General features: G+C 40.8%; 48 protein-coding genes (1 of these 48 running past the window's edge). 38 read left to right on the forward strand and 10 right to left on the reverse strand.

From position 1 onward, the window contains the following. Positions 1-38: 38 nt before the first annotated feature. The 9 genes from ATH1_RS0107845 to ATH1_RS0107885 all read right to left on the reverse strand — a co-directional run bounded on the left by ATH1_RS0107845 (position 39) and on the right by ATH1_RS0107885 (position 11,939). Positions 39-341, reverse strand: a complete 303-nt coding sequence (locus ATH1_RS0107845; RefSeq protein WP_029164027.1) for a hypothetical protein — start codon at positions 339-341, stop codon at positions 39-41. Between the two features lie 732 nt (positions 342-1,073). Next, positions 1,074-2,171 (reverse strand): polysaccharide deacetylase family protein, encoded by a 1,098-nt coding sequence (locus ATH1_RS0107850; protein ID WP_245531745.1) that lies wholly within the window; start codon positions 2,169-2,171, stop codon positions 1,074-1,076. Beyond that, positions 2,140-3,018: a glucosaminidase domain-containing protein gene (locus ATH1_RS0107855; protein WP_010419884.1), complete on the reverse strand. Its 879-nt coding sequence runs from the start codon at positions 3,016-3,018 to the stop codon at positions 2,140-2,142. Before ATH1_RS0107855 ends, ATH1_RS0107850 begins: the two co-directional genes overlap by 32 nt. A 315-nt stretch (positions 3,019-3,333) precedes the next feature. After that, complete coding sequence (locus ATH1_RS0107860) at positions 3,334-3,789, reverse strand: toxin-antitoxin system YwqK family antitoxin (protein ID WP_044115068.1); 456 nt, start codon at positions 3,787-3,789, stop codon at positions 3,334-3,336. 238 nt (positions 3,790-4,027) lie between these two features. Next, the gene (locus ATH1_RS0107865; protein ID WP_010419890.1) at positions 4,028-4,390 is read right to left on the reverse strand and encodes a carboxypeptidase-like regulatory domain-containing protein; all 363 of its coding nucleotides are present in this window, start codon (positions 4,388-4,390) and stop codon (positions 4,028-4,030) included. A gap of 422 nt (positions 4,391-4,812) precedes the next feature. Beyond that, complete coding sequence (locus ATH1_RS0107870; RefSeq protein WP_010419893.1) at positions 4,813-7,557, reverse strand: DUF3352 domain-containing protein; 2,745 nt, start codon at positions 7,555-7,557, stop codon at positions 4,813-4,815. A gap of 29 nt (positions 7,558-7,586) precedes the next feature. Then, the gene (porZ, locus tag ATH1_RS0107875; protein ID WP_010419896.1) at positions 7,587-9,977 is read right to left on the reverse strand and encodes a type IX secretion system anionic LPS delivery protein PorZ; all 2,391 of its coding nucleotides are present in this window, start codon (positions 9,975-9,977) and stop codon (positions 7,587-7,589) included. 240 nt (positions 9,978-10,217) lie between these two features. Continuing rightward, positions 10,218-10,802: a non-canonical purine NTP diphosphatase gene (locus tag ATH1_RS0107880; RefSeq protein ID WP_010419898.1), complete on the reverse strand. Its 585-nt coding sequence runs from the start codon at positions 10,800-10,802 to the stop codon at positions 10,218-10,220. Positions 10,803-11,105: 303 nt separating this feature from the next. After that, on the reverse strand, positions 11,106-11,939 hold the full coding sequence (locus tag ATH1_RS0107885) for a universal stress protein (protein WP_010419901.1): 834 nt from the start codon (positions 11,937-11,939) through the stop codon (positions 11,106-11,108). A gap of 158 nt (positions 11,940-12,097) precedes the next feature. Between ATH1_RS0107885 and ATH1_RS0107890 the strand changes: the two genes are divergently transcribed. The 35 genes from ATH1_RS0107890 to ATH1_RS0108065 all read left to right on the forward strand — a co-directional run bounded on the left by ATH1_RS0107890 (position 12,098) and on the right by ATH1_RS0108065 (position 50,518). Next, positions 12,098-13,534, forward strand: coding sequence for an adenylate/guanylate cyclase domain-containing protein (locus ATH1_RS0107890; protein WP_010419905.1), 1,437 nt, complete (start codon positions 12,098-12,100; stop codon positions 13,532-13,534). Positions 13,535-13,698: 164 nt separating this feature from the next. Continuing rightward, positions 13,699-14,088 carry a bactofilin family protein gene (locus ATH1_RS0107895; protein WP_245531746.1) on the forward strand — a complete coding sequence of 130 codons (390 nt, stop codon included), beginning with the start codon at positions 13,699-13,701 and terminating at the stop codon, positions 14,086-14,088. Positions 14,089-14,096: 8 nt separating this feature from the next. Further along, complete coding sequence (locus tag ATH1_RS0107900; protein ID WP_010419912.1) at positions 14,097-14,492, forward strand: hypothetical protein; 396 nt, start codon at positions 14,097-14,099, stop codon at positions 14,490-14,492. 515 nt (positions 14,493-15,007) lie between these two features. Further along, positions 15,008-16,075, forward strand: coding sequence for a F0F1 ATP synthase subunit A (gene atpB, locus ATH1_RS0107905; protein WP_010419914.1), 1,068 nt, complete (start codon positions 15,008-15,010; stop codon positions 16,073-16,075). 164 nt (positions 16,076-16,239) lie between these two features. Next, entirely contained in the window at positions 16,240-16,437 is a 198-nt protein-coding gene (atpE, locus tag ATH1_RS0107910; RefSeq protein ID WP_010419916.1) for an ATP synthase F0 subunit C, read from the forward strand. 182 nt (positions 16,438-16,619) lie between these two features. Further along, on the forward strand, positions 16,620-17,114 hold the full coding sequence (atpF, locus tag ATH1_RS0107915; RefSeq protein ID WP_010419920.1) for a F0F1 ATP synthase subunit B: 495 nt from the start codon (positions 16,620-16,622) through the stop codon (positions 17,112-17,114). A 256-nt stretch (positions 17,115-17,370) separates the two neighbouring features. Continuing rightward, positions 17,371-17,907, forward strand: coding sequence for an ATP synthase F1 subunit delta (gene atpH / locus ATH1_RS0107920; RefSeq protein WP_010419923.1), 537 nt, complete (start codon positions 17,371-17,373; stop codon positions 17,905-17,907). A gap of 199 nt (positions 17,908-18,106) precedes the next feature. Further along, the gene (gene atpA, locus ATH1_RS0107930; protein WP_010419929.1) at positions 18,107-19,699 is read left to right on the forward strand and encodes a F0F1 ATP synthase subunit alpha; all 1,593 of its coding nucleotides are present in this window, start codon (positions 18,107-18,109) and stop codon (positions 19,697-19,699) included. 6 nt (positions 19,700-19,705) lie between these two features. After that, positions 19,706-20,581: an ATP synthase F1 subunit gamma gene (gene atpG, locus ATH1_RS0107935; RefSeq protein ID WP_010419935.1), complete on the forward strand. Its 876-nt coding sequence runs from the start codon at positions 19,706-19,708 to the stop codon at positions 20,579-20,581. A 1,055-nt stretch (positions 20,582-21,636) separates the two neighbouring features. Continuing rightward, positions 21,637-23,598: a DNA primase gene (dnaG, locus tag ATH1_RS0107940; protein ID WP_010419938.1), complete on the forward strand. Its 1,962-nt coding sequence runs from the start codon at positions 21,637-21,639 to the stop codon at positions 23,596-23,598. 149 nt (positions 23,599-23,747) lie between these two features. Beyond that, a complete protein-coding gene (locus ATH1_RS0107945; RefSeq protein WP_010419941.1) occupies positions 23,748-24,980 on the forward strand; it encodes a nucleoside recognition domain-containing protein in 1,233 nt (410 codons plus the stop codon). Positions 24,981-25,351: 371 nt separating this feature from the next. Further along, on the forward strand, positions 25,352-25,864 hold the full coding sequence (locus ATH1_RS0107950; protein ID WP_010419944.1) for a YfiR family protein: 513 nt from the start codon (positions 25,352-25,354) through the stop codon (positions 25,862-25,864). Between the two features lie 412 nt (positions 25,865-26,276). After that, complete coding sequence (locus ATH1_RS0107960; protein ID WP_010419949.1) at positions 26,277-28,037, forward strand: methyl-accepting chemotaxis protein; 1,761 nt, start codon at positions 26,277-26,279, stop codon at positions 28,035-28,037. A gap of 106 nt (positions 28,038-28,143) precedes the next feature. Continuing rightward, entirely contained in the window at positions 28,144-28,473 is a 330-nt protein-coding gene (locus ATH1_RS0107965; protein ID WP_010419952.1) for a hypothetical protein, read from the forward strand. A gap of 4 nt (positions 28,474-28,477) precedes the next feature. Continuing rightward, positions 28,478-28,843 carry a response regulator gene (locus ATH1_RS0107970; RefSeq protein WP_010419954.1) on the forward strand — a complete coding sequence of 122 codons (366 nt, stop codon included), beginning with the start codon at positions 28,478-28,480 and terminating at the stop codon, positions 28,841-28,843. An 80-nt stretch (positions 28,844-28,923) separates the two neighbouring features. Further along, the gene (locus ATH1_RS0107975; protein ID WP_010419956.1) at positions 28,924-29,289 is read left to right on the forward strand and encodes an Hpt domain-containing protein; all 366 of its coding nucleotides are present in this window, start codon (positions 28,924-28,926) and stop codon (positions 29,287-29,289) included. A gap of 22 nt (positions 29,290-29,311) precedes the next feature. Then, the gene (locus tag ATH1_RS0107980; protein ID WP_010419958.1) at positions 29,312-31,399 is read left to right on the forward strand and encodes a chemotaxis protein CheA; all 2,088 of its coding nucleotides are present in this window, start codon (positions 29,312-29,314) and stop codon (positions 31,397-31,399) included. A 10-nt stretch (positions 31,400-31,409) separates the two neighbouring features. Continuing rightward, positions 31,410-31,859 carry a chemotaxis protein CheW gene (locus ATH1_RS0107985; RefSeq protein WP_010419960.1) on the forward strand — a complete coding sequence of 150 codons (450 nt, stop codon included), beginning with the start codon at positions 31,410-31,412 and terminating at the stop codon, positions 31,857-31,859. A gap of 40 nt (positions 31,860-31,899) precedes the next feature. Next, a complete protein-coding gene (locus tag ATH1_RS0107990) occupies positions 31,900-32,373 on the forward strand; it encodes a chemotaxis protein CheW (protein ID WP_010419962.1) in 474 nt (157 codons plus the stop codon). A 13-nt stretch (positions 32,374-32,386) separates the two neighbouring features. Beyond that, positions 32,387-33,262 (forward strand): CheR family methyltransferase, encoded by an 876-nt coding sequence (locus ATH1_RS0107995; protein WP_010419964.1) that lies wholly within the window; start codon positions 32,387-32,389, stop codon positions 33,260-33,262. A 99-nt stretch (positions 33,263-33,361) separates the two neighbouring features. Beyond that, positions 33,362-34,261 (forward strand): sensor histidine kinase, encoded by a 900-nt coding sequence (locus ATH1_RS0108000; RefSeq protein WP_010419966.1) that lies wholly within the window; start codon positions 33,362-33,364, stop codon positions 34,259-34,261. Between the two features lie 12 nt (positions 34,262-34,273). Then, complete coding sequence (locus ATH1_RS22445) at positions 34,274-34,558, forward strand: chemotaxis protein CheD (protein ID WP_280959760.1); 285 nt, start codon at positions 34,274-34,276, stop codon at positions 34,556-34,558. Further along, a complete protein-coding gene (locus ATH1_RS19225; protein WP_280959761.1) occupies positions 34,521-34,748 on the forward strand; it encodes a chemotaxis protein CheD in 228 nt (75 codons plus the stop codon). Before ATH1_RS22445 ends, ATH1_RS19225 begins: the two co-directional genes overlap by 38 nt. A gap of 112 nt (positions 34,749-34,860) precedes the next feature. Next, positions 34,861-35,940 carry a protein-glutamate methylesterase/protein-glutamine glutaminase gene (locus ATH1_RS0108010; protein WP_010419969.1) on the forward strand — a complete coding sequence of 360 codons (1,080 nt, stop codon included), beginning with the start codon at positions 34,861-34,863 and terminating at the stop codon, positions 35,938-35,940. A 410-nt stretch (positions 35,941-36,350) separates the two neighbouring features. Beyond that, positions 36,351-38,237 (forward strand): PAS domain S-box protein, encoded by a 1,887-nt coding sequence (locus tag ATH1_RS0108015; RefSeq protein ID WP_010419971.1) that lies wholly within the window; start codon positions 36,351-36,353, stop codon positions 38,235-38,237. A gap of 30 nt (positions 38,238-38,267) precedes the next feature. Beyond that, positions 38,268-39,098: a CheR family methyltransferase gene (locus ATH1_RS0108020; protein ID WP_010419973.1), complete on the forward strand. Its 831-nt coding sequence runs from the start codon at positions 38,268-38,270 to the stop codon at positions 39,096-39,098. A 17-nt stretch (positions 39,099-39,115) separates the two neighbouring features. After that, a complete protein-coding gene (locus tag ATH1_RS0108025; protein WP_010419975.1) occupies positions 39,116-39,928 on the forward strand; it encodes a CheR family methyltransferase in 813 nt (270 codons plus the stop codon). A gap of 200 nt (positions 39,929-40,128) precedes the next feature. Beyond that, positions 40,129-40,707: a chemotaxis protein CheB gene (locus ATH1_RS0108030; protein ID WP_010419977.1), complete on the forward strand. Its 579-nt coding sequence runs from the start codon at positions 40,129-40,131 to the stop codon at positions 40,705-40,707. A gap of 190 nt (positions 40,708-40,897) precedes the next feature. Further along, a complete protein-coding gene (locus tag ATH1_RS0108035; RefSeq protein WP_010419979.1) occupies positions 40,898-41,671 on the forward strand; it encodes a GAF domain-containing protein in 774 nt (257 codons plus the stop codon). Positions 41,672-42,146: 475 nt separating this feature from the next. Beyond that, positions 42,147-44,762: a PAS domain S-box protein gene (locus tag ATH1_RS0108040; RefSeq protein ID WP_010419981.1), complete on the forward strand. Its 2,616-nt coding sequence runs from the start codon at positions 42,147-42,149 to the stop codon at positions 44,760-44,762. A 32-nt stretch (positions 44,763-44,794) separates the two neighbouring features. Next, positions 44,795-45,370, forward strand: coding sequence for a SiaB family protein kinase (locus ATH1_RS0108045; protein ID WP_010419983.1), 576 nt, complete (start codon positions 44,795-44,797; stop codon positions 45,368-45,370). 16 nt (positions 45,371-45,386) lie between these two features. Further along, entirely contained in the window at positions 45,387-45,767 is a 381-nt protein-coding gene (locus ATH1_RS0108050) for a DUF1987 domain-containing protein (RefSeq protein WP_010419985.1), read from the forward strand. 33 nt (positions 45,768-45,800) lie between these two features. Beyond that, complete coding sequence (locus ATH1_RS0108055) at positions 45,801-48,875, forward strand: ATP-binding cassette domain-containing protein (RefSeq protein WP_029164028.1); 3,075 nt, start codon at positions 45,801-45,803, stop codon at positions 48,873-48,875. A gap of 139 nt (positions 48,876-49,014) precedes the next feature. Beyond that, positions 49,015-49,935 carry a hypothetical protein gene (locus ATH1_RS0108060; RefSeq protein WP_010419990.1) on the forward strand — a complete coding sequence of 307 codons (921 nt, stop codon included), beginning with the start codon at positions 49,015-49,017 and terminating at the stop codon, positions 49,933-49,935. A gap of 124 nt (positions 49,936-50,059) precedes the next feature. Continuing rightward, positions 50,060-50,518 carry a hypothetical protein gene (locus tag ATH1_RS0108065; protein WP_010419993.1) on the forward strand — a complete coding sequence of 153 codons (459 nt, stop codon included), beginning with the start codon at positions 50,060-50,062 and terminating at the stop codon, positions 50,516-50,518. A gap of 324 nt (positions 50,519-50,842) precedes the next feature. Here the strand turns inward: ATH1_RS0108065 and ATH1_RS0108070 are convergent, their stop codons facing one another. After that, on the reverse strand, positions 50,843-51,721 hold the full coding sequence (locus ATH1_RS0108070; protein ID WP_010419997.1) for a helix-turn-helix domain-containing protein: 879 nt from the start codon (positions 51,719-51,721) through the stop codon (positions 50,843-50,845). Positions 51,722-52,384: 663 nt separating this feature from the next. Here ATH1_RS0108070 and ATH1_RS0108075 point away from each other — a divergent pair. The 3 genes in view from ATH1_RS0108075 to ATH1_RS0108085 are tightly spaced (at most 44 nt apart) and all read left to right on the forward strand, a layout consistent with a single transcriptional unit that may run on beyond the window. Further along, the gene (locus tag ATH1_RS0108075) at positions 52,385-55,537 is read left to right on the forward strand and encodes a SusC/RagA family TonB-linked outer membrane protein (RefSeq protein WP_044115072.1); all 3,153 of its coding nucleotides are present in this window, start codon (positions 52,385-52,387) and stop codon (positions 55,535-55,537) included. 13 nt (positions 55,538-55,550) lie between these two features. Further along, entirely contained in the window at positions 55,551-57,266 is a 1,716-nt protein-coding gene (locus ATH1_RS0108080; protein WP_010420003.1) for a RagB/SusD family nutrient uptake outer membrane protein, read from the forward strand. Between the two features lie 44 nt (positions 57,267-57,310). Continuing rightward, positions 57,311-57,671: the 5' portion of a hypothetical protein gene (locus ATH1_RS0108085; RefSeq protein ID WP_010420005.1), read on the forward strand. 464 nt of this gene lie beyond the right edge of the window; only the first 361 of its 825 coding nucleotides appear in the window; the start codon lies at positions 57,311-57,313; the stop codon falls past the right edge of the window.

The raw sequence follows: 57,671 nt of genomic DNA on the forward strand, positions 1-57,671 counted from the left end.
CATACCACATTATATGGGGCGTAGAAAAGTGGGAAACTTTAATTAATAATACGTGACACGAGGGCAGGATTTGTATTTCCTGCTCTTTCCGGTGGAACATCCCAGCCTATATTGGGTTTTACCAATACTTTTTGTCCGGCTTTGACAAATTTATCCATCCCGCCGAGGGCTTCCATCGCTTTATCAAACATATCGGGGGCTTCGCCACCTCTCACTGCTGCCAGATCGTACTGACCTTCCTCCGCAGTCAGACCTACGGCATTCAAGCCTCCAAAATTGGGGATCAATGCTCCGGCCAGTCCTAAGCCTGCGCTTTTCATTAGGAAATCTCTTCTTTTCATAAGGCCTCCTTGTGATTGTTGTTGGAAAGTTACCTCTGTGTTTCTGTTTCAGACGACTCCTTTCCGGTTTAAAATTTTTGGATAAATTTTGGGTTGGACAAAATGATAACTTCCTCTTATCCCGAGGATAGAGGATATCATTTTCAACTTTGAATATATTTAGTGCCTGTCAAAATACCATTTACTGTGTTACGCTTGTCCGAAAAGCACTCATTTACGACAAGTAAACTCCGTATTTTCGGACTTTGCAAGCCTTGTAAATGACACTTTCTGAACAGACGCATGTTTTGGTATAATTTTTCCGACCTCTTAGACGTGCACTATTTATAAATGTGGATGATGGGATCAAATTCATAAACCTGGTCTAAAACATATTTGTTTTAAACTCATTAAAACGGGTTAATTCCGGCACAAAAATTTAAAACGCCTTGATTTTGACAAAAATATGTTTTTTATACCGTGCTCATACATGTAAAAATTGCCATATTTTGAACCGTAAATATATGAATAAGATGGAATTTTTCATCAGCAATCCGTTAATTTAGAGTTGGTTTAAATAAAACCATCACTTATCCTGATTAATTTGTTTTTTTTTCATAAAATACTATTGCTGGACAAATATTGGGAAACCAAACTGAAAAATCAGTATACAATTTACGGTTTGTCGTACCATTTTTACTGATCTTAATGTCAATATTTGATTTTCGTCGCATCATGCAAGCTTTCCCTTCACTATTCTGCCACATCCGGGTTTATCAGCAGACGCGAAAACCAATGCCACTGTCCGTCAGGGGTACGAGTGGTGATGGTCACAGGGGTACGCCGTCTGTTGTTCGGTACATTGAAGGAAAAAGAAAGCTGATTTCCGTCAAGAGATATTGCTTCGGGCGACGGCTGTCCGCCAATAAAGCAATTGAATGGCCCGCTGAGTGCCTCTCCGACAAGTTGTATTGAATAAGCCGGTTTCTCTGCGCTTTTTACAATGATGGGTAACTGGTCTTCTTTTCGGACTTTGAGCGGATGCATATTCACTTTGCTGATGAACTGCTCCATGGACACATGGCTGCCGGCTACCGGGAAGCGTGGTACGGCATAAGGGTGAGATGTATTGCTCAGTACTCCCGAGTTTTGCGCAAATGCAATGTCATAATCTTGTTTCTTAATGACCTCAACCATGTCATCTGAAAACTCACCATAAGGATAGGCATACGTTTTGGGAATAATACCTAAATGTTTTTCAAAGAGGGCTTCCGCTTTCAGTAAATCCTCTTCAAAAACCTTTGTGCGCAAAGAATCAGGTTCATTTAAAAAATATTTGTGCTGATGCGAATGGCTGCCTATTTCAATCCCTTTATTCCTCAACTCTTTCAACTGCTCCCAACTAAGGTAGTCGCCCCATCCCACACTTTCGGTATTAACATAGAGCGTGGCTTTCATTTCGTATTTTTCCAGAAGAGGAATGCCGTTTTCATAAAAAGAAGCAAATCCGTCATCCACAGTAATCAAAACCTTTTTGCTTTTCTCCGCCAGTGCTGAAGTGTCATTCAACAGATCACTTACTGTGAAGGATTTAAAACCATTATCAGACAAATACTTCAAATGTTCTTCAAAAACCGAAACCCGGGTATTCGTGGAAGGATAGCGGGAATCGCCGAAACGGTGATACACCAGAGCGACCACTTCGAAATCTGTGGTTAACTTTTGCCAAAGCGGTTCGCCGGGGTTATCGGCTGAATTCTTCCCTGCAGTGTTTCCCGCACAGGCCGCAACAAAAGGCAGGAAAATAAGAATCCTGATTTTATAAAGCCAGTAATTTTTCCCAGTTTTCATCATTTTCATCAATTTCTTCCAGTTGATAATGATCATATTGAGACAAATCATTGAACTCAATGACATTCCGTAAAGAAACCACGTACCCCAGGCGTTTTTCCGAATAATTACTTAAAAACCATATCAACCGGTAAGGATTCTGAGATTTCATCCTGCTTTTCCGAAAGTCTTTGTAAGCACTTCCACGGGCAATAACCAGCAAATAATCGTAAACAGAATCGAAAAGTGTATCATAACTCCTGAGAAAAATAGTGTTCTCTCCTCTCGATTCACCGGCCACTATGCGCTGCTCATCGCTGTTGTACGACCAGATTCCAAAGGCGTTGTTGGCCTCTTTGAAAAAACGGGAACTGCCCCATCCACTCTCAATGGCCGCCTGAGCAAGAACGATGCTTGCAGGATGGGGATGAAGACGATTGAGCAAATCACTTTCGTTTTTAGCATTAAACTTCTCCAGAAAATTATTCAGCACAATGCTGTCTTCGGAAGAAAAACCTTGCTCTTTCGTTTTTTTAAGAAGCCGTTCGATCTGCAATCGTTCGACTGCTATTTTTTCCTGAGCCAAAAGTATCGCAGGCAGCATCAGATGAACAAATTTCTTTTTGCGGTCTTTAACGCTAAGTTTCGAAAAATCAGGAACTTTAACATAAAGTACAGGTTTTACTAAACTATCGGAATGGATTACAATAGAATCGGCGGTATTGATATCAATAATTTTGACAGGCCTTCCTGATGGTGGCCCAAAAATTTTGAAAATGATGAATGCGAACAAGCCAACAATCAGCAGTCCTCCCACAATTGGCAGGGCATTTCGACATGAAAGTTTCTTCCTTAGTTCTTTCAGCATCAAGGTTGTATTCTTTAATTTTTCAATGTCTCCAATATACTAAAATTTAGTCAAAGTATTGGTGCCTGCTCATGCAATTTGCCTCTCCCTCATTGCAGTGATGGCTTCGGCAAAGTGTACCGCACTCAGGAAGTCAGTTCTTATTTTATTTGTATAAAATTTATTAAGGCCGAGTGGAACTCATATGCAAGTATTTAGACATTTTACCATACAAAAAAACCTTACCGTATTGGTAAGGATTTTTGTTCATCAGGGTAATCGTACGTGAGTAAATTAGAAAAGCAGTGACCCCATAGGCGGGTATCACCTTCAATTTTAATATTCCCTTTGGTTCGTGAGTTTCCCGTTTTCGTCCCAGATGGACCAAACACCTGTTTTAACGCCCTGAGTATACTCCATTTCGTATCGCAGGGTGCCGTTTTCGTCCCAAATATACCATTTACCGTGCTTTTTGCCATTTTGGTAGCGCGCTTCAGCAATTTTCATTCCCGCTTCATTCCAGGTGATCCAGGTTCCGTCCATTTTATTATTAGTGAAACTGCGAACTTCTTTTTTCGTTCCGTTTTCATAATAATAAGTGGTGGGACCGTCTTTTTTACCCTCCTTTACCTTCATCTCAAGACGAACGGTTCCATTGGGGTAATACTCAATGTAAGTACCTGAATAGGGATTGTTGTTGGAGTCGTAGTAGATACCATCTTTTTCAACAAGCTGGGCGAGCAGCAGAGGCGCTGATGCAACCATCGCGATTAGTAATATCAACTTTTTCATGGCTTTCGTATTTTAAAAATTATCAAAAGCCTCCCAATTTAGTCCTGTCTTTGTGTTAACGCAAAGTTAACATTAAAGTTACATTCCGGCAACTTTATTTTAACATTCGCGGGCAGACTCATTCATAAAATTCATCCCTGAGTTCTTGCTATCAGAAATTTGGGTCATAAAAAAAAGGGAAGACGTACACAAACACGTCTTCCCCGGTTTTATATTGCTGAATTGTTGATGGACTGCGTTATTCGCTGTCGACGTTTTCCAATTCAAGATTGAGCGCATGCATTTCGTTGGTGTGCACCCTGATGTTTCGAACAACCGGCTGATAGGAAATATAATTGACCTGAACCGAATAGTCGCCGGGTTTTACTTTGTCGAAAAAGAATTTTCCATCGAAATCGGTGTAAGTTTTTGTTTCGGTTCCATCGAGTTTAACTTCAACGCCGGTCAAGGCTTCTCCTGTTTCTTCGTCAATAATGGTTCCTGAAATGCAGGTATTGACGGCTACCGGTTCTCCCGGGTTCTCTGTCTTGTCGTTCGAACCCGCCAGGGCTGTCATCGATACAGAGGCAACCAGTGATAAAATTATTAATAATGCTTTCATAACATCTGTATTTTGCGTTATAGTACTCCTTTTTGTTTTTCTCTGGTACAAAACTACAGATGCTATATTATCTTAATATTAAGGTGGTATTATCAGAGAATTAAAATTGAGTACGGTCTAAAAAGCATCCTTTTTGTCAACCTCGTTGTTGTTTTTCATCCGTATAAAATAAGTTTATGTTATTGTGCTGATGCAAGTTATCATGCTTTAATTGATGATAGATGATGAGAGGTATGATTCTTCGCTCCGCTCAGAATGACAGACTTTCTAATGTCATTCTGAGGAGGTATCGACGAAGAATCTGTTCCCTGTTTTTTGATTTCTTAGATGATTAGTGGTTTATACATATTCTTGTTGTGGAAAACTTTGCCATGCTCGTTTCAATTGGTTACAACAAGAATAAATAAAAATTGCGGATATCATCATTCTACTCTGTAGTTGTATAAATAGTTGTTTTCACCTCCTGTTATCAGATTAAACCGATAGGCTGATGATTTTAAAAAGCCTATTGAAAATCTTGTTGTTCCTTTCAATGGGAATCCCTGATAAAGAGAACCGTCGCTGTTATAGAGGTATATTTTTGAGTTTTCTGTTGAAACGAGGCCGATTTTATGGTCGGTTGAGGAGAACTGATAAATGTCGGCGATTACATTTACCGGGTATTCCAGGGTTTTATTAACGATGGGTTGAAGGGTCGAATTAAAAATCTTTAGTTGTTCAGGGGTTACCAGCACATATTTAGGATTGTTTTCCTGAATGATAGTAAAATAATGGTTATTGCCATCCACTTTTGTTTCGGGATGAATATTGGTTCTGCCGGATGGAAGCATGATTCGGCCCAGGGAGCCGTCAGTTGTGGTTGTAACCAGTGCTGATTTTTCAGAGTCGGGATATTCCAGGTAAAATGGGCTATGTTCATTTCTTATAAAGCTTTTATCGGGTATGACCCGGTGATTCCCACGACGGTCCATGATATAGTTACGGTACTGGTCGCTGAACACTATGAAATCTTTCCCGCTGGTTCTGAAAAACTGCACAGGTTGTGTTACAATGCCTTCTGTTTGCGGGATATTCCAGCCGGGAATCCTGGCGCCTGTTTTGTCAAAGAGGTATATTTTACGGTCGTTTAATGCCAGAAATACGCGATAGTTCCGGTTATTATTATAATCGAACACAGCCAGTCCGTTAGTGGCTTTCGTAGGCAATGTATAAGGGTACCGTGCTACATGGTTCCCGTTACGGTCGAGGAGATACAATTTTTCTTCTGTGTTGAAAAGGTACTGCAGCTTTGTATTTTCATAGTAATCTATTTGAAATATCTCACTTAGGATGGGCCCGTCGAGCGGCCGCTTCCAGAGTATGCGCCCCATGTTGTTGATGAGGTACAGATTGTTGGCCTTGTCCTGCACCATTATCTCTTTTTCCGAGGTATAATGATTTTCAACCAAAGCGGGTTTCATTGATACCATCGAATCAAGGCGGCTTTGCCAGATGGTACGGGGCTCTTTGTCGCGATGAGGGGCGTAATTGGCAAAAGCGGTTACATAGTTAAGGCCTGAATTGTGTGATAATTGAAACCCTGCGCCATAAAAATTGAACAGTATTTTGTTCTGTTCTTTAGTCGGATGGAAGATATCAGCATTCAGGTATTGGCTGATATATGAATAAAGATGGGGAATTTCCGCGAAAAAGAACAGATTTTCTTCGTAGGCAAAATTTTCCGTGAATGACGAGAAGTAAGGATGACTTTCCAAAGTTCGTTTAAGCACATTGTTGTATAAAAATGATTCCAGAGATTTGGGACTGTCTGCAAAAACCAGGTAATTGCGGTAAAACGAGAAAAACTGCAGAGGAGCATCCGGAAACAGGTATTCAAGGGTCAGTCTGGGCAACTTGTCCGGGAATCCACGATAGATTGGAAACGAAATGGAGTTATCTACATTATATGTGGAAACGGGAGTGGTTGAAATGCCAAAATATTCCTGCATTTGTTTAAGTGCCGGTAAAGTTATTGCCTGTCCTTTTGTTTTAAAAACCAGGAACCTGCCTTCTTTGGGGTTGCTGGTATTGTAGTTTGTGAAAGCCATGGCGAACTCGCCGGCAATATTTCCGAAAAAGGCATCGACAAAATGTTTGCCGGTAGTATTATTAAAAGACTGATTGGCTGTTTCAAACTCGTTGGAATCTTCGGAATTTAAAATGTATTTTTTAAGGTTTTCGATAAAGCGGATATCATTGGCATAATTATATCCCAGAAACAACCTGGTGTCCGAAGGGAGAACCTGCGAAAGCGTCGACCTTTGTGGCTCAATACCATCAAAGAGTGAGATAAACGGGGATGATGCATTGCCTGATGCGGATAAAAATCCGTTAAGGGCCATTCCGTCTTCCTTTAAATGGATGTCTAAAGCACCCCATGAACTCAATTTACCCAAAAAGTCGGCATATTGTCTGGAATTGGAGGCAAAAAAGGGTTCAGAGAAAGAAGGTATTTGTGAAAAGTTGATAAAAAGCGACCCCGTGGCTCCTGAACTTGTTGTTTTGTTAAGTGAAGAAAATTCTCTGTTGTTGCGCAGTGAATGGTCGGTTTGTTGTTGCCGGATAGATGCTTCTACCATTAAAGAAGATGTGCTTACCGTTAACACCCCGTTCTGAACAGTGGCATAAACGGTTTCATCACTTGAATGGGGCAGTGGAATCTGATAAATGGTAAATCCGGTATAATTACGTTTCCCTGTTTGATGATTGTTTATCCACGACCTTATTTCGTTCTGATGGGCCTGGTTTTGTAATGCAAAATGATAACTTAATTCAATATTTGTTTTGCCTATTTTCTGGAAAGAAATGTAAACCGGAGCTTTTAACAAATTCCTGACCGGGGCGGAAGAAAACAGCGCCGATGTATCGACAAAACTGATGACATTGTAAACAGAAGCAAGGCTTTCAAAAGCTTTCAATTCCGACCGATAATCTGCTTTTTTCCGGAGGGTGTTAATAAAACCGTTGACAGAATTGATCCTGAGTACCAGTGCTGTATTGGCAGGCACCGAGTCCAAGGTTTTTTCGGCGTTAAAACTCTGATGTCGGTACAGGTTCCATAAGACAGCAATAATAATAACTGCGAAAACTAAAATAATTCCGAAAATACTCAGGTTTCGTTTAGACATCAATCGCATTTTTTATAGCTGTTCTATTGTCATCGGATGATCGCCACTTTGGCAGATTTATTTTTACTGCCGTCCGGTGATGCCAAAAATATAATATATATACCGGATTTCACTTTTTCACCATAAAGATTTTTCCCGTTCCAGAAAGCATTTCCTCCGAGCGATATTGTTTCATATACCAGATTGCCCGCTGTATCGGTAATTTTAACATTCGTTTGGTCCATCAGTCCGGTTATGGTGATGGGGCCTTCATGCTCAGGTCTTACCGGATTGGGATAGACGTACACATTGCTGAATGTATTTTTCCCTTCTACGGCGGCTCCACGGTAAGAGATTAACCCTTTGTCGGTAGCGAAGAAAACCTCGCCGGTGGATTCATCAATATCAATATTAAAGATGTTATTGGAAGGAATCGGGCTGTTTCCGGTATTAAAATGCTCGATGGTTTGTGTGCCGTCTTCTGATATCAGATAGATACCGTTTCCTTCGGTTCCAAAATATTTCCTGTTTGCACCGTCAACAGCAATTGCTGTGATGCGAATGCCTTCGAGCAGATAATCGGCCAGTCCGCTGCCATCGTTCCGGGGTACTTTTATTTTCGAGAAGACCGGTCGTTCTGTTTCGAAAATCTGACCGGGGTTATATTGAACGACTACCCCGTTTTCTGTGCCAAACCAAAGGTAGCCTTTTTTGTCTTTCTCAATGCAAAAGGCCCCCTCGATGATTTCTTCACCGTTTTCATCCCACAGCTTCAAAGGGCCTTCATTTCTGGGATCGGGGTCCTGCTCGCGGGTAAGTAAACCCCGGTACCGGTCATCCGAAGAGTTGTCAATAGTGCCGTTATCGTCAAAAACAAAAATACCTTTTTGACGATGCAAGACAGGCAGCCATTTATAGCCATTGTTGTCGATTATTAACGCTCCGTTTTTCTGGTCGCCTTCGGTTATGTCGGCATAATCGTATTTATACCAGGCATTGTCCATAACGTTGTAAACAGCAAAAATCCATGTAATGGAAGAACAATTCATAAATAGATTCCCGTTCGTGTCAAATGCCATACCCCAAACCCTGATGTATCTGCCGGGGGGTGCATCCGGGAAATTGGTAAGTTCGCTGTTTTCATCAGTATATTGGGCGGCAAGGGATATGGTATCGTTACTCTTTTTAAATTCGAATACGCCGTTCCCCCATGAAGAAATGAAAACATTGTCGGGGTTGAGGGGGTTGACTTCAATGTTGATTAAATCGCGGGCATTACTAAATTCCGGAGTGTTTGAAGAGGTAAAGTATTGCCATTCTCCGTTTTTCTGAATAGAGACACTGGCCGGAATATTTGCATTGTTATGAATGGCACCGAACCCACCCGGGACAATCCACAATTCATCGTTGATTTTTTTTGTTTTGTAAGTCGAATTTGAATAGGGGCCGGGCGGCAACACCTGCTGATATTTGCCGGAAGTTGTTTTATGGAAAAGGCCGCCGTTCCAGTCGGCCACCCAAAGTGTCTGATCTTCCGCTATAAAAGCATCCCTGTAGTCAGGCATATATTCAACCTGGTTTTGAATAATTATGGTGTTCTGTGTGGAAGTTGTTTCAAGTTGACTGTCGGTAAAATAAATACGATTTTGGGTGGTAATAATAAACCCGTTACCGGAAGGACGTATGTTTTGAAAATTCCCGTAACTGGAAAGCGCCGATACACCCCTGTTGTTGAATAATACCAGCTGGCAGGTGCTCCCTTTTTCTCCTTTTGCGGCAACAATACCTGAGGAATTTGACTCAACATCACAAAATGCTGACCGGTCTTCCGAGAGCAATTCCCAGCTTTCGTAATATGAGAGCGTTTTGTTCATATCGGCCATCATAAGACCTGATGCAGTTGCCGCGTAAATGGTATCATCCTGGACAATCGTTTTGTTCACTTTCAGATAAGATGCTTCATCTCCGATAATAAAAGTGGAAGCAATTTCTTTTTTTTCAATATTTAGTTCCAGTATTCCAAAATCTGTACTGCAGAATACCCTTCCGTCATCATAAAGAAAATGATTGATTTTTTTACTACCGGACATGTTTTCAATCTTGAGGTCCGGAATATTATATGTGCCTTCATCTGTTAGTACGTCAATGTTTCCGTTTTCATAGCCAATCAGAATTATGTCGTCATAAGGAATTGAATTTATTGCTGAAATTTCGGAATCGGAAAGACCGTTAACTTTATTTTTAACACTAACTGAGTTGGTTTCTTTATGATAAAGGATCAGCCCCAGATTGGAAGCACCAATTATGAAGTCTTTATTCTCGGCTGGATTAAAGCATTGTTTGTATGAATAATAAGTCGTCCATAAGTTCTGCGCGGATGTGGACGCCGAAAGTGCTGAAAACAAAAGCAGGAAGCAGACATTTCTTATTGTTGTATTCATCAGTATAAAATTAGTCTAAGTTTTTAGATTGATGCATCATATTATATTTTAATTGATGTCAGATGATTAGGTTAGATTCTTCGCTTCGCTCAGAATGACAGAATGCTCAGTGTCATTCTGAGGAGGCACGACGAAGAATCTGTTACCTGTTTTTGGTTTCTTAGATGATAAGAGGTTAGATGGTGTTTATACATGTTCTTATTGTGACAATCGTTGTCATGCTCGTTTCATGGATGTTAATTATTCCTTATCAAGGGTTTTTAAATAGTCGGCCAGTTTTTTCACTGCTAAGGCTCTATGGCTGATTTTGTTCTTCTCATCGAGTGACATTTCTGCAAATGTGAGTGTGTATCCTTCCGGTAAAAAGACAGGGTCGTAACCAAAACCCTTTTCTCCGCGCGGGTTTTCGAGTATCGAGCCATTAACAATGCCCTCAAACAACAACTCTTCATTGTTGATGATCAGGGCAATAACTGTTCTGAAGCGGGCTTTTCTGTTCCGACAGTTCTTTAATTCCCGGAGCACTTTCTCCATGTTCTTTAAACTGTCTTTTTCTGGTCCGGCATAGCGGGCCGAAAAAACACCGGGCGCACTGTTTAGTGCATCAATTTCCAGACCTGTATCATCGGCAAAACAATCGGTTCCCAATTGGTTTTTTATATAACGTGCTTTTTGTAATGCATTTTCTTCAAGAGTTTTACCTGTTTCCGGTATGTCGCCTTTAAATCCCATTTCCGGGAGTGATTTAACAGTCCGGTTTTCTCCTAATATACGGCCTATTTCAATGGTTTTATGTTTGTTGTTCGTTGCAAATACGAGTTCCATAATTATTTGTAAATGTGGCAGTAAATTACATAAAATCTTTCATAATAAATTTCGGTGTCTGTCATGACCCGAAACTTTAGGAGAAGATTATTCTTTATTGTAATATGCGAAAATACAAAAAACAAGGGGAATGTTGGTGATAAAAACTTTGCGAGACTACATTCTTTTTGCGGTAAAAATCGGAGAGAAGTGAAAATTGTGAGTGTGTTATAGTTTCATTTTGGCAAGCAGAAAGGAAACGCCAAATCGCGCTTTTGAAGTCCGGACAAGCGGCCTGTTCGCTGTTCACAAACAGGATTGATTTCAGAAGCTGCCACCATAACCGTACTTCATCAAATCTGTTCTTGGGTTAATCACCATAACCGGAACTTTGGCGCTGTTGGCAATAATATACTGTTCGTGAGCCCCTAAGATATAATCATGGAAAGCAATGTCACGGGTGGTCATGATGATGATCAGGTCGGCGTTGTTTTCTTTGGCAAACTCAATGGTTTCCTCCGAAAATGGAGCCTTATGTTTGGCCAGTACCAATTCGTAATCGATGTTCTTTTCTTCCAGGAAATTTTTACAGAATACCACATTTGCCTTGGTCCGGCTGTCAACACTACCATCCCTGGCTGTGTCGGAGAACAAATAAATTTTGGTTTTGAAATAGCGGGACATATATTCTGCCCATCTAAGTTTTTCTTTGTTTTCGGACTTGAAATCGACCGGGAAAACGATTTTTGTATAATCGTCCTTTTGCGGGGGTTCCTGAACAACCAGGAACGGTACTCTGGAGCCGACAATCACTTTCAGTGCCCAGCTTCCGGTGAGTTTTTGCATACCGCGCATTCCGTGGGTAACCATAACCACCATTGCACATTCGAGTTCTTCCGAGACTTCATTAATGGTTTTAAAAATAGTTCCTTCTTTGACCAGGATTTCAGGCTTTACGTTTAGCTTTTTTTCGATGTCCTTTGCCTCTTTACGAAGGTTTTCTTCGGCCGGTGAAATCTCCGATTCTTTTTTAACGATATGAAGTAATGTGATGTTTGTGTTTAAAACACGGGAAAGATTTACAGCATGTTGAACTGCATTAAATACAGTGTCCGAAAAATCATAGGGCACAAGAATACTATGCATCAGGCTTTCCATAGTCAGTTTTATTGTATTTAACTGGCTAAAGATAACATTTTTGTTTTTACAAACATTAAAGATTTTGCAGCATTTTTTTTAAGTGTTTCAAAGTTTGGATGAATGGTGGTTTTTTCAAGACTTTTTTTATATTGCGGAAGGTAAAATATTTTTAAGTGATGCCCGAAGGATTCTCAGTTAATATCTATATGATACTCATATTGCTTGCCGCATTTATCATTTTTGGTGTAATGTGGTTAAGAAATTTTATTCATCGTCGCGTGGAAGAACTTACAGCCGAACGACTTGCTTTGGCACTAAAAGTGAAGGAAAAAGCACACCGGATTCAGGCACAATATGACACCGATTCCATCGTTTATACACATCAGGGGCCTAAAAAGAAATCCAGGAAATATCAGAAAGTAACAGTCCTTTTTGCCGATATTCAGGGGTTTACCCGAATTGTGGAACAACTTAATCCGGAGATGCTCATTGATGAGCTTGACCAGTTTTTTCTACATTTTGATGAGATTGTCGAAAAATACGGGATCGAAAAAATTAAAACGATTGGCGATGCTTATATGTGTGCAGGAGGGCTGCCTGTGAAAAACAGCACCAATCCGGTAGAAGTTGTTTTGGCAGCCATCGAAATGCAGCAGTTTATGGATGAGATGCGCCGGATAAAAATGATTGAGCACAAGGACTACTGGGAGTTGCGGATTGGTATTCATACAGGGCCTGTTATTTCCGGGATGGTTGGACGAAAAAAGATTTCTTTCGATATATGGGGAGATACCGTTAACATCGCGAGTCGGATGGAATCATCAGGAATGGCCGGAGAAATAAACATTTCGGGCACTACATGGCAATTGGTTAAGGAGTTTTTTGTTGCAGAGTACAGGGGCAAGATGCCAATCAAATATAAAGGAGAAACGGATATGTATTTTATTAAAGGTATTATTCCTGAATTATCAGTTAATGGTGAGGGGAAAGAACCAAACGAACTGTTCAGGATCAGGTTGCAGCACATCAGGTTTGGCGATATGGAAGAGGCGGTACTTAACAGGCTGGAGAATGAATTGTCTGACGATCTTGCCTATCACAACATGAAACATACCGTAGATGTGGTTACTCAGGTCGAGATTATAGGGCGTGGCGAAGGCGTCAGTGAAGAAGAAATGCTTCTTTTGAAAACAGCCGCACTTTTTCACGATACAGGATTCCTGATTTCTTATGATAATCATGAAGATAACAGTATTGAGCTGGCAAAAGAAGTTTTACCCATGTATGGTTATCTTGACGACCAGATCGAAGAAATTGTTGAATTGATTAATGTTACCCGAAAGGAAGCTCAACCACGAAATCATCTTGAAGCCATTTTAAAAGATGCCGATCTTGATTATCTTGGCCGGTCCGATTTTTTACCGGTGTCGGGAAATTTGTATGAAGAATTTCAGAAGTTTAACGGTAAAATGACATTGCCGGAATGGAATAAAAAGCAGATCAGTTTCATCACCAACCATAAATATTATACCAATACGGCCAAAAACCTCAGACAGGTAAAAAAGGAACAACAACTAAGTGCTTTAAAGGATTTCATGAAGGGAGGGCAATAATTTGTTTTTTCTTTTTAAATTTGTTGTTCAGATCAATATATCCTGATCCTTTGATGTTTAATATCTAACCATCTAATTATCTATGAGTTTGCCAACAGAGATGCTTTTTAGGCCGGGCTCATCTATTAAAAAAGTATTATTAACAAATATAAATGTAAATGGAGATGGCGAAAAATTTTGAACCCGAGAATAAACTACCCAACATGATTGGTCAGGGAACAAAAATTGTCGGAGATGTTGAAACCAATGGAGACATTCGTATCGACGGACATATTGAAGGCAATATTAATTCCAAAGGAAAGGTTGTTATCGGGTCAAACGGGATGATAAAGGGAGAGGTGATTTGCAGCAATGCCGAGCTGGCCGGTTCCCTGAACGGGAAAATAAATGTTAGCGAGCTTCTTTCTCTTAAGGCAAGTTCAAAAGTAAACGGAGATATTAAAACAGGGAAACTTAATATTGAGCCCGGAGCTATTTTTTCCGGAACCTGTAGCATGGGAAATCAGCAAACACCAGCTTCCCAACAGGCTCCTCCCAGGGATATTAAAAAGTGATTTGCTTTATGACAACGCTTTTAGCATATAAAGTGTTACTGATTAAGGAAATTTTTTATGGCCTGCTGTTGAAAGGATTGGCAGGTCTTGTTGTTTTTATTGAAGCCGGTCATGTTCCAAAAAACTGGTTTTATTTAGCTTTGATTATTATTGCTTTGTTTCCTGTGACTTCTTTTGTGCTGAAGGAGATTAAAGAACATTGGGAAAATTCTGTTGGTTTTGCGGTTATGGCTTTGTCTTTGTTTAAGTTGATATTAATTCCGGTTTTGATTATTATTTTATTTGACAAAAATCATGAAGATGTAGAAGCCTATGTTATGCCCAGCCTTATTGCTTACCTGGTTCTTTTAGCTATGGATACGAAGTGGAAAATAGAATGGCTTTTTGGGAAGAGGCGTTTTTGATTTTAGGTGCAAATCTTCAGCGGATGAAATGAGCATGGCAAAGATTGCCTTAATAGATTATCAGATTTTTAGATATAAGTAATTTAGACATTAGTTTTTAGACATTAGTTTTTAGTCATTAGCCAGTAGTTTGAATTATAAACACAACATACGTCTTTGCGTTTTAGTTTTTTTTAAACCCCTGCAACACCACAGTTTGCCCGTATAAAGAAAAAATATTTATATTGATGAAACGAGCATGGCAAAGTTTTCCGCTACAAGAACATATATAAGTTCTTGCATGCGATTTCCATCAGGCCAATGACTTAGACCTATTTTATGCTGATGAAATTGAAGAGTGGTGAAAGAGCATGTTTAAAAGAATCAGGAGTTCTGTTGAGCCTTAAAATCAGATTTGAAACTTCTGTTCTTTTCATCACGTATAGTACGGGAATCTGAAGAAAATGGCGGCAGATAACTTATCCTTTATTTTCAAGTGTTTTAGTGAATTATCAGGTGTTTCTAAAATTAGTAGTTTGAGGTATTTTATAGTCATATTCTTTCTGTTCGGTCTGGGTTTGTCTGTTTTTTCGGAAAACCATGCAACAGAAGAGGGCGATGTTGAGGTGTCCGGGCTAATTATCGAACACATCAGCGATTCTCATCAGTGGCATATTATTGAATATACGAACCGGCATGGGCAGACCATTCAATTGTCACTCCCATTACCCGTAATTTTATGGTACGACGGAGAACCCTGGTTTTATTCTTCTGATGAGTTCTATCATTCCGAAACACCTGCAGCAATCGGGGATGATTTTGTTGTGCTGAAAGATGAAACTTTTTATATTACCGGATCCGATGGAGCCGTCAATTATGATGAGAACGGGCATATTACAAATGTTTCACCGGCTGATTTTTCGATCACCCGGAATGTTGCCAGCATGTTCTTGTCCATGATTATAATCATGAGTGTGTTTATTTTAGCAGCCAGAAGTTATGCCCGGCATGGTATGGTTGCCCCAAAGGGTTTAAGAGCAGTGCTGGAACCTCTTATCCTTTTCGTGCGCGATGATATTGCCCGGAGCCAGATTGACAACGACAAAGCCGATAAGTATGTTCCCTTTTTGCTGACATTGTTTTTCTTTATCTGGATTAACAATTTAATTGGCTTAGTGCCTTTTTTCCCTGGTGGAAGTAATCTTTCCGGGAATATTAGTTTCACTGCAACTTTGGCTGTTTTTTCTTTTTTTGCAATCAATCTGTCCGGCTCGAAGGATTATTGGAAACATACTTTTACAGCTCCGGGAGTGCCGGTTTTTGTGAAGTTCCTACTCGTTCCTGTGGAATTTATCGGACTTTTTACCAAGCCATTTGCATTAATGATCCGGTTATTTGCTAATATTACGGCCGGTCATATAATTATTTTAAGCCTCGTGACCATGATATTTATTCTAAAATCAATCTATATTGCACCGGTCTCAATATTGCTTTCTTTGGTGATGTTCATGCTGGAGCTTTTGGTTGCTGTTTTACAAGCCTATATATTCACCATGCTGACATCATTATTTATAGGGATGAGTACAAATAAAACCGAACATTAACAATTGAGTGCAGTATAAAAAGCATATTTTTGTCAAAATCAAGGCGTTTAAATTTTTGTACCGGAGTTAACTTGTTGTTAATGAGAATTCAAAAATTTAAAACAACAACGAGTTTGGCAACAAAGATGCTTTTTAGACCGGGCTCACAATTAAAACATTGAAATATGGAATTAACAGCTATCGGATTAGGAATTATTGTTTTAGGTGCCGCATTCGGAATTGGTAAAATCGGGCAATCTGCCATTGAATCAATGAGTCGTCAGCCCGAGATCAGTGGAAAAATTCAAACTGCCATGATTGTTGCCGCAGCTCTTGTCGAAGGGGTTGCCTTGTTTGGTATTGTTGTAGCCTGGCTGGCCTGATGAAACGAAACTGGCGCATTGATTTATTAAATTGGCTATAACTTAGCCAGACTATTCGGAAACAGGAATATGTAAGTTCTTGCATACGAGTTGGCACGATAAATCAGGGCAGGCTATCCGACCGTATTAAATTAATTTTATACGGATAAATCAATCTTGCAGTTGGAATTAAAAAGAAGTTTATGGAACTGTTAACACCAAGTCCGGGATTAGTTTTTTGGACTTCCCTTTCATTCATAATTCTTCTGGTGGTGCTTCGAAAATATGCTTGGCCATCCATTCTGCGTGCCCTGAAGGTACGCGAGGAGACCATTTCTTTTGCGCTTGAAGATGCCAGAAAAGCCAAAGAAGAAGTAGAAATGATGGAGCAAAAAAAGAAAAGAATTCTCGATGATGCCAGGGGAGAACGGGATGCCATATTGAAGGAAGCCAGAGAACTAAAGGAGCAGATTATGGAAGAGGCACGTGAAACGGCACGTGAGGAAAGCCGGATAATGCTTGATAAAGCCACCAAGGATATTGAGAATCAAAAACAGGAAGCGCTTCAGGAAATCAGGGATACCATAGGCCGATTATCACTGGAGATTGCAGAGAAAGTATTAAAAGAAGAACTTTCGGACAGTGAAAAACAGAAAAAGGTGATTAATACTTATCTTAACGAAATGAACCTTAATTAGTGTCTGTCCATAAAGTACAATTTGCTGTGTTACGCTTGCTGCCAAAAAACTCATCCCGAGGTCGCTTTTGTAAGATTTTTCTTAATAAAAAACCAACAAAAAGCAAACTCGGAACTCCGTTTTTGGCGGCTTCGAAGGCCCCGATGATATGAGGGCAGGCATTGCAACCGACACTTTCTGAAACCACACATGATTTGTTACAACTTTTCCCGACTTTTATTGAATTGACGGGAACTAATTAGCACTATTATACAGGATGAACAGAGGTCCCATCACCATAAGATATGCCAGAGCACTGTTTGAGCTTGCCAAAGAAAGGAACGAACTGGACAGATTGTACCATGATTCGAAACTCCTTCTTGATCACTGTCTGACGGTGAGGGATTTTTGTGCCTTTCTGGAAAATCCCGTGATAATGCCATCCCGGAAAAAGAATGTGCTCAAAAAGGTTCTTTCAGGTGAGCAGAATCCGCTTATGATCAGGTTTTTAGACCTTGTCATTGATAAAAACAGAGAAAATTTTCTGCACGATATCATTGTCACTTTTGAAGATTTATACAAAAAACATAAAGGAATCAGAAGTGTTAAAGTTATCACTGCTGTTAAGATGGATAAGGATTACCTGGATAATCTGCAAATTTACCTCGAACGCGAATTTGAAGGGCCCATTGAAATGGAGGAACAGGTGAAGTCTGACATAATAGGGGGCGTAATTCTGGTTGTGGATGAGAAAATCATCGACAACAGTATTGCTCACCAGATAAAATTATTGAGAAATAAATTGTTGAGTTAAAAATACATTAGAGGAGGTACAGCTTCCGTACAATAGTGAAGGATAAAAAGCAGAAGATGAAAGCAACAAGCTGCTCGCTTCTTGGGGCTTTGACCTTGCACCTGGTAATGGGTCAGTTAGCCGGCCTCCTCCTTTTTGAAATTATTACAGCGAACTCTGATTTTTATTTTTGATTTGAGTTAGAGAAAAGAAACTTGATATGGAACAAATTCGTCCGTCGGAAGTCTCCGAAATAATAAAAAAAGAAATAGAAGGTTTTCAATCGGCCACGGAGCTGGAGGAAGTGGGAACAGTATTGCAGGTTGGTGACGGGATTGCGCGTGTTTACGGGTTGTCTAATGTCCAGTCGAACGAGCTGGTGGAGTTTGATAATTGCATGGGCGTTGTCCTCAATCTTGAAGCCGATAGTGTAGGTGTTGTATTATTAGGTGATTCCCAGCTTGTATCGGAAGGCGATATCGTGCGAAGAACCAAAAGAATAGCTTCCATTAAGGTTGGAGACGGCTTGGTGGGCAGAGTTGTTAATACCCTTGGCGAACCTCTCGACGGGAAAGGAAGTATTCGCGGACAGCTGTATGAAATGCCATTGGAGCGCAAAGCGCCGGAGGTTATTTTCAGGCAACCGGTGAAGGAACCGCTGCAAACCGGGTTGAAAGCCATTGATGCCATGACGCCGATTGGACGGGGACAACGGGAATTGATTATCGGAGACCGTCAAACCGGTAAAACCGCCATTGCCATTGACACCATTATTAACCAGAGGCCGTTTTTTGAGGCCGGCGAGCCGGTTTATTGTATCTATGTGGCTATCGGACAAAAGGGCTCAACGGTGGCTCAAATTGTCAGTACCCTTCGTAAACATGGTGCCATGGATTATACTATTGTGGTTTCCGCGACGGCTTCCTACCCGGCCGCTATGCAGTTTTATGCCCCCTTTGCAGGAACCTCTGTGGGAGAGTACTTCAGAGACACCGGACGACACGCACTCATTATTTACGACGATCTTTCCAAGCAGTCGGTTTCTTATCGTGAAGTATCTCTGTTGTTGCGACGGCCTCCCGGACGGGAAGCTTTCCCCGGCGATATCTTTTATCTGCATTCCCGGCTGTTGGAAAGAGCAGCCAAAATTATAGAATCGGATGTGGTGGCTGCCCGGATGAATGATGTCCCCGAATCATTAAAGGGGAAAGTTAAGGGTGGTGGTTCTTTAACCGCTTTACCGATTATTGAAACCCAGGCAGGAGATGTTTCGGCATATATCCCCACCAATGTTATTTCTATTACAGATGGTCAGATTTTTCTGGAAAATGATCTTTTCAATGCAGGAGTGCGTCCCGCCATCAACGTGGGAATTTCCGTTTCACGGGTTGGAGGTAATGCGCAGATCAAACCCATGAAAAAGGTCGCGGGAACGTTAAAACTTGATCAGGCTCAGTATCGCGAACTGGAGGCTTTTTCCAAGTTTGGCTCCGATCTCGATCCTGCCACCATGGCCGTACTCGACAAGGGTAGAAAAAATGTTGAATTGCTGAAACAACCTCAGTATAAACCGGTGCCGGTTGAACAGCAGGTGGCTGTTATTTATTGCGGCACCAGGGGACTGCTTCAGGATGTCCCGATGGACAAAGTGAAAGATTTTGAAAGAGAGTTTATCGAAAATCTTCAACTGAGGCATTCCGATGTTTTAAAGAACATTTTATCGGGGAAATTTGACGATGAAATTACCGGCAAGATAGAACAAGTCGCCCGCGATGTGGCAGCTCAGTTTAAACCAGGTGAAGAGAAGGAATAATTATAAATGGCTAATTTAAGAGACATACGAACAAGGATTAGCGCCATCAAAACCACGCGCCAGGTGACCAGTGCTATGAAGATGGTTTCGGCAGCAAGGCTGAAGAAGGCGCAGGACGATGTCGATCATATTCGTCCCTATACCACGCGTCTTATCGGTATTATCAATGACATGGTTTCGGCGTATCCCGATATTAAAATTAACTATACTTTCCCCGGCAGAGGTGACAAAGTAGTGCTTTGGGTTGTTGCTTCAAACCGTGGTTTGTGCGGCGCTTTTAATTCAAATGTTGTGAAAACTGTTCAGTCGCTTTTAAGGACTGACCTGAAAGACGATTACAGGAAAGGAAATGTTGAAATCAGAGTCCTCGGGAAACAGGCATGGAAAATGTTGCGGTCAAGGAATATTGCGCCGCATGTATTGGAGGAAGGGCAGCTTGTTGATCCGACCTTTGCCAGGATATCCATGTTGGCCGACGAAATGATCGATGAATATGATCTGGGGATATTGAAAAAATCGATTGTCATCTATAATGAATTTATCAATGCGGCAGTACAGGAAGTGCAGGTTCAGCAATTTTTGCCCATAAGCATTCCCGAAGTGAAACGCGATAAACCAATTTCGGAGTACATTCTGGAGCCCAACCGGCAAACAATTGTAGATACGCTGATGCCAAAAACCCTGCGGTCGCTTTTCTATCAGGTAGTGCTCGAGTCCATTGCTTCCGAGCACGGCGCCAGGATGACTTCCATGCATAAAGCTACCGATAATGCTACCGACCTGATCAGAGAACTGCAACTTTCGTACAATAAAGCCCGTCAATCGAACATTACCAATGAGCTGATTGAGATTACGTCGGGAGCTGAGGCGTTGAAGAGGTAGAAATTATCTATGAGTACCCACACCCCCCCCCCATATCGCGAAAAGTTTTTATTCCGTTTTCAGCACTGAGCCCGAAAGACTAACTAATGCCCATCTATAAAATGGGAAAAAGTTGTAACAAATCCTGTGTGGTTTCAGAAAGTGCCGGTTGCAAAGCTTGCGAAGCCGTCAAAAACGGAGTCTATTTTTCATCCGTATAAAATTAGTCTAAGTTATTGGAATGATGCTACTTATCATACTTTAATTGATTTTAGATTCTTCGCTCCGCTCCGAATGACAAACAGCTAAGGTTGAGGTTGAGGTTGAGAGTTCATCTCAGTTGACGCAGATGAACACAGATTATTTTTATTAACATCAATAAAAATCACATCTTAGTCTGTTTGCTTTTTTAGATTCTTCGCTCCGCTCAGAATGACAGACTGACAGACTGTCTAATGTCATTCTGAGGAGGTAACGACGAAGAATCTGTTCCCCGTTTTTGGTTTCTTAGATGATTAGAGGTTAAATGGTGTTTATACATGTTCTTTTGTGACAATCTTTGCCATGCTCGTTTTGTAAATGAGTATTTTGACGGAAAGCGTAACACAGCAAACGGTACTTTCTGGACAGACACTAACTAATTTTTTCATAATCCTGTTTTGCGATTAGAGATAATTTCAACTTCAAAAACGGGCAAAATTTTCTACCTTTGAAACAAATCCCGAGTAATCAGGACGTGTTCCATCCGACTTTAACAGACTAACTTTATACGGATGAAACGAGCATGACAAAGATTGTCACAAAAGAACAAGTATAAAACTCAATCATGCGAGTTCCATCAGACCAATAGCTTAGACTAATTTTATACGGATGAAACGATCATAGCGAGGTTTATTCAACCTAAGTTAAGCAATACGAGTGATGCGAAGTATTGCTCAACTTTAGAGTTAACCCCTATTTAGAAAATGTTGGCTTTTACCAATATTTTTGATGAAAGCCGTACATTTTTTAAACGTTGAGCGGAATCCCTCAGTTTGGGGTTACAAAAATAAGGCATTAAAAAGCTGCAAGCAGGTATGATTGATAAGGGTACTATAGACCGGGTGATGGAGGCCGCGCAGAGCCAGATTGTAGAGGTGGTTTCGGAGTTTGTAAATCTAAAGCGCAGAGGGGTTAATTATATTGGATTATGCCCTTTTCATAATGAGAAAACGCCTTCTTTTATCGTTTCTCCACACAAAGGAATTTTTAAATGTTTTGGCTGCGGCAAAGGGGGCAATGCGGTAAACTTCCTGATGGATCATGAGCAGATTTCGTTCGTCGAAGCCATTAAAATCCTTGGAAAAAAGTTACATATTCCCGTTGAAGAGAAAGAACTGACCCCTGAAGAGGTGGCCCATCAAAACGACAGGGAGAGCATGCTGGTGGTCACAGGTTTTGCAGCCAAATATTTCGAAGGAAGGTTGCACAACTCCGACGAAGGAAAGTCTGTAGGATTGAGTTATTTCAGAGAACGGGGTTTCCGTGATGATATCATTAAAAAATTTCAGCTGGGATATTCTCCCGATTCAAAAGATGCTTTCACCCGGGAAGCGCTTCAAAAAGGATTTAAGCTCGATTTTCTTGAGAAAACCGGACTTACCATTGTCAGGGACGATTATAAAGCCGACCGTTTCAGGGGACGGGTCATTTTCCCGATACACAGTCTGGCAGGTAAAGTAATCGGATTTGGTGGCCGCATACTTCGTACCGACACCAAAACAGCCAAGTACCTGAATTCTCCCGAGTCGGAAATATATCACAAAGGTCACATCCTTTACGGGATGTATCAGGCCCGTCAGGAGATTGCCCGCCAGGATCGTTGCATCCTTGTTGAAGGCTACACCGATGTTCTGGCTTTCCATCAGGCCGGGATCAGCAATGTTGTGGCTTCGTCCGGTACAGCGCTGACGCCTGGACAGATCAGACTCATTTCCCGTTTCTCGAAAAATCTGACCATTATTTTTGATGGTGATGCTGCCGGAATAAAGGCTTCTTTGAGAGGGATTGACCTCGTGCTCGAAGAGGGTCTTAATGTAAAAGTACTTTTGCTACCCGATGGCGAAGACCCCGACTCTTATGCCAAAAAACTTGGTGGCGAAGCACTCCGCGAGTATATCAAACAGCACGAAACCGATTTTATAAGGTTCAAGACCGGTCTGCTGATGGAAGAGGCGAAAAACGATCCGGTACAGCGTGCCAGGCTTATTCAGGATATTGTCCATTCTATTTCGGTGATTCCCGACTCCATTACCCGCACCGAGTATGTAAAAGATTGCAGTAACCTGATGAAAGTGGAAGAGCAGGTGCTTTTCATGGAGATTGGTAAACTTCGCCGAAAAAAAATGGAGAAGGAGGCAACCAGAAATAACAGCTATTATGGCCGGAATACAGAAGGAACACCTTCTTCGGGTAATGATGTTGAGAAGACAGCAGTTCTCTCTTCCAATCCCTTTGAAACGGAAGAAAGAGAGGTGTTGCGGTTTTTATTGAAATACGGTGATCTTGATCTTGGCGAATTCGAGTTTGAGGAAGGTACCCGGCGTGTTACTGTTGGAGAATATATTATTACAGAACTTAAGCAGGATGATCTCGAGAGCGTGAATCCCCTTTACAACGAAATTATGAAGTTGTATGAGGAGAACTTCCGGAATCAGGGATTTAAATCTTCTCAGTTTTTTGTTTTCAGTACCGACAGCAGGATCAGCAGTCTGGCCAGTGACCTTATTGCAAGAGAATATCCCCTGAGCCGGATACACACAAAAAACGGACAGGTTGCCAAAGAGAGTGACCGGTTGGATGAACTGGTACCAAAAGTTGTTACTGAGCTAAAGTGGAGAAAGGTGAAAGTCCTCCTTGAAGATAAACGGAAACAACTGAAGACCGCCGAAGAAGCCGGCGATCAGGAAAAGTTTATGGAACTCCTGCAGGAAATTAACGGACTCCAGCAGGCGTTTATTTATATTTCGAAAGAGCTTGGCGAAAGAACAGTAGTGTAATTTTGTTTCAAAATCTTACCATTTGATATATGAGAACCTGCAGGCACACTGTCAGGCAGTTTATCGATGCTGTTATTTCCTAATGCAAAATCTGCTGTATTGGATGGATAGAATTTGGCGCCCGGCATGATGCCTATAAAAAATAATTTATGGTACTAAACTACATCTGGATTGCTTTTTTTCTGATTGCCTTTGTTGTGGCATTAATAAAGCTCATTTTTTTTCAGGATCTGGAAGTTTTTTCCAACCTGATGAATGCCACATTCGATTATGCCGGGACAGGTTTTGAAATATCTCTGGGACTCACCGGCGTTCTCACTCTATGGCTTGGGCTGATGCGTATTGGAGAGAAAGGCGGGATGGTTACTGCCATGTCGAAAGTAATCGGTCCGTTTTTCAGACATATTTTCCCTACTTTGCCCAGGGATCATCCAGCTTACGGATCAATGATGATGAACATAGCCGCCAATATGCTTGGGCTCGATAATGCCGCTACGCCAATGGGCCTTAAGGCCATGAAAGAGCTGCAATCGGCCAATGAAAAGAAAGATACGGCTTCGAATGCCCAGATTATGTTTTTGGTTTTGAATACTTCGGGACTGACCATCATTCCTGTTTCAGTAATGGTTTACAGAGCCGAAATGGGAGCTGCCAATCCGGCCGATATCTTTCTACCCATTCTTCTGGCTACTTTTTTTAGTACAGTTGTGGGTTTGATTGCGGTGGCCATTGTACAAAAAATTAATCTTTTCAACCGTGTCGTGATTGGCTATCTCGGGGGGTTGTCGGTCTTTATCGCAGCGGTTATTTACGGATTGTCTTTACTCGACCGGGAGGAGATAAGAATCGTGTCGTTGTTGACGGCCAATATTATTCTTTTCTCTATCATCATTACCTTTATAGTTATGGCCATGATGAGAAAAGTAAACGTGTACGAAACGTTTATAGAAGGTGCGAAAGACGGGTTTTCTATTGCCGTCAGGATCATCCCTTACCTGATTGCCATCCTCGTGGGTATCGGTGTTTTCAGGGCTTCCGGTGCAATGGAGATACTTATCAGCGGGATTGAATGGGTTGTTGCCGCTGCCGGGTTGAACACCGATTTCGTGGGCGCTCTTCCTACGGCATTAATGAAACCTCTTAGTGGCAGTGGCGCCCGTGGAATGATGGTCGATGCCATGAACCTTTACGGAGCCGATTCTTTCGTGGCACGTATAGCCAGTACTGTTCAGGGTGCCACTGATACCACATTTTATATAATCGCCGTTTATTTCGGATCGGTCGGTATCCGCAAAACACGTCATGCGGTTACCTGTGGACTCATTGCTGATTTCGCCGGTATTGTTGCGGCAATATTGTTGGGGTATCTCTTTTTTGGTTAATGACATTTTTGTCTGACAAAAGTGCAAAAAGACATGACTTGCGAGGGGAATTTTTAAAAAAATTGGGATTTAAAAGGAAACCAAAGTTAATTGTTTTCGTAGCAATGGGATATAAATAATGCCAATTACTAAACAGGATTTAACTATTTGACAAGCATAGAGAATTGTCGGTTTGCGTTTGCGAACATCTTGAAATCACTTGGTTATTTGAGATATATGTTTGTTAAATATAGAATATTTCAGCATAATAGAATTTATCTTACATCTATAACCGGCCTTGTGGAAGCCAGATAGCTGAAAATCTAACGGTCTGTTGTAAGAACATGTGGAACAAATAATGGGTTATTTGAAATATAAACATTAAAAAACAAATGAGAAAGATTTACTTATTTCTGGCACTGTTCCTGTTGGTGCCGTTTATGTTAGAAGGGCAGGTAGAGAAGTACAAAGCAGTTTTTACCCTCAATTTTATTCGTTACATTGGCTGGCCCGATGATGCCCGTCAGGGGGATTTTGTAATCGGAGTATTAGGTGACCCCGCCATTGCCCGTAGGATTCAGGAACAATCAGCAGGGAAAAAGTTTGGTTTTCAGGATGTTGTGGTGAAAGAATTCAGTTCTGCCGATGAAGTGGAGAATTGCCAGGTGCTTTATGTATCTTCAAGAGTTCGTTTCTCAAAAATCGCGGCTCAGATAAATCAAAAACTGGGAAGCAGTTCCCTAATAGTTGCTGAAGAGGAAGGTGCTACTGATTATGGTGCAATGATAAACTTTGTGATTAGAGATGAAGTTCTTAAGTTTGAAATCCATAAAGGAAATGCGTCACAAAAAGGACTTCAGATAAGTTCACGTTTGGAAAATATGTCTTCAGCCATTGTTTTGTAAAAAACAAACCGTTTCTGTAGACAAAGCACCCGGTCAGGGGATAACAACCGCCTCCGGGATTTTTTTTAACAGAATTCAGCCCGCCTGGCTCAAATGAAACGAGCTTGCCAAAAATTGTTTTAATATAGAATAATAGATTATTAGATTTAAGATGGTGAGATGTAAGATAAAACGGGACTGACAAGGCATACCACAATAAGAATATGTATAAATGCTTGCATGCGGGTTCCATCCGACCAATAACTTAGATTAATTTTATACTGATGAAACGAGCATGACAAGGTTTGCCTTAATAGATTATTAGATTTAAGATTTAAGATGAAACGAGCATGGCAAGGATTGCTACAATAAGAACATGTATAAGTTCTTGCATGCGAGTTCCATCCGACCTTAATAAATAAATTTTATACTGATGAAATTAAAATATAAATTTAACATCGCCCAAAAGTTGATCGTTGGTTTCGGGTTGATACTTATTGTCATTATAGTCAATGCTGTGCTGACTTTGGGAACACTAACCCGGAGTAAAAATCTGACAAATGATGTCACAAGTGTTTATTCACCCAGTGTAGAAGTGTTGGGGGACCTTGGCATGACCATTACCCAGACGAAAATGCTTATAAAAAACTGGGTGTATATTGATCGTCAATCGGATACCCCGGACAAAGTCAGATTGCAGGAAATACATAATACCGAATTACCCGTCATTGAGGAAGAGCTTATGCAACTTTCGCAACAGTGGGAGAACGAAAGCGACCGAGAGCAGCTTGAGAATATATTTCACAAGACCGATTCTCTGTTTGCCATGCACAAGCAAATCATGGCAGCCTTAAATACTTTCGAAGCCTATGATGATCCCATGGTTTTGTTCGAAGTGGAGCCAATGGTCGTAGAAGGGGGTGATGTGATGAAGCTGAGTGACGAAATTATTGATGAGGTTTCTTCTCTCGAGAAGAAATATCTGGCCAGTTATGAGGCGTCTCTCAGTAATATGAATGCTAACTTTTCATCATTTACCTGGTTTACGTCTATTATGAGTATTATCCTGATAGCCGCTTCATTAATTATCGGCTATATTCTTTACTCCACCATTGTAAAGCCGCTTCTGAAAGGTGTCCAGTTTGCTCAGGCTTTTGGAAAAGGTGATTTAACAGCGCGTGTCGAGATTAGCCAGGATGATGAAATTGGTATCCTTGCCAGAGAATTGAGCTCAATGGCCCATAATCTTAAAGAGATTGTGGTTTCCATCAAACGTAATGCACTCGATTTGGTTCATTCCAGCGAAAATCTTCGTGACAGTTCTCAGCAACTTTCCAGGGGATCGGCCGATCAGGCAGCATCCGCGGAAGAGGTTTCCACTTCAATTGAGGAGATGGTTGCTAACATAGACCAGAATACCGATAATGCCATCCAAACAGAAAAGATCACTGTTGATACCGCTAAAGAAGTCAATGTTGCCAATGAATTATCGGCCGAAGCTGTTAAAGCGATGGAGGAAATATCGGAGCGTATTTCTGTAATCAGTGATATTGCTTTTCAAACCAATATTCTGGCATTGAACGCTGCGGTCGAAGCTGCCCGTGCCGGTGAGCACGGAAGGGGTTTTTCAGTCGTTGCCGCCGAAGTGCGAAAGCTGGCAGAAAAGAGTAAAGTGGCTGCCGATGAAATTGTTAACCTTGTTTCAAAAGGGTTGAAGGTTTCTAAAGAAGCTGGGGAGAAGTCAAAAATGCTTGTTCCCGATATTGAAAAAACAACGCAGCTTATAAAAGAGATTGCTGCAGCCAGCATGGAACAAAAAACCGGCGCCGATCAGATCAATCAGGCCATGCAGCAACTAAACATGATTACCCAGGAGAATGCTTCTTCTTCCGATGAACTGACCCAGTCTTCAGAACAGCTTTCCGACCTTGCGGCCAATTTACAAAAGGCTGTCAGTATCTTCAACATAGGAGAAGAGGGAATTAAACAAAAATCTGAAGGGACTAAGACCGGACAAACACAAAAGCAAAAAGCCGGAAGAACTGCTGACGGGAATAAAAAAACAACGGAAGCTAAAACCTTTCAGGGAAAAAATAAAGAGAAACAAGGATCAAAAAATGAACCCGGAACCAAGAAACCCAACCTTGGAAATCTGGGGAAAGAATTTGATCTTGATAATTATGAAAAATTTTAACGTTTTCTGTTGGTGTGTTTCCGGATTTTATTCCTGTAGGAAATCAGTGGCTTTCTTTGCCACTAAAACAGGCTACAGCTTAACGGGGAATTAATATTTTTAGTTTATGAAGAGCGATAATTTTACGGTTCAGGTTAAAGACAACGGTGAAAATCTTGAACTGTTTTTCTCCGGACAACTGACCATTAATTATATACAAAAAGTGAAAGAGGCAGTTGGAGAGCAGGTTAATTTTTCAAGAGATATTGCTGTCAGGATAGACAATCCTGACAACCTGGACATTACTTTCCTGCAGCTGTTACAATCGATGAAGGCAACTACAGAGAAAAACAAACGCAAATTTTCGGTATCTGCTGATTTGCCTAATGAATTGGACAGCCTTGTCTCCAACGCAGGATTTTCAGATTTGTTAAATAGTAACCCTGTAAATAGTTAATCACATGGCAAAAACAGTTCTTATTGTTGATGATTCCGAAAGTATCCGGGAGGTCGTGAATTTTACACTTCAAAACGAAGGATACAATGTTCTGGTAGGCGTCGATGGCGACGACGCACTTCAGTTTCTTGATGGCCGGCCCATTGATATTATCATTACCGATCTTCATATGCCAAATATGAACGGACTTGAACTGATTCGAAAAGTCAGGGAGATGGATGATTATAAGCACATTCCTATTTTGTTTCTGACCACTGAATCGCAGGCTGCCAAAAAGATGGAAGCTAAGCAGGCAGGAGCAACCGGCTGGATTATTAAACCATTTGTACCTGCAAAATTATTAAGTGCCATTTCGAGAGTTCTCCGGTAGGCAAGTACGGGTTGGTCTGATTAGTTTTATCTATCCGCCGGGGCCTGGCGGCAATTACAGATCAATAAAATACATTATCAATGACAGGTGAGCTTGAAGAAATAAAGAAGACATTCATTAAGAATACCATTGAAGAGCTTTTGGCATTGAAGAAAAAGCTTGTGAGGGTAAAAAGTGCAACTCCCGAAGATGTTGACCAGAAGGAGTTGGTACAGGAGGTCTTTTTGCTCATGCATGGCATAACGGGAACAGCTCCTATGGTTGGAATTGATAATATAGCATCCGTTTCCGGCAAGGTGGAAATGGCTTTTGATAAGATCAGGAGAGGGGAGAAAACATACACCGGGCAGTTGATTGTTCAGGCCTTGAGGGGATTTGATAGCATTCTTGACGAATTGCATGCCCAGCTGAAAGATGGCCTGTCAGACAGAAGCGCCAATAGTTAATTGAGCGAAACCTCGTAAGGATATGATAGATAAATTTAAAGCCAAGTTTGTTGAAGAGTCTCTGGATAACGTGAACGATCTGGAAGAGGCTCTTTTTGCGCTCGAGAACGATATGCAGAGTAAAGACCTGATAGAGCGCATTTTCAGGGCTATGCATTCATTAAAAGGTGGTGGAGCCATGTTTGGGTTCAATCATCTGAGCGATTTTACACACCATCTCGAAAATATTTTTGACAAAGTTCGCAACGGCAAAATTAAAGTTACCCCCGACTTGATCTCTCTCACCTTTTCAGCTGTTGACGAAATTAAATATTTGCTCGAAAAAGGAGATTTGACCGCCAGAGACGATCTTGATGAATACAACCTGATGATGGGGGAAATTCAAAACTTCCTGCAGGGAGGTGGTACCGGCAACCAGGAAAATAGTTCTGTTTCCGGGGATGACGCGTCGGCTGCCAATTCCGAAGAAAAGACTTACCTCATCTCCTTTATTCCCGGAGAAGATTTGTTACAAAACGGAACAAATCCGTTGTTTTTACTGGATGATCTTCATGCTTTAGGAAAAGGACACAGCATTGTTTACACGCATAAAATTCCCTCCTTCGATAATATTGAGCCCGAGAATAATTATTGCCTGTGGCAGATAATTCTTTCTACGGCCGAGTCTGTCAACGAAATAAAGGATGTTTTCATCTTTGTTGAAGACGAATGCGATCTTTCTATTGAAGAAGTGGGTAAAGGAGGTTTTGAAATGAACCCCGCGGTAGAAAAACTTATCGAAAATGCCCGCAATTCCAACACGCTTATCAAAGTTTCTGATTTAAAAGTCCTCCTGAATAAGAATGAAACTGAAGGAAAAAAGACAGAACAAGAGCAGGAAAATACAGAAACCGAACAGGGCAGAAAAAAATCCCAGCTTAAAGACCACAAGATATCCAGCATCAGGGTTGCTTCAAGTAAAATTGACGAGCTGGTCAATCTTGTTAGTGAATTGGTCACCATCCAGGCACAGCTGAGTGTATATGCAGAAAAAAAGGGGGATAACGATATATTGGAGTTGGCAGAGAATGTGCAGAAACTATCGCGCCAGTTAAGAGACAATGCTTTCGAAATAAGCCTTATCCCGATGCAGACCGAATTGATGAGGTTTCAGAGACTTGTGCGGGATTTATCCAAAGAACTCGGCAAAGAAATAGAGTTTGTTATTGAAGGCGGGGATATTGAACTTGACAAAAATATAATAGAACACCTGACCGATCCGTTGCTTCATATTCTCAGGAATTCGGTCGACCACGGAATTGAAAAACCTGATGAACGTGTTGCAGTAGGTAAATCGCCTAAAGGGAATATTTATTTTAAAGCATATCATGCCGGTGCCAGTGTTTTGATTGAAGTCACCGACGACGGTAGGGGTATCGACGTTGACAGCATCAGAGCCAAAGCCGTCAGTAAAGGGATGATAGAGGAGAATGAGGAACTCTCGCACAAAGAGATTCTGAATCTTATTTTCCAGAGTGGCTTTTCTACCCGCGACACAGTTTCCGGTGTTTCCGGACGAGGTGTTGGTATGGACGTGGTGCGAAAGAAAATATCTGAAATACGCGGAGAAGTAACCGTTGACTCTGTAGTGGGGCAAGGCACTACCGTTACTTTGCGCTTGCCACTGACATTGTCTATAATTGACGGATTACTGGTAAAAATTGGAGAAAATCAGTATGTGGTTCCCATTTCTTCAATCGAAAAAATATTTGCCCTGGACAAAAGGCAGCTGAAAGACTCATTCAACAGGGTTGTCATTATCGATAATGAGCAGCTTCCTTATGTTGATATGCGCGAAATATTTAAGGAAGAAATAAAAGAAACCGAAACACATCAAATGGTACTGGTCAGGCATGAAGACCGTCGGCTGGGGCTTGTGGTTGATGAAGTGCTTGGGGAACATCAAGCGGTGGTGAAACCTTTGGGACGTTATCTGACAAGTCATGAAGTGGTTTCGGGAGCCTCTATTTTAGGCGACGGGTCCATTTCTCTGGTCATCGATACCAACCGGATATTGCAGCTGACTTCCTCAGGGAAGTTCAGAGGGAAAACTAAAACGTCAACAGAATAAGGTATTTATTATGTCCGAGCAACAAAATAATACACTTTTATCATTCAGAGTAAACGATGAGTTTTTTGCTCTTGATGCCATGAAAGTCAATCACATTCTTGAAATTCCTGAAATTACAAGGATTCCGAATACTCCCGGTTTTATGAAAGGAGTGATTAACCTTCACGGCAACATTATTCCCGTAGTCGATTTGCGCGTATTGATGGGCTTTTCGGAAACGGAATACGATAACGATACCGCCATCATCGTCATAACACCCGACGATGAACAGGACAGTAGTTTAGGACTCATTGTCGACATGGTAAAAGAGGTAATAGAGGCAGACGGAATTGAGATGAAACCTACAGTCGTAGACATGGAAAAGAGCCAACTGAAAAATTTTCACGGAACATTCTCTTTCGATAATCAATTTGTTCATGTTATCGATATTGAGGAATTGGTCAAAACTGCCGAAATATAAGACAGGAGAAAATTTAGAACTTTAATATTAATTTGTTTAGATGGATTCATATCTGACATTCAGGGTTGCAGACGAAGTTTTTGCGGTACATGTTTCCAGAGTGATGGAGATACGTGAATATGAGCGCCCCAAACCCGTTCCGCAAAAAATTGAATTTGTTTCCGGATTGATTGAGTTTCGTGATGAGGTTATCCCGCTTATCAACACCGGTATCAAGTTTAGCTTAAAGCCCGTGGAAGCATCTGAGAACACGGTAATCGTGGTTCTTGATTTGAAAAAGTCTGAAGAGGACCAAACCTTCAGGGTTGGAATTATGGTAGATGCCGTTTCCGATGTTATAGAGATTCCCGCGGATAAATTGAAACCCATTCGTCAGGAATACAAACCCGGATACATTACCGGTACTTTTAACTATGAGGGCACATTTGTGCTGATACTCGATACCGACAAAGTGTTTACCGGAGATGAAGTGATTGAGATGGACAAAATTCTGTCAAAAGCCAAAAAGAAGTAAAGAGCTGTTGGAAATGCCGGAAGAGAAAAGTTCTGAAAATAAGGGGTTCGATTGTTTTAAAGCCGAATTGTCTGAAAAAGATTTTCAGGCTTTCAGCAGGTATATTTATTCGCAGTATGGAATAAAGATGCCGCCGGTAAAACGGATAATGCTTCAGGGACGCTTGTTAAAAAGAATCCGGGAACTGAAGATGAATTCTTATTCCGAGTATCGCGACTTTTTTTTCAGTAAGGAAGGACAGCAGCAGGAATTACTGAATTTTTTGAATGTCATTACAACCAATAAAACCGATTTTTTCAGAGAACCGGTACATTTTAATTTTTTAAAGGATAATGTTCTTCCCGCATTTGTCGAAGAGGAAGGTTCAGGACGGATTTTCAAAGTCTGGAGCGCTGGTGCCTCAAGTGGTGAAGAAGGATATACCATAGCTATTGCGCTGAATGAGTTTAAGATGGCAAACCCCGGGTTTCGTTACGAAATTCTGGGTACCGATATCTCCAGTCAGATGCTTGAAACCGCGGCAAAAGGGGTATACAAAGAGTCGAAGATAGATATGGTTCCGGTAGAGCTGAAAAAGCGGTACTTTTTGAGAAGTAAAGACAGAACAAACCCGACGGTGAGGGTAATACCCGATTTGCAACAGAACCTGAGACTGAAGTATCTGAACCTGATGGATCAGGTTTATAGTGTTGATGATGATTTTGATGTTATTTTTTGCCGCAATGTTCTGATTTACTTCGACAGGGTTACTCAGGAAAAAGTTATCAACCGTCTGTGCAGGCATTTAAGGCCAGGCGGCTATTTTTTTATTGGTCATTCCGAGTCGCTTTCGGGCATGGATGTGCCACTTAAACATGTGAAACCGACCATTTTCAGACGAATGGGATGAAAATCGGAATTCAATGATTTTCAATATATTTGTGCCCGATTAGAAACAGAGTATTTAGGATGTTAGAAAACTATGATGACGCTTTTTAAATAATGCATTATGACAAACATCAGTGACAGACAGCTTTTAAAAGAAATAAGAGAAAGGCTTAACGAGCGAAAAAAATATGAGCAGGAGGTTCAGATGCTCACCAGAGAATTGCAGGAGGTTACCAAGAAGCTTAGAGAATCGGAGGCCTTGAAGAGCCATTTTATTTCTAATATTTCAAATGAAATTGTAAACCCGTTTACTTCCATTCTCGGATTGTCTAAATCCATCCTTTCGGTCGAAAAGAACGATTGGAAGAAGGTGGTTTCGATGGTAGCCCTTATCCATAGCGAAGCTTTCAATCTGGATTTTCAGCTGAGGAACATCTTCGTGGCTGCCAAAATTGAAGCAGGCGAGGTCGTCCCGAATATCTCCAAAGTTAACATCAGGGGTGTCATTCAGAGTATTATCGATTCTTTTAGCCTGGTCGCCCGAAAAATGGGAATTGTAATAGAGTTTGAATGGGAAATTGAATATGGCTTTGGGAAGAATTTTTACTTTAAGACCGATAGTGAGAAAATTAAGTTGATCCTGAGTAATTTGCTTAACAATGCTTTAAAGTACAGCTATAAAGACAGCAAGGTAATAATCAGGGTCTGGGCCGACGAAGATAAGCTCAGTTTTTCTGTCCGGGATTTTGGTACCGGCATATCAGATAAAAACCAAAAAATCATATTCGAACGTTTCAAGCGACTGGATACCGGCATTAACTCCATTAACCGTGGTCACGGGCTCGGGCTTTCTATTACAAAAGCTCTCCTCGATGTTTTGGGTGGAGATATTGAGATTGAAAGTCAGAAAGGTGAAGGCTCGACCTTTACCATTCATCTGCCTGAGGCAAAAAATGTTGTTGAAGGTTTTAGCGGTGAAGGCAATGACATCTTTTTTGAAGATGGTGATGAGATTTTTTAAGGTTTTTATTAAATGGAGCAACAATATTCACAACATTTTTTATATCCATCCACGTTGTTTGCCAGTAAAGAGCCGTATGTGGTGAAAACCATCCTCGGGTCGTGCGTGGCTATCTGCCTGTGGGACCCGGTTACAAAAATAGGAGGGATCAACCATTATATGCTTCCTACCTGGAATGGTAACGATTTGGCCTCCCCGAAATATGGAAATATCGCCATTGATAAGTTACTTGAGCGGATGGTGCACCTGGGGGCTAAACGTGAAAATCTGCAAGCTAAAATTTTTTGGCGGAGGTGAACTCATTGAGAGCGGAGCAAACGGAACTTTGATCGGAGAACGCAACATAAGGGTGGCACGGTTAATCCTCGAGGAAAAAAAAATTCCCGTGGTAGCCTCCAGTACAGGAGGACGAAAAGGACGGAAAATTCTTTTTTTTACCGATACAGGCGAGGTGCGACATAAATTTTTGGACAAAAAGGAACAGTAGCTCAGGATGCCGGGTATCCCGGCTCGGAGTTTACTCTTTTGGCAATGGGTTATTCCTGTCCTGCTTTTCAAAAGGTAGATTTTCGCAACATTGAAGAATAAAAATTGAACGAATGGACAAAAAGATCCGGGTATTAATTGTAGACGATTCGGCAGTAGTAAGGCAAAGTCTGTCTGCTATACTGGAATCGGATCCCTACATTGAGGTTATGGGAACGGCGGCTGATCCTCTTATTGCTGTTAAAAAGATCATGAAGGAGGTCCCCGACGTTATTACCCTGGATATAGAAATGCCCCGGATGGACGGACTCACTTTCCTCAGAAAAATTATGTCGCAGCATCCGATCCCCGTAGTTGTGATCTCTTCGCTTACCACTGAGGGAACCGAAACGGCAATGAAAGCCCTCGAATACGGAGCTTCCGAAATAATCGGGAAGCCGGCAATGAATGCCGCCCAGTTTATTAATGAGTCCAAAATTCTATTATGTGATGCTGTAAAAGCGGCTTCTCAGGCCAAGCTTACCCGGCTTAAGATCAGCAATACCCCGCAGGTAGAATGGGTTGCCCCTAAATTTTCGGCAGATGTTATTTTGCAAAAAAGCCTCTCCTACAAAAAAATTATTAATACGGAGAAAATTATCGCGATGGGAGCATCTACCGGAGGTACCGAAGCCATTCGTTCTTTTCTGAAAGGGCTTCCGGCAAAAATGCCGGGCATAGCGATTGTACAGCACATGCCCGAAGGATTTACCCGCTCATTTGCAAAAAGTCTCAACACATTATGTAACCTCGAAGTAAAAGAAGCCGAGAATGGAGATAAACTCTACCAGGGAAGGGTGTTGATTGCACCCGGAAACTATCACATGCTGCTTAAGCGTTCGGGAAAAGAATACTCTGTAGAAGTGAGAGAAGGGCCTCTGGTCAACAGACACCGCCCTTCGGTTGACGTTCTCTTCAGGTCGGCAGCCCGTTATGCCGGACAAAATGCCATGGGAATACTATTGACCGGTATGGGTAATGACGGTGCCAGGGGACTCCTGGAAATGAAAGAAGCCGGTGCCACTACCATTGCACAGGATGAAAAATCATCGGTGGTATTTGGTATGCCCAGGGAAGCTATTAAATTAGGCGCTGCCCGCGAAGTTTTGCCAATCGATAAGATGGCGCCCTGGATTATTAAAAATTTTATCTGATGAGTCTGTCCCCGAAAAAACCTATTTTTGCCAGAGTAGTCTGGCTGAGCATTCTCTGACAGTAAGCTAAGGGTTAATGAGAATTTTTAAATGTTCTGCAATATACGAGATATAAGATGTTTAGATATAAGATGTTTAGATTATCAGATGATGCAACAATTTAACAACCTGACAACTGTAACAATTCTAACATCCCTAAAACCTTGCACCTATCCAGGCTGAGGCTTGGATTGAGGTTAAGGTTGAACAACATGTAACCCGAAACCCGAAACCAGCATCCCCTGGCTGTACCCCCTGACTTCTAAAGGGAGAACGGTCGGCCTTCAGTACCTGACAACCTAACAAAATAAACTATAACCTTTTAGCCCGATTGTTCGTTAACCATTTTAAGATGTCAAAGAAATGACAAAATGAAGAAAGCAGATTACCGGAACATATTATCAAAATATTCGCTCAGGGGTTTTGCCTTTGGATTAATCCTGGCATTGATTATTATCTTATTGAGTCTCGGTGCCGAACCTGTCAGGCAATCGGGAGGTGGTATATGGCATCTTCTTTACCTTGTGCCCGGAATATGGATCGTCCTGCTTTTCCCTGTTATTTTCGCAATTGCCGGATATCAGGTTTCCAATGTTTTTGTCAAAGCGCTGCGCAAGCAAAACAAACGCATCAAAAAGGAAGCCGGGAAAACGAAAATGGTGCTGGCGTTTATCGATAACCTGCGCCAGGGAAAATTGGAAGAACCCATCCCAAACGAACAGAAACGCGATGCACTGACAAAAGCCCTTATCAAGTTAAGGGAGTTTATGCTTCAGAGCAAAAAAGACCAGGAGCAACGACGCCTTGAAGAAGAGCAACGTACGTGGGTAACACAGGGACTTGCCCAGTTTGCTGAATTGCTGCGGAAAAACAATGACAACCTTGAAGAGTTGTCCTATAACATCATTCACTACCTGGTAAATTACATGAAAATCAACCAGGGTGGTTTTTTCCTGTTAAACCAGCCCGGCCCGGGCGAAGAGGGGGAAAAATACTTTGAAATGACCGCCTGTGTCGCTTATGACAGGAAAAAATTTGCTGACAAGACAATCAAATGGGGAGAAGGTCTCGTGGGGCGTTGTGCTCTTGAAAAGGCCACAATTTATATGACCGATGTTCCTGATGACTATGTTAATATCACATCGGGACTTGGAGAGGCAACACCAGGCGCTATCCTGATTGTTCCTCTGAAAGCCAACGAAGAGATTTACGGAGTTATTGAACTTGCCTCATTCAGACCATTCCAGCAATTTGAAATTGAGTTTGTTGAAAAACTGGGCGAAAGTATTGCCCTAACCATTTCTACCGTAAAAACAAATATAAAGACTTCCAGGCTCCTGAAAGAGACTCAGATTCAGGCTGAGAAAATGGCCCAGCAGGAAGAGGAGCTTCGCCAGAACCTTGAGGAGATGAAAGCAACCCAGGAAGAAAGCGAGCGGAGAGAAGTGGAAATGCAAGGTATTCTTGATGCCATCGATCATGCTGCCATAAGCTGTGAATTTGAAACCGACGGCACGCTTATCTCTGTCAACCATAATTTCCTGAATACTTTTAAATATCGTCCCGAAGAAATTGAAGGCCAGAATTTGAGAATTTTCTTCTTTAAAGAAGATGTTGCCGAGCTGGATAAAATCCTTGCACAGTTGCAGCAGGGACAGAATTTCAGAGGAAGAGTGAGACGAAGAACCAAGCCCGGCGAAGAAATATATCTTCTTACTACTTATTCGCCCGTTGTTGATAATGATGGTGAGATAATGAAAATACTCAGCCTCGAAAGCGACGTAACTGAGCAGGTACAGATGGAAGAGGCCCTGAAGCGCTCAAAAGAAGAACTGGGTGTTATGCTTGAAGAGGCCAGAAACGAAGTTAAAGAACATTTTAAGGAAATTGAAGCTGTCAAAATCAGAAATGAGAAAACACTCGAGGGGGCCCTCGATGCCATCATTACTACCAATAAAGATGGCATTCTTGAGTTTTTTAACGCTGCAGCAGAAAAGTTGTGGGGCTATTCGAGAGACGAGGTACTGGGAGAGCATGTTTCCAGGTTGTTTTCTAAAAATGCAGCCAAAAATGACCCGTTTGTATCCGCATTTGTCAATTCCAAAGGAAGCAAAGTGATCGGTGAACGAAAGGAAGTACCCATTTTGAATAAATATGGTGAAGAAATACCCGTACTGTTCCTGTTGTCTGACGCCGAGGTGGGAGACGATCATTCATATACTGCATTTATTCAGAATGTTGAAGTTGAATTGTTTTAATTGATAGCTGAGTTGAATCACTGCGGAGTAATGACCTATAAAGAATATCTTCAGGTGCTCAAAGAGCATTCACCGTATGATTTTTCCGAATACTCCGATAACTCTATTTTCAGGAGAATTCAGAAGGTGATGCGGGATCATAAACTCACCCTCGAAGAGCTTGGAGCCCGTACACAGTCTGATAAATTCTTTGTTGAAGAAGTGGTCGAAGCCATCACTGTAAATACAACAGAACTTTTCAGGGACCCGGATATGTGGCGGTATTTGTACGAAAAGCAATTACCGCTCTATCATAACAACAATGTCATTAATATTTGGCATGCTGGCTGTTCAACCGGGCAGGAAGTGTATTCTCTTATGATTTTGCTTAATGAACTGGGAATGCTGGACAAAGCTCGTGTTTTTGCCACCGATATCAGCCAGAAGGCGCTTGACAGCGCGAAAAAAGCAATATATAAACACCAGATTGATAAAGGGTGTATTGAGAATTTTAGTCAGGTTTTTAGGAATACTGATGGTGTCGAAAAGCTGTTTTCTAAATATTTTGATATTGATAAAAAGACAGATATTATATCGGTAAAACCTTTTTTGAAAGACAATATAAAATTTGTCCGGCACAACCTGGTTGAGAATAACCTACCGTTTTATAATAAAATGGACATCATTTTTTGCAGGAATGTACTTATCTATTTTAATTCCAGGCTCCAGAACAGAATTGTTCAACGATTCTTTGATGTCATGTTTTCACATGGAACTCTGGTTTTGGGGGCTCATGAAGGTTTGAGCGGGTTTTTCAAAACAAAGTTCGACAGGTCGGGGCCGGTATACAAGAAGAGCAATGTCTTTCATTTCAGATATTGAATATAACAAGGTTGAACATGGGTGTTACTTTAAGTATTAATGAAATAAAAAACGTCACAACCGAAATGGCCCGGTATAAGAGTCTGGATTATACCGGGTATTCGTATTCGTTTCTGAAAAGAAGGCTGGGGCATGTGTTTGGCAAACTTAAAATTCGCAGGTTGCCCCAGTTCAGCGAGCGCCTGGCTGATGAAACATTTCGTGAGTCGGTTAAATATTATATGGCGGTGAATGTAACGGAAATGTTTCGAGATCCGGGGTTTTGGAGGGCTTTGAGAAACGATGTTTTCCCCTTGTTTAACGGGAATAACTGGTCTGCATGGTTGCCCGATACCCCTTCGGGCGAGGAAGTTTACTCCTTACTCGTGTTGCTTAAGGAGGAAGATTTGCTGGAGCGTGTTGATGTTTTGTGTCAGCATCCTTCAAAAGAAAAGTGCCGGGAAATTTCGGAAGGTGTGATAGATATAGGGAATGTTGATGTAAGTTACAGTAATTACAAACGACTCGAAGAGAATGACTGTTTTGATGATTATTTTACTGAAGCCGTAGATGGAAGATTTTTCAGGAAAGACCTGTTAAAAAAATGCCGGTTCCGGAATTCCTGGTTTGGCGATGAAGAACCTGATGAAAACTTCGATCTGATATTGTTCAGAAATTCGGGAATTAATTATACAGCCCGGAAAAAAGAAGAAACTTTCGGGACGATATTGGAAAGATTGAAACCGGGAGGTGTCATCGCACTCGGAGTCAGGGAAGCGGTTCCCCTATCGTTTCGGGATCAGTTGGATGTTTTGAATGAAAAAGAGAGTATTTTTTTCAGAAAATCCTGAATGGTGCCTAGTGATGGTTTGGGCAGTTGCGAGTTCCATTCGGCCAATGACTTATATTGTGAAAATTTTTGCGAGTTTATAGACGAGCACTAATTATATAGGAATGAAACGAGCATGACCGGGTTTGTCACAAGAGAACATGTATAAACTTCAATCATGCGAGTTCCATCAGACCAATAACTTAGACTAATTTTATACTGATGAAAATACCTGAGCAGAGATTTAAAATTGTCGTTATTGGCGGTTCTGCCGGCAGTTTTTCGGTTGTTTCCAGAATTCTGTCACAACTCGATCCGGCTTTTCCGTTGCCTGTGGTACTGTGTCTTCACAGGCTTAAACACGTGCGCTCAGGATTGGTTGAAGGTTTGAACATGAAATCGAATATCCCGGTTGTTGAACCTTACGATAAGGATAAACTCAGGCCGGGAGTTGCAATGCTGGCACCATCAAATTATCATCTTTTTGTGGAGTTCGATAGTACAATCTCACTATCAACCGAGGAGGTCAACAATCATAGCCGGCCCTCTATTGATTATGCCTTTTCATCGGCAGCCTATTCTTTCAGAGAAAAAGCCATGGGAATTATTCTTACCGGGGCGAATAAAGACGGGGCAATGGGCATAAAAAACATACACGAGAAAAAAGGATACACCATAGTGCAGGACCCTTCCACTTGTGATGTTGATGCTATGCCACAGGCTGCTTTAAAGTTGTTTACTCCCGATCAGATTCTCAAACCCGACGATATTGTTAAGATTTTGAACGGGCTGAAAGCATAATTTTTAACAGTTAAAGATCACAGATATAAGATTATTAGATATAAGATTATTAGATATAGGATGTTTAGATTATCAGGTGATGCAACAATTTAACAACCTAACAACCTAACACCTTAACATCCCTAACACCCTAACACCCTAACACCCCTAACAACTTAACAGTTCTAACAGCCGTAACAACTTATCAGATATGAGCAGGCATTTTTTTGATAACAGGCATTTTCAAAGATGGCTTTTCCTTCTGGGAGGCATTGCTTTTATTCTGGCTTTGCTAAAGAATGTTTTTTTACAACAGCATCCCGGGATAGCCTATTACATGGTTGAGGTGCTTGCGTTTATATTTTTCCTGACTGCTTTTTATATCAGTGATAGGAACAATCAGGGATTACGTTCCGAAATTAAGCGCCTCGGGGAGGAGCTGAAAGACACGCGTTCGATACATGAACAAAAAATAGTAGAACTGGAATCGGTTATTGCCGGTTATGAGGCAAAACAAAATGAGGAAACCCGTTTTGCTTCTTATCAGGACAAAGTTGTTCAAAGACTTGTAAATGACCCTGTGGCAAAAACCGATAAACATCATCTGTTGTACCTTTTTTCTGAATTATTCCATGCTATGGCCGTGGTCTGGTATGAAAAAGACAAACCCTCAGGCCGGTTTAACGTACAAGCTACTTTCGGATTACCCGAAGATTTTGAGCTTTCGCCTTTTGAAGAGGGCGAAGGACTGCATGGCCAGGCAGCAGCAGACGGTGAAGCAACCAAAATCGAGGACATACCGGAGGAATATTTGCCGGTTAATACAGCCCTGGGAAAGAGCAAACAATATTTTTTATATCTGTTACCGGTTGTTAAAGGTCAAAAATGTACCGGTTTGATTGAACTAATGACTTTCAGAGAGTCTGATGTTGAGCGGCTCTGGCCTGGGGTTATGACGAAATTGGTCGAGAAAAATATTATTTAGAAGTGTCTGTCCATAAAGTGCCATTTACTGTGTTACGCTCGTTCGAAAATTACTCATTTACGATGGGTAAACACCGTATTTTCGGACTTCGCAAGCCTTGCAACCGGTACTTTCTGAACAGACACACATATTGTAAAAATTTTTGCGAGTTTATAGACACGCACTATTTAGTGTCCGTCTATAAATTATGCAAAAGTTGTTTATGATCATGTTTAAACAACGTTTACTATTATAAACATTTGATCGTTTTCGGGATTATGTTACTCTGCGAAGAGCAGAGACTGAAGGGTTCGCATGTTAATAGCAAATTTTATACGGAACAAACCCTGATTAGCCGGGATGAGTTTCATTCGACCTTAAAAAATAAATTTTATACGAATGAAACGAGCATGACAAGGTTTGTCACAAGCGAACATGTATAAACTCCAATCATGCGAGTTCCATCAGACCAATAACTTAGACTAATTTTATACGGATGAAAATGTACAGGTGGACATTGAGGCAAATAAGGAAGTGGTTCTTTACAGGTGTGCTATCGGTAAAAGAACGATTTTTTCTTTTTGTGTTTATCGTGCTTTTTCTGCTGTTGGCCTGGGGCGGCTTTTTGTCCATCGAAAAAAGTGTATTCAGTCTTTCCAATATCATTCATCTTCATACCTGGTGGCTGGTTTGGTTTGTTGACTTACTGATTATTTCGGTTCCTTTTGCTGTCATTTTTGTGAGGAACTATATAAATGAGAAAACCGCTCAATACCGTTCCGAGATTTTTGACTTGAACAAACGAATTCAGCACAATATTGAGCTGGCTTCAAATTTGAAAGAGGGAAAGGATGATTTGGGAAATGAAATATCCGGTGATCATCTTGCTTCGGTCTTACTTGACATCGGAAAAAATATAAAAGTTGCCCGCCAGCGTGAGGATGAGGAAAACTTCATCTCGAAAGGAAAAGAGCAAATGTCTGACTTGCTGCGGGTACATCATGATCTTTTGGATCTGACCCCGGCTGTATTGAAAGCATTGATCGATTATATGGGAGCCATTCAGGGTGCCTTCTATCTGCTCGAGGATGAGGTGCTTAAACGGAGTGCCATGTACGCCTATAACCGCCGACGCTTCGAATACGATGAATTCAGAATAGGGAAAGGACTTGTGGGGGCAGCAGCTTATGAAAAGCAATTGATTTACAGAACTGAAATTCCGGAAGACTATTGGTCTGTTACATCGGGATTGATCGGAGAAAAGAAGCCGAAAACGCTTCTGGTAATTCCCCTCATGCAGGAAGAGGAGTTGCAGGGAGTGGTTGAAGTGGCTTTTCTGCGTGATCATCTTGAAAATAAACATCTCTTGTATGCTGAGGTTGTGGCCGAATCTATCGGTCAAACCATCTATAACCTGAAGATTACAGCCCGCACGCAGAAATTGCTTCAGGAATCTCAGGAACTGACTAAAACCCTTCAAAAAAATGAAGAGCAGCTGAGGCAAAATGCGCAGGAAATGCTCGAAACCCAGGAAGAGCTTGAGAAGTCGAATCAAATGCTGGAAGCTCAGGTTCAGGAAGTGGCTCATGCCCAGAAACGACTCGAAGCACTGCTGACCAACGCTTCTGAGTTTATCTCTATTTACAACGAAAATCAGGAGCTTGTTTTTGAAAGTCCTTCCGTTAAAAGAATTCTCGGTTATGACGATGACGATGAAATAACCGGAATGGACCCCGACCTGCTTACCCCGCGTGGTTACCGTACCATCAACAATCTTTTTCAGTATCTGCTTGAAACGCCCGGAGGAGAGCAAACCGCCCAGTATACTTACCTGAGAAAGAATGGAGAAAAATTATTCCTCGAAACAAAAGGGAAGAATCTGTTGCACGATCCTGCTATCAGGGGTATTATTTTTAATACGCAGGATATTACCGAACGTAAGAGAGCCGAGAAGGAAGAGCAGATGAAAAGCCGTATGCAGAGCTTATCGGAGAACAGTCCCGATATGATCATGCGGATAAATATAATGGGGAAACTGGTATATGTAAATCCTGCCGTGGCCAAATTTGTTGGAATACAAACCAACGACATCATTAAAAAGCGTGTTAATGATCTGGAAATTGACCGGCGGTTTGTTGATTACATTGAAGCAACGCTTTCTGAGATTAAAGAAAACCAGGAAACCATTATCTCGGAAGTAAAAGTATCGACCAGCAGCGGCGAAAGAATCATGGAAATAAAGGGAATTCCGGAACTGAATGATGAGGGCGAACTTGAATCTGTTTTGTTTGTTTCGCACGATATGACAGAGTTCAAGAAGATTGAAGCCGAAATTAAGGAGAAAAATAAAAAAATCTCGGACAGCATAAATTATGCTCAGAGGATTCAAAGTTCATTACTGCCCGATACCAACCATCTGCAATATTATTTCCCGCGTTCATTTATATTCTACCGGCCAAAGGATGTTGTAAGTGGCGATTTTCCCTGGTTCCTCAAAAAAGATGATACCTATTATGTGGCAGCAGTAGACTGTACCGGACATGGCGTTCCCGGAGCATTGCTCTCATTTATAGGATACTTCCTGCTAAACAATATTGTCAGCGCCGACCCGACTTTGTCTTCCGACCGGATTATGGAACAGTTGCATCAGGAGGTACGAAAAACCCTTAAGCAGGACCAGGAAGGGTCTACCGGACGGGATGGCATGGACATAGCATTCTGCAAAATTGAACCCGAAAAACAGGTTCTTGATTATTGTGGTGCCCACCGTCCGTTGTTTTTGCTTCGCGACGGCGAGTTGCTCGAGTATCAGGGAACAAGAAAAGGCGTTGGCGGAGCCCCGCTCCCGCGAAGAAAAGAAAAAGAGTTTGAAAATCACTTAATTGAATACAGAGAGGGAGATAAAATCTTTATCTTCTCGGATGGTTTGCCCGATCAGTTGGGCGGCCCCGACAGAAAGAAGTTTCAGCCAAAGAGGGTGCGCGAAGCACTTACTATGGATCCAAATTATACCATGGCGCATTTTGCCCGTTTTTTCCCGAAAACTTTTTACGAATGGATGGGGAACGAGAAACAAGTTGACGATGTTTTATTGATAGGAATTGAATTGTAATTATATTTACACTTTTAAAGACTTCATACACTATGAGCAAGGAAATTGAGAGTCACCGTTTTCTGGAGTTTGCATATCAACTCTACAAAACGATGAAAACAAACGAGATTAACCTGGTTTATGAAGGGGAGGTAACACAGGAAATTACCAAAACTTTTACCTCACTCACCGAAAAAAATATGGCCAGAAGTGAAGAACCCAACCAGGTACAACGAAAAGTGTTCAACGTTATGGTCGAATGTTTGCAAAACATCAGCAAACATGCAGATACCTTGTCCGACGAAGCAGACGACGATCGGCGTGGTATTGTTATGGTAAGCAAAGGAGACGACAGTTATAAAATCATTACAGGCAATGTTATCCGGAATTCAAAAGTTCCGGGGTTAAAAGAGAGCCTGGAACACATCAACAGCCTCGATAAGGCAGGATTGTCGTCATTGTATAAACAGCAGATTATGGAGGCCAAACTTTCCGAAAAGGGTGGCGCCGGTTTGGGACTTATTGATATCGCTAAAAAAACCGGCAGTAAACTATCATACCAGTTTAAAGAACTGAATGAGGATGTTTCGTTTTTTATTCTAACGTCTACCATTAAAAGAAATTACTGATAAAACATTTTGATTTATGGATGTGATTAATATAAAAGGAACCGATGATACCCCAAACGTGATTTTGGACAAGGCAAACGGGCAGTTTGAAATTTCGGGTCGATCGTTGCCCGAAGATGTGAATATGTTCTATGAGCCTATATTGGACTGGATTGATCAGTATGCTGAAGATCCCAATGATCATACAGAATTTTGTTTTAAACTGGAATACTTTAATACGGCTTCATCAAAAGTGATCCTTGATATACTTCTCAAGCTGGAAGAAATTGTCGAGAGCGGAAAGGAAGTGGTTGTTAAGTGGCATTATCACGAAGATGAAGAAGACATGCTGGAAGCCGGTGAAGAGTATGCCGATATTGTCGAAATTCCTTTCGATTACGTTTTGTATACCGATTAATTGACCAAGTGGTAACCCACCTTTTACTGACCGATGAGTGAAGAAATACTAAAAGCACTGATGCAATTGTTTGGCCTGATTGCCAAACAAGATGGGGGCGCAGAGTCCAACGAAACAGAATATGTCCGAACTTTTCTCCGACAACAACTCAATTCCGAAGCTGTAGAAGAGTACTACGGGCTGTTTTTGAAGCACTCGGCCGACGACTCAAAAGGTGGGAAAGAAGAAGAGGGAAAGGTGCGCCTCACCTCTATGAAAGATTCTGTTCGGATACTGGGAATTTGCAAAAAAATCAACAAGCAGCTGAACAGAGAACAGAAAGTTGTCGTACTGGTACGGTTGTACGAGTTGGTTAATGCCGATCATAAATTTACCGAACAGCGTATGGCCATTATAAACACAGTGGCCGATGTTTTTAAGCTGCCCCGGAACGAGATCAGCAATATTGAGAATTTCGTTATCCAGAATGACCCGGCAAATCTGGATTTTGCCGATTTGTTGATGGCCGGAGATGAAGAGCCCGGATTTCAAAACGCAAGATTTATTCATACACCCGGGTTGCATGGCGCTATTATTATTCTAAGGGTCAAAAGCGCTGATCTCTATTTTATGAGATATACCGGCGACCAGGATATTTTTCTTAACGGTCTGGTTATCAACACAAGAAGAATTTATCTTTTCCCCAACGGAAGCTTCATCCGGGTTCCCAAGGGTAAACCCATCTATTTTACCGATGTTGTTGGTCATTTCATGACCGATACCAATGTTCCGCGTATTACGTATGAAGTTAAAGATGTAGAATTCCGGTTCAAAACCGGTGATATTGGTATCCGGGATATTCAGATCGCCGAAGAGCAGGGTAAGCTCATCGGAATTATGGGGGCCAGCGGTGCCGGGAAAACCACTTTGCTCAATGTTTTATCAGGAATTGAGGCGCCCACAAAAGGACAGGTGCTGATCAATGGGTATGATTTGCATCGTGATGCAGAGGAGCTTGAAGGGGTTATCGGTGTTATCCCTCAGGATGACTTATTGATTGAGGAACTTACGGTTTTCGAAAACCTTTACTATAATGCCAAGCTGTGTTTTAAGGATAAGGATGAAGAAGAAATAACGCATCTGGTCAATGAAACACTCAAAAGCCTGGGGCTCTACGACCGCAGACATCTCAAAGTGGGATCCCCTTTAAATAAAATGATAAGCGGCGGACAACGCAAAAGGCTCAATATTGCCCTTGAACTGATTCGTGAACCCGCCATATTGTTTGTCGATGAACCTACATCCGGGCTGTCGTCCCGCGATTCGGAAAATGTCATGAATCTTCTCCGGGAACTCTCGTTGAAGGGGAAGCTTATTTTCGTGGTTATCCACCAGCCGTCATCGGATATTTTCAAGATGTTCGATAAAATGTACATTCTCGATACCGGTGGATACCCCGTTTATTATGGTAATCCGAGTGAATCGCTTATTTATTTTAAACGCCTTGATGCTCAGATAAACAGTGATGTAGGTGAATGTCCTACCTGTGGCAACCTCAATCCGGAGTTGATTTTCAATATCATCGATTCGAATGTAATCGATGAATATGGCAATTATACCGATCAGAGAAAAATTTCGCCCGAAGAGTGGCACGAACAGTTCAAAAAGAATATTCAGATACCGGAGGTTGAGACTGTTAACGATACACCTCCCCGGAGCCTGAATATTCCGTCGTGGTTGAACCAGTTCAGGATATATACTTTGCGCGATTTTTTCTCCAAGATCAGTAATACACAATACATTCTACTGAACCTTCTGGAAGCGCCTCTGCTGGGGTTTATCCTGTCCTATCTGGTAAGATACATTGCCGATCCTACCTCCAGCGACTACATCTTCAGGGAGAATGAGAACATACCGCCTTATATTTTTATGGGCATTGTTGTAGCGCTGTTTTTCGGACTTATCATCAGTGCTGAGGAGATATTTAAAGATGCTAAGATATTGAAACGGGAGGCTTTTCTTAACCTGAGCCGGTCCAGTTATCTCATGTCCAAAATACTTATCCTGTTTTCGATCTCAGCCATTCAGATGGTTTTGTTTGTTTTTGTTGCCAACTCAGTTCTGGGCATAAAAGATATGTATTTTGAATTTTGGATTGCCCTGTTTTCGATCTCTGCCTTTGCCAATATACTCGGACTCATTATTTCGGCATCATTCAACTCAATTATTACCATTTATATTCTTATCCCGTTGCTGATGATTCCGCAGATGGTTCTGGGTGGCGCCATGTTTACATTTGATAAACTCAATAAAGATTTTACCAGTCCCGATGTGGTTCCAGCCATTGCCGAGTTTATGCCATCACGATGGATTTATGAAGGATTGATGGTACATCAGTATAAACACAACAATTTTAAGAAAAATATATTTGAAGTGGAGATGCGGGAAAGTGCCGCTGACTTTAAACAGGTATATTATATTCCCGAGTTGAGAGACATAATAGCCGAAACAGAAGGTTATGTTGAAGGTGAAGAGAATATCTCCCGCGAACAATACGAAAGTAACATACGGCTTATCTATAATGAAGTATCTAATGAATTGAAAAGGATTCCTTCGGTAAATTTCGATAAGCTGGACAAAATCACCCCCGAAGGCTTTTCAGTACAGCTGGCCACTGAAATTAATGATTATCTTGACCGGCTTTTGGAATATTATCAGGATGAGTTCTACAAAGCCAATACCATTAAAGAGCAGTTTCTGTCGGCAAATATTGAGGCCAATCGCGAAAAATTTGAAAGAATACGTGACGATTATTTTAATGAGAGCATCAATGATATCGTCAGAAAGGTATTTGATAAGAATAAGATACTTCGCGAAGACGATCACCTGATTCAGATGGTTGACCCTGTTTATCAAAAGCCGGAACCATTGCATTTTTTCGATTTCAGAACACATTTCTTTGCCCCGTCAAAACATTTTGCCGGCCATTACTTTGAGACATTATGGTTTAATATTGTAATGGTATGGGTGTTGACGATACTGCTCTACATAGTCCTGTATTTTGATCTGCTCAAAAAAGGACTTAATTTTGCAGGCAATTTGAAATGGATTAAAAAGAAAGATAAGTAACCTTTTTTAAATCATAACAGTATAAAAAGGACGAAACAGGTCCTGATTATTCGGGATATGTTCGCCCGGCAAATCGGGTCAGGCTATCAGTACAATACCAATAATTTTAGATAAATTGAAATCAAAAAAACAATATGCTATGATCAGGAAATTAATAATTGCATTGGTTATTATTACTTCTGCCAATTTGTTTTTTTCATGTGCAGGAGGTTCAGATAAAAAGGAAAAGTCACAGGAAGATGAGTTAATGTTACCCGATTCTTTAAAAGGTGACGCTCCTCTGAAGCTTTCCGAGGAGATTATCGGAGATGTTATTCAGAACATTTCTTCTCCTGTAGAAATGGCCAACTTGATTAAATCGACCGGAGTTGACTTTTCACAACAAATTCTGAACAACCCTGAAAATATTTCGAATTACAGCACCAGCTATAAACGGGCACTGAATTTAGGCGTTTACAGTGCCGATCTGGGTTACATCAATTCCTACGATAAGAGTAATATTGTTGTATCCTATTTACTGGCTGTCAAAAGTCTGGCCGATGGTATCCGGGTAGGACAATTCTTCGATTTTGAAGCTCTCAAGCGCATGGCAACCAATTCCTCTAATTTGGACTCGCTGATGCAAATATCGGTTACCAGCTTTAACCAGATGGATTCCTATTTACGGAATCAGAACCGGAGTAACGTAAGTGCCTTAATTATTACCGGAGCGTGGGTCGAAGGACTTTACATAGCAAGTGATGTTATTGAAAAGACCAATGATGAAGAGTTGATTTCCCGGCTTGGAGAGCAAAAGGAAATTGTAGATATACTTTATATTATCCTTAAGAATTATGAACAAAACAGTAATTTCAAGGAGCTGATTAGCTATATAGAAGATTTGAAAAAACTGTATAAAAACGTGAAGATAACCAAGGAAGTCGGTGAGCCAAAAACGATTGAACAAGACGGAATGCTTATTATTGTTCAGGACGAGATAAGTAACGTGGAAGTTTCGCCCGAAGACCTTGGCACAATAATTGAAAAAATTAAGGATATACGTTCCTATATAGTTAGCTAATAGGGTGATTACATTGTTTTGATGTTTTAGACAAACAGGATTAAAGAAACCGGCCCTTAACAAGTTTCATTTTAGATGAAAATAAAGAGGATTTTAGTGGCCTTTGAAAATAAAATTTAGAAAGATGAAAAAAATATTTTTTTCCTTCCTTTTCATATTCGCACTGGGTTCGGCAGGACTATACGGGCAATGTGATCATGATGCCCTGTTAAAGCAGGCTCTTAATGAAATGGGAAGCGGACAGTATATCAAAGATTTCATTGTTGATCTTAAGAAGGAAAACAACGACGGGAAAACAGGCACTGTAAAATACTCTGTAATCCTTAACAGCCGAAGTCAGTATAAATTCAATGTGGTGAACGGAAGCGGAAATTCCGAGAAAGTTCTGATGGAACTTTATGATGGGGATAAGTTGTTAGTGAGTAATAAAGCTCAGGGGAAAATGTATAAAGCTTTCGGTTTTATATGCCGTTCAACAAAAGTGTACAATCTTGTTTTTTCATTCCCTGAAGGGAGTGAAGGCTGTGCAAGAGCAGTCCTCTCGCTTCAGAAACAATTTCAGGCGGGAGAACAGGGATTTTGATTTTTATTTAGAAAAAAGTCGCTTTAGAAAACGAGATTGGGGTTTCAGAAAAAATGCGCCGGGGTTCAGAAAACGATCCGGCGTTTTTTACGTTTTAAAGCAACCATTTTTTAAAATTTTCGTCTAAGTATAAAGTTTTAGGTTGAATTCAAAATCTTTTTGGCTATGAGTATTAAGAGAATTTCTGTTGATCTGCCGGAACGTTTTCTGGCGGCTCAGGTCGTGTTACTGTTTACTGTCATCCTACTGTTTGTATTGTAGGTAATCCGCATTTTAGTGCAGTTTTTAATGTTTGAGTAGAATGTTTTTCTACTCTTTTTTTTGTCAAAATACATTCTTAATCCCGTTAAAGTTGGTTCTGAATTCGGTGGGGGTACAATTCTGTTTCTTTTTAAACGTACGGTTAAAATTTGAAATATTGTTAAAGCCGCATTCGTAGCATATTTCCGATATACTCCTGTTGCTTTCAATTAACATGCGCGTTGCATAACCAAGACGGATTTCATTGACAAAGTCAACAAACGATTTTCCGGTCCTCTGCTTGATCATCCTGCTAAATGAAACGACCGACATGTTCAGCAACTTCGCGGCATCTTCAAGCATAATTCTTTTGTTATAGTTTTCTCTTACGAAATTGTATATTTTTTCGATCTTGTCACTATTATAAAAATCATCCTGGTTTTGAAACGAAATATTGGTCAATAATCGTTGTTCTCTTGAAATAGCCAGATCATACAGCAACGATTGAAATTCCAGATACGAATCAAATCCTCTCTTTTTACTGATGTTTCTCAGCCTTTCAGCCGCCATAAGTGTAGTATGCCGTGAAAAGAGTATCCCGCGGTTTGCATTGTGAAGCAAATCTTTCAGCGGTTTTAAAATATTCTTCTGTAGCAGATGTTGCTGGAACAAGTCACGGGGAAACTGTAAAGTAATTTCGTGAAGAAGCTCTTCTCCCGTATTCCTGTAGTTTTCCCATCCATGATATAGATTAGGACCTACCATGACCAACTCCATGTCATCAATCTCTCCTATATGGTCGCCCACCACCCTTCTTGCTCCTTTTGCATTGGAAATAAAATTGATTTCATATTCCGGATGGAAATGAATCGGGAAGTTAAAGAGGTTCCGTTGACGATCAAAGACCAGAAAACAATCATCTTCCTGAAGGGGTGTTATCTCGCGGTGTATTTGGTTTTTCATGAATTTATAATTGGTTTAAGTTATCGGTATGATGGAATATGTCTATCGTTTAACTTATAATCTTCAGGTTTAAAGGACTGAATGAAATACTGCATTGAAATATAATAGTCCCCCGAACAATTTTGTCTGCTTTTGAGAATTTTGATCAAATAAAAACAAAATTAGCTAAAATGATAAGATCGTACAATATATAAAGAGAATTAGATGTAGCGAAAATCAATCTCTTGAATCTTTAAACTGTTTGGTTATTTGGGTTCGGCCTCATTTGACACATTATTTTTTCATTTTTAAATTGTAGATTAATGATAAGATACCATATAAATAATGAAAATTTTTTATCTGCCTTTTAGGGATTAAAAGCTTTGAAAGTTAAGATAGCTGCAAAAAAAGAAAAAAAATACTGAATTATATAAAAAAAAGCAAAAATAGTATTAGGTTGATTTTCCTATTGGAAATATCTTTGAAAATCAATGAAAGAGTTAAAGATACACTAATTAGAGAAGTTGAGCATTAGGATAAATTAGAAATAAATGAATAGAAAGTGTTCTTTATACTCAAAATAAATTAGAAGCCTTTTATTTTTGGTTTCTTATCTTTTTTATATATTTGAAAATTAAAAAATGTTTAAAAGATAATTACTTTGTAAATTTAAATTTTAACTCTATGGCTATGAAAAAAAGAGTGCTATTTCTATTAATTGGCTTGTGTTTTAGCATTGCCTCATTTGCGCAGGTGCAGGTGAATGGTAGTGTTACAGACACACAAGGCGAACCTGTTCCAGGAGTTACTGTTTTGGAGCAAGGAACGCAAAACGGAGTCATTACTAATGTGGATGGTAATTACAACATCGAAGTTACAGGTGAAGAATCTGTTTTGGTATTTTCATTCGTTGGAATGGAAACCCAGGAGATCGCAGTTGGTGACCAAAGAGAGATTAATGTTGTTATGCAAGAGACTTTCACTGATCTGGATGAGGTTGTTGTGATTGGATATGGTGTTCAACAAAAAAAGCTAAACACAGGAGCAACAGTTCAGGTTAAATCGGATCAGATTGTCAAGCAAAACACGGTCTCACCTATGACCGCAATGCAAGGATTAACACCCGGGGTGAGCATAATTAAGGAGACAGGTGAACCTGGTAGTGGATTTAAAGTAAACATTCGAGGTATGGGTACTACCGGTGATTCTGAACCCTTGGTTGTAATAGACGGTGTTCCTGGTGGAAACCTTGATTATCTTTCTCCTGCAGATATCGAGTCCATTGATGTACTTAAGGATGCAGCGTCAGCTGCTATTTATGGATCAAGGGCGGCAAATGGTGTTATCCTGGTTACTACCAAAACCGGATCAAGAGGTTTGTCAAAAGGTGCCAAAAAGGCAACCATAACTTATGATGGCTCGTATGGGGTTCAAAATTTGTATAAAAAGTTACCTGTTGCCACTGCCCAGGAATATGCCGTACTTCTTAATGAAGCACGCGTCAACAGTCAGCAGCCATTGTTAGACTTTGCATCACTTGTCCCCGATTGGGAAAGGATTGAAAGTGGAGAATGGAAAGGAACCGACTGGTTAGAGCATCTGACAGTCGAAGATGCTCCAATTCAGAATCATGCGCTTAATATTTTTGGTGGTGGTGAAAACTCCACATACTCTTTAGGACTTTCATACACTGACCAGGAAGGTATTTTTGGTGGTCCTGTTAATTCTCAATACGAACGTTACTCATTTAGATTGAATAGTGATTATGCTCTGCTCAGAGATGCCTCTGACAGTTTTGATGTTTTGAAAGTTGGTGAAACATTGCGTTATTCCTATTCAAAGCGAAGTGGTATTGGAACCGGAAATCAATACTTGAATGATATTTTTAGTAGTACTGTTGCAAGTCCGTTTTTGCCAATGTACGATGAAAATGGGGAGTATCATGATGCAATTCCATGGAATCCTCAAGAAGCCAATCCCATCGCTTCAATGATCTATCAGCGTGGTCAGAATGAGTCCAAGAGCTACAATTTGAACGGGAGTATTTATTTAGAGGTACAACCTATTAAAGGACTTAAATACCGGAGTCAATTTGGATATAATATGAATGCCGGTTCATACCGTAGTTATACACCCACTTATTCCCTTAGTGCTACAGTTTTTAGAGAGCATGATCAGGTATCTCATAATTTGGACGCCGGTTATAGTTGGACCTGGGAAAATACGGTGAATTATGATTTTGATATCAACGTACAGCACTCATTCAACGTCTTAGCTGGGATGTCTGCTGAGAAGTGGGGGCTTGGCGAGCATATAGAAGGAACAAATATTGATGCTCTTCTTTCAGGATTTAAATATGCCTGGTTAAAAAATACTCCAGTCATTAATGATGACGGAACTACAAGTATGTCAAGTTCACCGTGGGGAGAAGGAGGCATATTGTCTTATTTTGGACGGGTTTCTTATGACTATCTTGAAAGGTATATGCTCACATTAATAATGCGTGCCGATGGTTCTTCTAATTTTCCTGAGGAAAATCGGTGGGGATACTTTCCTTCTGTTTCTGCAGGATGGGTCTTAACTGAAGAACCTTTTATGGGAGGACTTGATGGAACTTTAGACTTTATGAAGTTAAGGGCTAGTTGGGGCCAGAATGGTAACCAGTCCATTGACGCGTTCCAGTACTTATCAACGATTTCTTATGAGAATGTCAATTATTTCTTTGGACCAGACAAAACAGATGTTTCAATTGGAGGGTACCCAAGTATTTTGCCAAACCCGGATATAACCTGGGAAACTTCGGAACAGCTTAATATCGGTGTTGATTTAAGACTGTTAAGAAGTCGACTGGGCGTAACATTTGACTGGTATACGAAAACAACTAAAGACTGGTTGGTGAGGGCCGATAATCTAGCATCCTTCGGAACCGGGGCTCCTTTTATTAATGGTGGAGATGTTGAGAATAAAGGTATAGAATTAGCCATAACATGGAGCGACAGAATGAGAGATTTTAGCTATGATATAGGATTGAATTTTGCCTATAACCAAAATGAAGTTACAAGAATTGCCAATTCTGAAGGGATAATTTATGGGCCAGGTGACATTCTTGGGCAAGGTACAAATGAAGTATTTAGAGCACAGGAAGGATATCCGATTGGCTATTTCCGCGGATATGAAACTCTTGGCGTTTTCCAGAATGAAGAAGAAATTCAGAATTATACCAATTCAGAAGGAGACATTATTCAGCCCAATGCCGTTCCCGGAGATTTAATTTTTGCCGATACAAATGATGATGGAACCATTAGTGATGAAGATAAGAAGATGATTGGAGATCCAAACCCGGATTATATTGTAGGTCTTAATATGAATTTTGCTTACAAAGGCTTTGATCTCAGCGTTGTCGGGAATGGTGCTTTTGGACATCAAATTGCACGCAGTTACAGGCGATGGAATGATTCTCCGACAAACAATTTTACAACAGATATTTTTGACAGATGGCATGGAGAGGGCTCTTCAAATAAATATCCAAGGTTAACATACGGGGCTCATCCAAACTGGCAGTATGTATCTGATATCTTCATTGAGGATGCAGATTACTTCCGGATAAGCAATATTACTTTTGGATATGATTTTACCCGCATTGCTCCGAATTTGCCATTTGAGCAGGCCCGATTATTTGTAACAGGGCAAAATGTATATACTTTCACTAATTATTTTGGAATGGATCCGGAAATCGGAACAAGTACGAATGATGATTATCCCTGGGCCAAGGGTATAGATATCGGATATTACCCGTCTCCTCGTACTGTTTTAGTTGGTGTTAGTGTTAAATTCTAAAACAATGAAGATCATGAGAAAATTAATTTATATATCAGTAGCAGTTTTAGGTGTTTTGCTACATAGCTGTTCCGATAGTTTTCTTGATACGGAACCTTTGACTCAGAAAACCAATACAACCTTTTATGAGAGTGAACAAGATATGAAGCAGGCTTTAACAGCCGGATACTTTGTATTGGTTGATTGTCCTCAGGATTGGATTATCTTTAACTACCCGTTTGTAACAGCCGAAATTTTGAGTGATGACCGACTTGGAGGAATGGGGGATAATGACCGTGCTATCAGAGCCATGGATGAATTTAAAGTGTCCGGGCCAAGCATGTTTGAAGGTATGTGGAAAAAGTATTATCAGGGTATTTTTAGAATGAATATGTTAATTGAAAACCTTGATAAGGCTACATATTCCTCTGAGGAATCCAAAAATCAGATTATAGGTGAGGCTTATTTTTTGAGAGGTTTGTTTTATTTTGAGCTGGTAAGGATGTTTGAGAATATTCCGCTTGTTTTGGAATCAGCTCCGGTTAATGAACCGCAGGCCGATCCGAAAGAGGTTTATGCTCAGATTGCATCAGACCTCAAAAAAGCCATTGAAACTTTTCCCTCAACAACAAGAGGTGAGTTGGGCCGCGCGAATAAATGGATTGCAGAAGCATTAATGGCTCGAGTATTTTTGTTTTATACAGGGTTTTATGAACAGCCAGAACTACCTCTTGCAGGAGAAGAAGCTGGTTCTGTATCTAAAAATCAGGTTGTTACCTGGCTTGAAGATGTGATTGACAATAGTGGTTACGAGTTGATGCCCGACTTTCGAAATCTATGGCCTTATGCATTGGCTACCTCAGAAAATTCTGACGAACCGTTTAAATATGCTGAGGATAATAATTTGGATTGGTATGGCGAGGCAGGAGAAAACATAGAAAATATGTTTATGTTGAAATTTTCTACTTTCGCCGATTGGGGAACAAGTATTTATTACAGTAACCAAATGAACTTGTTCAACGGCTGGCGCAGCTATAGTTACAAAGGCGTATTTGGTGAAGGATGGGGAATGGGAACCGTCAATACCAAACTTTGGGATGAATGGCCCAATGATGATTTGAGAAAGAGAGCTTCAATACTGAATGTGAAGGATGATGGTGAAATTGCTATTCATGGCGTGGATAACTATGGTTATGGTGAAGATTTTCATGATAAGCAAATGGATGAAACCGGTTTGTGGCAAATGAAATATCGTCCGGTTAACTTGCATAATGATGGAGAATGGGCAAATTATAGTGTAACTCTTTATGGTGCTGAAAAGAATTTCCAGCTGGATAACATGCAGGATATAGTTTTGATTCGTTATGCTGATGTTTTATTGATGCACTCAGAACTGACAGAAACTGTAGAGGGTATTAATGAAGTTAGAGATCGTGTAGATTTAGAGCCGATAGGGTCCTATTCTCTTGAAGCACTGAAAAAAGAAAGACGCTATGAATTAGCCTTTGAGGGCGTGCGTTACCATGACGTTTTAAGATGGGCCGGACAAAGTAATCTTCAGGAAGTGAAAGAGGTAATCGAAAGTCAGGATGGTGTTTCGATTATAAATAATGGTGTTCAGACAGAAAAAAGTATGAATTTCCGAGTTGAAACAAGAGGATTTATACAAATTCCACAGAGGGAAATAAGTTTGTCTGATGGTGTTTTAGAACAGAACCCTGGCTGGGGACCCGATGCACCGGTTTACTAAGAAAAATGGTGTTAATTGTTATTTGAACAGAAAAATTTTGAGATATGAAAAAGGCAATTTTATATAGTTTTATTGGATTTTTTGTACTTGCTGTTGCATGCGATCCAATAGAAGACAGAGATGAATTAGGAAGGAAAGTTCCTGCCTCTGAGTTTGATTATTCCATAACCCAGGATCCGGAAAACGATTATCTCGTTACGCTCGAAAATAATACTCCGGATGTATTGTTTTCCTGGGATTATGCATGGGGCGTTACCACAAAGCAAAAAGCAACCGTCAGGATGTTGGTACCTGGAACCTACACTATTAAAATTACTGCAACCACTGATGGAGGTATCGTGTTTGATGAATATGAAATAACCGTGAATGATTCAGACCCTGAGGCGTTTCAAGAACCTGAATGGG

Origin of the sequence: Anaerophaga thermohalophila DSM 12881 (assembly GCF_000191885.1) — a bacterium.
Taxonomy (GTDB): domain Bacteria; phylum Bacteroidota; class Bacteroidia; order Bacteroidales; family Marinilabiliaceae; genus Anaerophaga; species Anaerophaga thermohalophila.

Bases quoted from the DNA above. Each gene is read 5' to 3' on its own strand.
- ATH1_RS0107845 (WP_029164027.1), bottom strand. From the start codon at position 341: ATGAAAAGAAGAGATTTCCTAATGAAAAGCGCAGGCTTAGGACTGGCC.
- ATH1_RS0107850 (WP_245531745.1), bottom strand. From the start codon at position 2,171: ATGAAAACTGGGAAAAATTACTGGCTTTATAAAATCAGGATTCTTATT.
- ATH1_RS0107855 (WP_010419884.1), bottom strand. From the start codon at position 3,018: ATGCTGAAAGAACTAAGGAAGAAACTTTCATGTCGAAATGCCCTGCCA.
- ATH1_RS0107860 (WP_044115068.1), bottom strand. From the start codon at position 3,789: ATGAAAAAGTTGATATTACTAATCGCGATGGTTGCATCAGCGCCTCTG.
- ATH1_RS0107865 (WP_010419890.1), bottom strand. From the start codon at position 4,390: ATGAAAGCATTATTAATAATTTTATCACTGGTTGCCTCTGTATCGATG.
- ATH1_RS0107870 (WP_010419893.1), bottom strand. From the start codon at position 7,557: ATGTCTAAACGAAACCTGAGTATTTTCGGAATTATTTTAGTTTTCGCA.
- porZ (WP_010419896.1), bottom strand. From the start codon at position 9,977: ATGAATACAACAATAAGAAATGTCTGCTTCCTGCTTTTGTTTTCAGCA.
- ATH1_RS0107880 (WP_010419898.1), bottom strand. From the start codon at position 10,802: ATGGAACTCGTATTTGCAACGAACAACAAACATAAAACCATTGAAATA.
- ATH1_RS0107885 (WP_010419901.1), bottom strand. From the start codon at position 11,939: ATGGAAAGCCTGATGCATAGTATTCTTGTGCCCTATGATTTTTCGGAC.
- ATH1_RS0107890 (WP_010419905.1), top strand. From the start codon at position 12,098: ATGCCCGAAGGATTCTCAGTTAATATCTATATGATACTCATATTGCTT.
- ATH1_RS0107895 (WP_245531746.1), top strand. From the start codon at position 13,699: ATGGCGAAAAATTTTGAACCCGAGAATAAACTACCCAACATGATTGGT.
- ATH1_RS0107900 (WP_010419912.1), top strand. From the start codon at position 14,097: ATGACAACGCTTTTAGCATATAAAGTGTTACTGATTAAGGAAATTTTT.
- atpE (WP_010419916.1), top strand. From the start codon at position 16,240: ATGGAATTAACAGCTATCGGATTAGGAATTATTGTTTTAGGTGCCGCA.
- atpF (WP_010419920.1), top strand. From the start codon at position 16,620: ATGGAACTGTTAACACCAAGTCCGGGATTAGTTTTTTGGACTTCCCTT.
- atpH (WP_010419923.1), top strand. From the start codon at position 17,371: ATGAACAGAGGTCCCATCACCATAAGATATGCCAGAGCACTGTTTGAG.
- atpA (WP_010419929.1), top strand. From the start codon at position 18,107: ATGGAACAAATTCGTCCGTCGGAAGTCTCCGAAATAATAAAAAAAGAA.
- atpG (WP_010419935.1), top strand. From the start codon at position 19,706: ATGGCTAATTTAAGAGACATACGAACAAGGATTAGCGCCATCAAAACC.
- dnaG (WP_010419938.1), top strand. From the start codon at position 21,637: ATGATTGATAAGGGTACTATAGACCGGGTGATGGAGGCCGCGCAGAGC.
- ATH1_RS0107945 (WP_010419941.1), top strand. From the start codon at position 23,748: ATGGTACTAAACTACATCTGGATTGCTTTTTTTCTGATTGCCTTTGTT.
- ATH1_RS0107950 (WP_010419944.1), top strand. From the start codon at position 25,352: ATGAGAAAGATTTACTTATTTCTGGCACTGTTCCTGTTGGTGCCGTTT.
- ATH1_RS0107960 (WP_010419949.1), top strand. From the start codon at position 26,277: ATGAAATTAAAATATAAATTTAACATCGCCCAAAAGTTGATCGTTGGT.
- ATH1_RS0107965 (WP_010419952.1), top strand. From the start codon at position 28,144: ATGAAGAGCGATAATTTTACGGTTCAGGTTAAAGACAACGGTGAAAAT.
- ATH1_RS0107970 (WP_010419954.1), top strand. From the start codon at position 28,478: ATGGCAAAAACAGTTCTTATTGTTGATGATTCCGAAAGTATCCGGGAG.
- ATH1_RS0107975 (WP_010419956.1), top strand. From the start codon at position 28,924: ATGACAGGTGAGCTTGAAGAAATAAAGAAGACATTCATTAAGAATACC.
- ATH1_RS0107980 (WP_010419958.1), top strand. From the start codon at position 29,312: ATGATAGATAAATTTAAAGCCAAGTTTGTTGAAGAGTCTCTGGATAAC.
- ATH1_RS0107985 (WP_010419960.1), top strand. From the start codon at position 31,410: ATGTCCGAGCAACAAAATAATACACTTTTATCATTCAGAGTAAACGAT.
- ATH1_RS0107990 (WP_010419962.1), top strand. From the start codon at position 31,900: ATGGATTCATATCTGACATTCAGGGTTGCAGACGAAGTTTTTGCGGTA.
- ATH1_RS0107995 (WP_010419964.1), top strand. From the start codon at position 32,387: ATGCCGGAAGAGAAAAGTTCTGAAAATAAGGGGTTCGATTGTTTTAAA.
- ATH1_RS0108000 (WP_010419966.1), top strand. From the start codon at position 33,362: ATGACAAACATCAGTGACAGACAGCTTTTAAAAGAAATAAGAGAAAGG.
- ATH1_RS22445 (WP_280959760.1), top strand. From the start codon at position 34,274: ATGGAGCAACAATATTCACAACATTTTTTATATCCATCCACGTTGTTT.
- ATH1_RS0108010 (WP_010419969.1), top strand. From the start codon at position 34,861: ATGGACAAAAAGATCCGGGTATTAATTGTAGACGATTCGGCAGTAGTA.
- ATH1_RS0108015 (WP_010419971.1), top strand. From the start codon at position 36,351: ATGAAGAAAGCAGATTACCGGAACATATTATCAAAATATTCGCTCAGG.
- ATH1_RS0108020 (WP_010419973.1), top strand. From the start codon at position 38,268: ATGACCTATAAAGAATATCTTCAGGTGCTCAAAGAGCATTCACCGTAT.
- ATH1_RS0108025 (WP_010419975.1), top strand. From the start codon at position 39,116: ATGGGTGTTACTTTAAGTATTAATGAAATAAAAAACGTCACAACCGAA.
- ATH1_RS0108030 (WP_010419977.1), top strand. From the start codon at position 40,129: ATGAAAATACCTGAGCAGAGATTTAAAATTGTCGTTATTGGCGGTTCT.
- ATH1_RS0108035 (WP_010419979.1), top strand. From the start codon at position 40,898: ATGAGCAGGCATTTTTTTGATAACAGGCATTTTCAAAGATGGCTTTTC.
- ATH1_RS0108040 (WP_010419981.1), top strand. From the start codon at position 42,147: ATGAAAATGTACAGGTGGACATTGAGGCAAATAAGGAAGTGGTTCTTT.
- ATH1_RS0108045 (WP_010419983.1), top strand. From the start codon at position 44,795: ATGAGCAAGGAAATTGAGAGTCACCGTTTTCTGGAGTTTGCATATCAA.
- ATH1_RS0108050 (WP_010419985.1), top strand. From the start codon at position 45,387: ATGGATGTGATTAATATAAAAGGAACCGATGATACCCCAAACGTGATT.
- ATH1_RS0108055 (WP_029164028.1), top strand. From the start codon at position 45,801: ATGAGTGAAGAAATACTAAAAGCACTGATGCAATTGTTTGGCCTGATT.
- ATH1_RS0108060 (WP_010419990.1), top strand. From the start codon at position 49,015: ATGATCAGGAAATTAATAATTGCATTGGTTATTATTACTTCTGCCAAT.
- ATH1_RS0108065 (WP_010419993.1), top strand. From the start codon at position 50,060: ATGAAAAAAATATTTTTTTCCTTCCTTTTCATATTCGCACTGGGTTCG.
- ATH1_RS0108070 (WP_010419997.1), bottom strand. From the start codon at position 51,721: ATGAAAAACCAAATACACCGCGAGATAACACCCCTTCAGGAAGATGAT.
- ATH1_RS0108075 (WP_044115072.1), top strand. From the start codon at position 52,385: ATGGCTATGAAAAAAAGAGTGCTATTTCTATTAATTGGCTTGTGTTTT.
- ATH1_RS0108080 (WP_010420003.1), top strand. From the start codon at position 55,551: ATGAGAAAATTAATTTATATATCAGTAGCAGTTTTAGGTGTTTTGCTA.